Here is a 56,502-nt window from a genome sequence, read left to right as displayed (position 1 = left end):
TCCACCGGATGAGGCGGCCGTCGAAGAGCCAAAAGTCGTTGCCGGGCAGGGCGATGTCGGATGCGCGTCGGCGTGGGAGCCAGCGCACCTGTTCGCCGGCCGCGACGTTGGTGAAGGTGCCGGAGTGCTCGAAGCGGATGTATTCGCTGACGGGCTCGGACACAACCCGGGCGCGCCGCACGACGACGCCACGGGCAACAGTCTCCTGGATCAGGTCCAGCCATGGCCGCCACCAGGATGCCCGGTCGGCTGGGTCATGGCGGAAGCCCTGGCGCCACGCCTCGAACCGCTGCCGTTCGTTGTCGACCGAGTAGGCGTCGCGCATCTCCAGGTGCACGGCCGAGTGCGTACAGCCTGCGATCAGTTCAGCGAACGTCGGGATGCTCGACGGCATCGCACGCCTCCCTGATCATGTGCACCATCCTGAAGACGAGTTCGTGGTTCTGCTGCTCTACCCAGACCGTAAGGCTCTCGTCGTCGCCGGTGTTCGGGTCGACCCCGATGAACCGTAGTGCCACGTCTGCTGTCGACCAACCTTGAGGCCGGGCAGGCGCTGCTGCTGCCGAGGGGCTGGGCGCACACCCCGCATGCCGGAATTCCGGCGCGTCGTCCTCCCCCGCGACCGGGAAGGGCCCCGCTCGCCCACCCGCGTAGGCGGGACCTCACCGCGGAGTGGGTGGCGTGGGGAGGGGGTGGTCGCCGGGGTGTAACCGGGCGCCCGCACGGGACGTAACACGGCCGATCCACGCTGAGCCGCATGGAGACCGTCTCGACGCCCACCCACTGCCCGTACTGCGCCCTGCAGTGCGGGATGCGCCTGTCGCCCGTACCGGGGGGCGTGGAGGTGATCGAGCGCGCGGACTTCCCGGTGAACCGGGGCGCGCTGTGCGGCAAGGGGCGCACCGCTCCCGCGCTGCTCTCGTCGGGCGTGCGGCTGACCTCCCCGCTCGTGCGCTCGGGCGGGACGCTCGTACCGGCCGGCTGGGACGAGGCGCTCGACCGGATCGCCACGGGCCTGTCCACGGCGCGGAGCGCATACGGCGCCGACGCGTGCGGGGTGTTCGGCGGAGGCGGGCTGACCAACGAGAAGGCGTACGCGCTCGGCAAGTTCGCGCGCGTCGTCCTCGGCACCTCGCAGATCGACTACAACGGCCGCTTCTGCATGTCGTCCGCGGCGGCGGCCGGCACGCGCGCCTTCGGCCTGGACCGGGGGCTGCCCTTCCCGCTGGCGGACATCCCGCGGACCGGCTGTCTGATCCTGGTCGGCTCCAACCTCGCCGAGACGATGCCGCCCGCGCTCCGCTACCTCACCGAACTGCGGGAGAACGGCGGCACGTTGATCGTCGTCGACCCGCGCCGCACCCGGACCGCCGAGCAGGCGGACCTGCACCTGGCGCCCCGGCCGGGCACCGATCTCGCCCTGGCGCTCGGCCTGTTGCACCTGGTGGTCGCGGAGGGCCGGACGGACGAGACGTACATCCGGGACCGCACGGCCGGCTGGACGCGGGCGCGGGCGGCGGCGATGGCGCACTGGCCGGAGCACGTGGAGCGGATCACCGGGGTGCCGGTCCCCCAACTCCGGAAGACGGTACGGATGTTCTGCGAGCCGGAGGCGGCGATGGTGCTCACGGCTCGGGGGCCGGAACAGCAGTCGAAGGGCACCGACACGGTGGGCGCCTGGATCAATCTGTGCCTGGCGACCGGGCGGGCGGGCCGGCCGCTGTCCGGGTACGGCTGTCTGACCGGGCAGGGCAACGGGCAGGGCGGGCGCGAACACGGCCAGAAGGCCGACCAGTTGCCCGGCTACCGCAAGCTGACGGATCCGGCGGCGCGACGCCATGTCGCCGCGGTGTGGGGCGTGGACCCGGACACGCTGCCGGGTCCCGGCCGCAGTGCGTACGAGCTCCTCGACGCCCTGGGCACGGACGTGCGCGCGCTGTTGCTGATGGGGTCCAACCCGGTGGTCTCGGCGCCGCGCGCGGCCCACGTCGAGGGCCGGCTCCGGTCGCTGGACTTCCTGGCCGTGGCGGACGTGGTGCTCTCGGAGACGGCGGCGCTCGCGGACGTCGTGCTGCCGGTCACCCAGTGGGCCGAGGAGACGGGCACGACCACCAGTCTGGAGGGCCGGGTGCTGTTGCGGCGGCGGGCGCTCGACCCGCCCGCCGGGGTACGCAGCGACCTGGAGGTGCTGCACGGGCTCGCCGCCCGGCTGGGCGTGGAGAAGGGCTTCCCGACGGACCCCGAGGAGGTCTTCGGCGAACTGCGCCGGGCGAGCGCGGGCGGCCCTGCGGACTACTCGGGCATCACCTACGACCGGCTGGCGAGGGAGAACGGCCTGTTCTGGCCCTGCCCGGACCCGACGGCAGCACCGGACCCGACGGCAGCACCGGGCACGACGGCTCCGGCGAGTACGGCGCATACGGCGCCGACAGCGGACGTACCCGCCCCGGCCGGGGCCCACCCAGGCACCCCCCGGCTGTTCCTCGACCGGTTCGCCACCGAGGACGGGCGGGCCCGGTTCGTGCCCGTGTCGCATCGGCCGGCCGCCGAGGAGCCGGATGCCGAGTACCCGGTGCTGCTGACCACGGGACGGGTCGTGGCCCAGTACCAGTCCGGCGCCCAGACCCGGCGGGTGGCCGAGCTGAACGCCGCCGCGCCCGGCCCGTACGTCGAACTGCACCCGCGGCTCGCGGCGCGGCTGGGCGCGGCCGACGGCGACCCGTTGGCGGTGGTGTCCCGGCGCGGGCGCGCCGTGGCGCCCGCGCGGATCACGACCGCCATCCGGCCGGACACGGTGTTCATGCCGTTCCACTGGCCGGGCGAGGGCCGCGCGAACACGCTGACCAACCCGGCGCTCGACCCGGTCTCGCGCATGCCCGAGTTCAAGGTGTGCGCGGTGCGCGTGGAGCGCGCGGAGCCCTGACCGCCGCCGGGGGCGGGCTGCGTCCCGTGCCCGCCGGCGGGTCCCCCGGTACGTACTCGCGACGGCGTACGGACAGCCGGGGCCGTCGTACAGCACCGCGTCGGTGAGCCGGCCGGGCTCCGCCGCGCCGGTCAGGAACAATTCTCCACCTCTGGCGCCCCCTTGCGCCTCTGCCCGCTCCGGGGGTTCGCGTCACCGGGCGGGGTCGTCACCCGTTCACACCCGCTGGGCGGGCCGCCGTTCGTGTTCTCTTCAGGCACGGCCCGGTGCACCTCCATGACCTGCCGGAACACCGGTCCGTACGGCCTCCCGCGCGGCCCGGACGACACCCGATCACCACAGTTCTGACGGACTGTCAGGAAGCGGGGTCGGCGGCGTGGGCTTTACCTCGATAACGCAGGGGCACGACCGAGTCGGCGGCACAGGGGGTGTCGCGGGTCGTGACCCCTGGCACGCGAGGGAGCACGATGCGACGCACCGCCCGCACGCTGACCGGTACCGCGCTCGCCGTCGCGGCAGCGGGTCTCGCCACCACGCCCGCGCACGGCGCGCGCGCCGCCGCCGCGGCGGCCCACCCGCGCAACGCGCCGACCGGCACGGCGGCAACCGGCGCCCTTGAGGTGTACCCGTCCACCGTGATTCCGGGCGGGCAGGTCACGGTGAACACCAAGGCGTGCGGCGGCACCGCGGCGGGCGACGCCACCGCCGTCGGCGCCGGCACCTTCATGCTGGCGCCCAGCGCGCACGAGGGCGACGCGATCGGCCAGTTCCGGGTGCCGCCGAGCGCGCAGCCGGGTACGTACGAGATCGTCGCCAAGTGCGCCGAGGGCAACCGGCAGGTGGCGGGCGATCTCGTCGTGACGCTGTCGGCGGCGCACGGACAGACGCAACCGCGCGGAAGTGTGAAGACGGGGGTCGGCGGCGCGCTCGGCTCCGACCCCGTACAGACCGCGGCAGGCGTGGCGGCTCTCGCCGTCGCCGCCGCGGGCGGTACCTGGCTCCTGCATCGCCGTGCGAGAGGCGATGGCATCTGACGGGCACCCCTCCGCTGTCCGTCCGCCGGTACCGCAAGTCCCCTCCCCCTCCGGGTCCGACGCCCCTCGCGGCCCGGAGGGGGGTACGGGGTTCCGTCCCCGGGGTTCCGGGAGGTCCGGGAGGTTCCTATGCGCAGGATCGGGGACACCGCGATAGCCGCGGTCACCGTGGTCGCCCTGGGCTCCGGCATATGGCTGCTGGGCACCGCCCACCTGTCCGCGCCGCCGCAGCCCACCGCCGCCGAGGGCCGTCCGGATCCGGCCGAGGAGCGGCTCGCGTCGCCCGCGCTGCCGCCGTCCCCGCCCACCCGGATCCGCATACCCTCGGTCCGGGTCGACGCCCCGATGACGGGCCTCGGCCTGACGCCGTCCGGCAGTCTCGACGCGCCGCCGGCCCGGAACAGGAACCTGGCCGGCTGGTACGAGGCCGGCACCGCCCCCGGCGAGACGGGCACCGCGATCGTCGCCGGGCACGTGGACACCGCCGAGGGCCCCGCCGTCTTCTACCGCCTCGGCGCGGTGAAGCGGGGCGCCACCGTGGAACTGGACCGGCGGGACGGCAGCGTGGCGGTGTTCACCGTGGACGCGGTCGAGGTCTACCGGGCGAGCGACTTCCCCGACGAGAAGGTGTACGGCGCCGCCGAGCGCCCGGAGCTGCGCGTCATCACCTGCGGCGGGGGCTACTCGCAGTCGACGGGCTACCAGGGCAACGTGGTCGTCTTCGCCCACCTGACCGCCGGCCGCTGACCGGCCGACGGCTCAGGCCAGCCACTGCTGGTACGCCAGGTTCGCCACCAGGGCGAACACCACCGTCAGCAGCACCACCCGGACGAAGCCGCTCCCCCGCTTCAGCGCCGTACGCGCACCCAGCGTCCCGCCCGCCAGATTGAACACGGCGAGCAGCGCGGCGAGCTGCCACAGGACCGCCCCCTGCCAGGCGAAGGTGACGAGCGCGCCCGCGTTGGTGCAGCAGTTGACGATCTTGGCGGTGGCCGAGGCGGTGACCAGGTCGAGGTGGAGTACGGCGGTGAGGGCGAGGACGAGGAAGGTGCCGGTGCCGGGTCCGACCAGGCCGTCGTAGAAGCCGATACCGAGGCCGGCGAGGCCGATGGCCGCGAGGATCCGGCGGCGGGAGGCGGGGCCGGGCGCCGGGGCGGTGCCGAAGGCGGGGCGCAGGATCACGAAGGCCGCGACGGCGAGCAGCACCACCATGATCACCGGCTTGAGCACATCGGTGCTCAAGCCGGCGGCGAAGAACGCGCCGGCCGAGGAGCCCGCGAGCGCGGCGAGACCGATGCGCACGGCGGTGCGCACGTCGACGGGTGCCCGGCGGGCGTAGGTCACGGCCGCGCCCGTGGTGCCGACGATGGCGACCGCCTTGTTGGTGCCGAGCGCGGTCGCCGCCGGGGTGCCGACGGGCAGCCCGAGCAGGAGCACCGGGAGGAGCAGCAGCCCGCCACCGCCCACCACCGCATCGATCCAGCCGGCCGCGAGAGCGGCCAGACAGAACAGGACGAGGACGGTCAACGACATGTCGGGCATGATCGCGACCCTAGGGAGCCGGCAGGCGCACGGTCCACGCACCTGAGCAACTTCTGAGGTTGCACTCCCGCGCCGCCCCGCCCCGACCGTCTTCCGCCCCCGCACGCCACCAGCCCGCCCACCGGACACCACCCACGCCCACGCACCGCCCGGCCCGCCGCCGGCCACACCCCGCTCCCCGGCCCATGCCGCCGCCCGCGGCAGCCACACCCGCCTCGGCCACCCACAGGTCCCACTGCCGTACGCCGCCGTCCGGCCGCTTCAGCAGGTGGCCGAGGGCCCTGCCCTCCGCGAACAGCGGGGAGCGCTGGGCGATGTAGGGGTTGATCCGCACGCAGACCCGCAGGCCCCGCACCCTTGGCCGGGCCGGCATGCCCGCCGGACCCACGCCCTCGCCACCCACACCCCTCGCACCACCGACCCCCAACCACCTCCCGCAACGGCCACCCGCCACGCACGGCCGGCCCGCCGCCGACCCCATCCCCGCTCCCCCGGTCCGCCCCTCACATCGCCGGTGTGGGTTCGCTGAGGGCAGCGTTGCTCTTGGGAAACCGTTGTGATGCCGCCGGGTAACGTCGGCGCCGCACGCTGCGTTGCATGACCTCGGACACGCGTGTGGTGGTGATCGGCGCCGGCCTCGCGGGCGAACGGCTCGCCCGTCGGCTCGCCGAGCTGGGCGGGTCCGCGCTGCTCGTCGGCGAGGAGGAGCACCACCCGTACAACCGGGTCCTGCTCGCCGAGGTGCTGGCCGGCCGCTACGCCCCCGAGGTGATCGCCCTGCCGGCCCCCGCGCATCTCGTGCGCGCCCGGGTCACCGGCATCGACCGCGCCGCCCGGCAGGTGCGCTGCGCGGACGGCTCGGAGATCGCCTACGACACCCTCGTCCTGGCCACCGGCGCCAACCCCGTCCTGCCGCCGCTGCGCGGCCTGTTCGGGACGGACGGGCACGAGCTTCCCGAGGGCGTGCACGCGTTCCGCACCATGGACGACTGTCTGGGCCTGGCCAAGGCGGTACGGCCGGGCGTACGGGCGGTCGTCGTCGGCGGCGGGCTGCTCGGTGTGTCGGCGGCCCGCGCGCTCGCCGTGCGCGGCGCCCAGGTGGTCCTCGCCCAGCAGGCCGAACGCCTCATGGAGCGCCAGCTCGACCCGAACGCCGCACAGCTCGTGCGGCGCCATCTGACGGACCTGGGCGTCGAGGTGCACACCGAGTGCCGGGTACGGGACGTACGCTCGGCCGGCGGCGCGGTCCGCTCGGTCGAGCTCGCCGACGGATACGCCCTGGACACCGATCTCGTGGTCCTCGCCTGCGGGGTCCGCCCGCGCGTGGGGCTCGCCGAGGACGCGGGACTCGCCGTCCGCAAGGGCGTCCTCGTCGACGACGAACTGCGCACGTCCGACCCGCACATCCGGGCCGTCGGCGACTGCGTGCAACACGCCGGCACGGTGTACGGCCTCGCCACCCCGGCCCTCGAACAGGCCGACGTACTGGCCGAGTTGCTCTCCGGAAGGACCGACTCCCGGTACACCGGCACCCGTTCGCTGACCCGGCTCACCCTGACCGGCCGCCACTCCCCCTTCGACCTCGCCGCGTTCGGCGAGGCCGAGCCGCTCCCCGGCGACGACGTCGTACAGCTCGCCGACGCCACCCGCGGCACCTACCGCAAGGTCGTCGTCCGCGACGACCGCCTGGTCGGCGGGGTCCTGGTCGGCGAACTCGGCACCGTCGGCGCGCTCGCCCGCGCCTGGGAGGGAGCCGAGCCGCTCCCGGACGACGGCCCGCTGCTCCATCTGCTCACCGACGACGGAGGCTCCTGATGTCCACGACCGCACCCGTTGGGGACCGCCCCCGCCCCACGATCGTGCTCGTCGGCCACGGCATGGTCGGCCAGCGCTTTCTCGAAGCGCTCGCCGAGCGCGGCCTGACCGCCACCCACCGCGTGGTCGTGCTGTGCGAAGAGCCGCGTCCGGCCTACGACCGGGTCCGGCTCACCTCGTACTTCTCGGGCCGGACACCCGAGGAACTCTCCCTGACCGACACCGAGTTCATCACGGGCCACGGCATCGAACTGCACGTGGGCGACCCGGCGGAGACGGTCGACCGCGCGGCCCGCAGGGTCACGGCCCGCTCCGGCCTGACCGTCGGCTACGACGTCCTCGTCCTGGCCACCGGCTCCTCCCCCTTCGTCCCGCCCGTCCCCGGCCGGGACGCCGAGGGCTGCTTCGTCTACCGCACGATCGAGGACCTGCTCGCGATCGAGGCGTACGCGAGGTCCCGGGCGACGACGGGCGCGGTGGTCGGCGGCGGGCTGCTCGGACTGGAGGCCGCGGGCGCGCTCAAGGGCCTGGGACTGGCCAGCCACATCGTGGAGTTCGCGCCGCGGCTGATGCCGGTGCAGGTCGACGAGGGCGGCGGCGCGGCACTGCTGCGCAGCATCGAAGAGATGGGCCTGGCCGTGCACACCGGCGTGGGCACGCAGGAGATCGTCGTCGGCGCGGACGGCGCCGTCACCGGTATGAAGCTGTCCGACGGCTCCGAACTCGCCACGGACATGGTGGTGTTCAGCGCCGGTGTCCGCCCCCGCGACCAACTCGCCCGCGACACGGGCCTCGCGGTCGGCGAGCGCGGCGGCATCACCGTCGACGAACAGTGCCGAACCGTCACCGACCCGCGGGTGTTCGCGATCGGCGAGTGCGCGCAGGCCGTCGACGGCAGGGTGTACGGGCTGGTCGCGCCCGGCTACGAACAGGCGGAGACGGCCGCCGCCGCCATCGCCGCGGACGGGTCCGGGCAGCGCGCGTTCACCGGCGCCGACCTGTCGACCAAGCTGAAGCTGCTCGGGGTGGACGTGGCGTCCTTCGGCGACGCGCACGGCACGGCCGCGGACTGCCTTGACGTCGTCTACTCCGACTCCCGGGCCGGGCTGTACAAGAAGCTGGTCGTCGGCCGCGACGGCACGCTGCTCGGCGGCATCCTGGTCGGCGACGCGGAGGCGTACGGCACGCTGCGGGCGCTGACCGGCACGGTGCCGCCCGTCCCGCCGGAGCGGCTGGTCCTCCCGGCCGACGCGGGGGCCCCGGCCGCGCTCGGCCCGGCCGCGCTGCCCGACGCGGCGGTCATCTGCTCCTGCCACAACGTCACCAAGGGCACGATCCGCGGCGCGGTGACGGAGCACTCCTGCACCAGCGTGCCCGAGGTGAAGAAGTGCACCCGGGCCGGTACGGGCTGCGGCAGCTGCGTCAAGGTGCTCGGCCAGCTGGTCACCGCCGAGTTGGAGGCGAGCGGCGTCGAGGTCGACAAGGGCCTGTGCGGCTGCTTCGCCCGGACCCGCGAGGAGCTCTACGAGATCGTCCTCGCCCTGCGCCTCACCTCGTACCGGGAACTGCTCGACCGCTACGGCCGCGAGGAGGCCCGGGACGGGGACGGCTGCGAGACCTGCAAGCCGGCGGTCGCCTCGATCATCGCCTCCCTCGCGCCCACGATCGGCGCGGACGGCTATGTCCTGGACGGCAAGCAGGCGGCGCTCCAGGACACCAACGACCACTTCCTCGCCAACCTCCAGAAGAACGGCTCGTACTCGGTCGTACCGCGCATCCCCGGCGGTGAGATCACCCCGGAGAAGCTGATCGTGATCGGTGAGATCGCCCGCGACTTCGGCCTCTACACAAAGATCACCGGCGGTCAGCGGATCGACATGTTCGGCGCGCGTGTCGAGCAACTGCCGCTGATCTGGACCCGGTTGGTGGACGCCGGCTTCGAGTCCGGGCACGCCTACGGCAAGGCGCTGCGCACCGTGAAGTCCTGCGTGGGCCGGACCTGGTGCCGCTACGGCGTCCAGGACTCCGTACGCATGGCGATCGACCTGGAGCTGCGCTACCGGGGGCTGCGCTCGCCGCACAAGCTCAAGTCGGCGGTCTCCGGGTGCGCCCGGGAGTGCGCCGAGGCCCAGTCGAAGGACTTCGGCGTCATCGCCACCGCCCATGGCTGGAACCTCTACGTCGGCGGCAACGGCGGTGCGACCCCGCGCCACGCGGATCTGCTCGCGCAGGATCTGAGCGACGCCGAACTGATCCGGCTGATCGACCGGTTCCTGATGTTCTACATCCGCACCGCCGACCGTCTGGAGCGCACCAGCGTGTGGCTGGAGCGGATCCCCGGCGGCCTGGACCATGTACGGGACGTGGTGGTGCACGACTCGCTCCGCATCTGCGCGGAGCTGGAGTCCCTGATGGCGGCCCATGTGGCGCACTACCGCGACGAATGGGCGGAGACGATCAACAACCCGGAGAAGCTGGCCCGGTTCGTGTCCTTCGTGAACGCCCCGGACACCCCCGACCCGGTCGTCGGCTTCGTCCCCGAACGCGACCAGATCAAGCCCGATCTGCCACTGCTGTCCATCGGCCTGCGGCCCGCACCGGCCCTGGAAGGAAGCGCCCAGCGATGACCCTGGCACCTGAGACGACCGACCTGAAGGTCCAACTGCGGCTGGCGGAGGGCTGGTTCACGGTCTGCGAACTCAGCCTGCTCGTCCCGGGCCGCGGGGTGGCGGCACTGCTGCCCGACGGCCGCCAGGTGGCCGTCTTCCGCGACCGGGCCGGGCGGCTGTACGGCATCGACAACCGGGACCCGTTCTGCGGCGCGGCCGTCCTCTCCCGCGGCCTGACCGGCACCCACCGGGGACGCCCCTACGTCGCCTCCCCGCTGCTGAAACAACGCTTCGACCTGACGTCCGGCCAGTGCCTGGACGACACGACGGTCCGCGTGCAGACCTACGAGGCACGCACCGCGTGATGCCCACTCACCCCTTGAGCACGTCGTACGCCACCCCGGTCAACCACTCCGACGCCACCCGGTCGTCACGGGTCCACGAGGCCCGCCAGGACGGTCCGGGCGTACGGCCAAGTGGCCGCCTTCCCTGACTGGGCCGGGCCGGGGCCGCGGTCGTCACCTCCCCGCCGCCAAAGCAGCGCAACGACGGCCACGTGCTCACCCCTTGAGCGCGTCGTACGCCACCCCGGTCAACCACTCCGACGCCACCCACAACCGCACCGCCACCCGGTCGTCACGCGTCCACGGGGCCCGCCAGGACGGTGCGGGTGTGCCTCGCCACTGGGCGAAGGACGGGCCGGTGAAGGAGTCGGGGCGTACGTCGGGGGCGGTGGCCGCGTACAGCGTGGGCAGGGCGCCGGCCTCGGCCGGCTGGGCGAGGACCCGGTTGCCTGCCGCCATGAGCCAGGCGACGGCCCGGCGGCCCTCGGCCCGCGGCGCGGCCGTCTGGAGGTTGGTGGCGGCGTACCCGGGGTGCGCGGCGGCGGCGATCACGTCCGCCCCGGTGGCCGCGAGCCGGCGCGCCAGCTCGTGGGTGAAGAGCAGGTTCGCGGTCTTGGAGCGGGCGTAGGCGATCCATCGCCGGTAGCGGCGCTCGCTGTTGAGGTCGGCGAGGTCGATGTTGGCGAGGACGTGCAGCACGCTGGACACGGTCACGACCCGGGCGCCCGGCGTGGCGAGCAGGGCGGGCAGCAGCAGTCCGGTGAGGGCGAAGTGCCCCAGGTGGTTGACCCCGAACTGGGTCTCGAAGCCGTCGGCGGTGGTCGAGTACGGCGTCGCCATCACCCCGGCGTTGGCGACGAGCAGATGGAGCCGGTCGTACCGGAAACCGGCCGCGAACTCCCGTACCGAGGCCAGATCCGCGAGATCCAGCCGCCCGAACTCCACCTCGGCACCCGGCACCTCGGCCACGATCCGATCACCGGCAGCGCTCCCGCGCGGCTCGCTACGGCAGGCGAGCACCACCCGAGCACCGCACCGGGCGAGCTCCCGCGCGGTGACATACCCGAGCCCACTGTTGGCCCCGGTGACCACGGCAACGCGACCGGCCAGGTCGGGGATGTCGGTCATCGCCCGGTCGACCCCCTTCACCACGCCACACACACCTGCCCCCAGGTTCCCCGGAGGACACACGGCGCGCACCCGGAGGGGCGGCGCCCCCGCACAGGGTGCCGCCCCTCCTTCTGGTGGGCCGGAGCCGCCGGCGATCGGTGAGGGTCGGGGACCGTCGGCGGCTCCGGGGCCGGGGCGGGGCGGCGGTGGCCGCCGTCCCGCCGGACCGGTGGTCAGCGGTGGTCGCTGCCCGCCGACTGGGTGGCCGCGCGGCCGGCCTCCAGACGGGCGACCGGGATGCGGAACGGCGAGCAGGAGACGTAGTCCAGACCCACCTCGTGGAAGAAGTGCACCGACTCCGGGTCGCCGCCGTGCTCGCCGCAGACGCCGAGCTTCAGGTCGGGACGGGTGGCGCGGCCTGCCTTCGCCGCCGACTGCACCAGGGAGCCGACGCCGTCCTTGTCGATGGTCTCGAACGGGCTGACGCCGAAGATGCCCTTCTCCAGGTAGGCGGTGAAGAAGGATGCCTCGACGTCGTCGCGGCTGAAGCCCCACACGGTCTGCGTGAGGTCGTTCGTGCCGAAGGAGAAGAACTCGGCGGCCTCCGCGATCTGGCCGGCGGTCAACGCGGCGCGCGGAAGCTCGATCATGGTGCCGATCGCCAGCTTCAGCTCGGTGCCGGTGGCCTGCTGGACCTCGGTGATGACCCGGTCCGCCTCCTCGCGGACGATCTCCAGTTCCTGGACGGTGCCGACGAGCGGGATCATGATCTCGGCGCGCGGATCGCCCTTGGCGTTCCGGCGTTCGGCCGCGGCCTCGGCGATCGCCCGGACCTGCATGGTGAACAGGCCGGGGATGACCAGCCCGAGGCGGACGCCGCGCAGGCCCAGCATGGGGTTCTGCTCGTGCAGCCGGTGCACGGCCTGAAGCAGCCGCAGCTCGTTCTCGTGCGGCTCCTGGCGTGCCTCCGCCAGCGCCACGCGCACCGACAGCTCCGTGATGTCGGGCAGGAACTCGTGCAGCGGCGGGTCGAGCAGCCGGACGGTCACGGGCAGCCCGTCCATCGCCTCGAACAGCTCGACGAAGTCCCGCTTCTGGAGCGGCAGGAGCTGCTTCAGGGACTCCTCGCGCTCGGCCTGCGTGTCGGCCAGGATCAGCCGCTCCACCAGCTCGCGCCGGTCGCCGAGGAACATGTGCTCGGTGCGGCACAGGCCGATGCCCTGGGCGCCGAAGCGCCGGGCCCGCAGCGCGTCCTCCGCATTGTCGGCGTTGGCGCGCACCCGCAGCCGGCGCTTGCGGTCGGCGAACGCCATGATCCGGTGCACGGCCTCGACCAGTTCGTCGGCGTCGTCGGCGCCCGCGTGCATCCGGCCCTCGAAGTACTCCACGACCGGGGACGGGACCACCGGGACCTCGCCCAGGTACACCTTGCCGTTGGAGCCGTCGATGGAGATCAGGTCGCCCTCCTCGACGATGTGCCCGCCCGGTACCGTCATCCGGCGCCGTTTGGTGTCGACCTCCAGGTCCTCCGCGCCGCAGACACAGGTCTTGCCCATGCCGCGGGCGACCACGGCCGCGTGCGAGGTCTTGCCGCCGCGTGAGGTCAGGATGCCCTCGGCCGCGATCATGCCGTCCAGGTCGTCGGGGTTGGTCTCGCGGCGGACCAGGATGACCTTCTCGCCCGAGCGGGACCACTTGACGGCGGTGTAGGAGTCGAAGACCGCCTTGCCGACGGCGGCGCCCGGCGAGGCCGCGATGCCCCGGCCGACCTGCTCGGTCCTGGCCTGGTCGTCGAACCGCGGGAACATCAGCTGCGCGAGCTGGGCGCCGGTGACCCGCTGGAGCGCCTCGGTCTCGTCGATCAGGCCCTGGTCCACCAGCTGGGTGGCGATGCGGAAGGCGGCGCCCGCGGTGCGCTTGCCGATGCGGGTCTGGAGCATCCACAGCTGGCCGCGCTCGATGGTGAACTCGATGTCGCAGAGGTCCTTGTAGTGGTTCTCCAGGGTCTCCATGATCTGCATGAGCCGGCCGTACGACTTCTTGTCGATGGACTCCAGCTCGGCGAGGGCCACGGTGTTGCGGATGCCCGCGACGACGTCCTCGCCCTGCGCGTTCTGCAGGTAGTCGCCGTAGACGCCCTGGTGGCCGCTGGCGGGGTCGCGGGTGAAGGCGACGCCGGTGCCGGAGTCCGGGCCGAGGTTGCCGAAGACCATGGAGCAGATGTTGACGGCGGTGCCGAGGTCGTGCGGGATGCGCTCCTGACGGCGGTAGAGCCGGGCGCGGTCGCCGTTCCAGGACTCGAAGACCGCCTTGATGGCGAGGTCCATCTGCTCGCGCGGGTCCTGCGGGAAGTCGTGGCCCGCCTCCTTCTTGACGATCTTCTTGAAGGTGGTGACGAGCTTCTTCAGGTCCGCGGCCGCCAGTTCGGTGTCGACCGTGACCTTCTTGGCCTCCTTGGCGTCCTCCAGGGCGTCCTCGAAGAGGTCGCCGTCCACGCCGAGTACGGTCTTGCCGAACATCTGGATGAGCCGGCGGTAGGAGTCCCAGGCGAACCGTTCGTCGCCGGACTGCTCCGCCAGGCCCTGCACGGAGGTGTCGGAGAGGCCGATGTTCAGGACGGTGTCCATCATCCCCGGCATCGAGAACTTCGCCCCGGAACGGACCGACACGAGGAGGGGGTTGTCGGGCTGTCCGAGCTTCTTGCCCATGGTCGCTTCGAGGGCTTCGAGGTGCGCACTCACCTCGTCACGCAGTGCCGCCGGCTCCTCGCCGCTGTCGAGGTAGACCTTGCAGGCCTCGGTGGTGATGGTGAAGCCCGGGGGGACCGGAAGGCCCAGATTGGTCATCTCCGCGAGGTTCGCACCCTTGCCACCGAGGAGGCCCTTGAGGTCCTTGTTGCCCTCGGTGAAGTCATAGACGAACTTCACGCCCTCAACACTCTTGCCCGACGCGGGTACCTGAGGATCTTTGTTTTCCGACACGGGTCTCGACTCCTTGAGGCCGCGGTGGCTGCCCTGACGGCGAGGAACATACCCAGATCGAAGGTGCCTGGGTACGTCCACTCGCGCGTCATACGCCCGTAACCAGCCGTCCGCCACGGGATCGAAAGTCAAGGATGGGCAAGCTTCGGGCAGCCGATGTTTTCACTTCTTGAATGAATCCGGGTCTCTGAATTCCCGGATTCCGCTCATATGAGCGACTCTCGGCACGCTTGATTTCGTTCGATGAACGATCAAGGGGTGGCACCGAGTGCCACCCCTTGGAGAAGTGCAGCCGTCCATGATCCGCTCATCTGAGCGCTACCTTTATCAAAGGTGGCGAGAATCACGCTGCCACAGTCGCCCGGATTTCACCATGCGGACGCCCACGCGGCCCGCGCCCCGAACCGGAAACACCCCCGTCACACCGCGGTCGCCGGCGGTCGCCTCCGGCCACCAACGGAGAGGCGATTGCCGGCGCCGGGGTGTTTCCGGTGCGGTGGCTGACCGAGGCGGCCAGCGAGCCCCGCACGCCCGAGCCGAAAGCCGCAGGCCCCCGGCGCCGGGCCACGGCAGCACCACTGACAACGGCCGCGAGGCCCCGTCATACCCCCAGCGCCAGCAATCGTTCCTCCACCCGCGCCGGGGCGTACAGGTACTCCACGACCAGCATCCCCGCTCCGATCAGGCCCGCCCGTTCGCCCAGTCGTGAGGTGACCACGTCCAGGTGGGCGGTGGAGCGGGGCAGTGCCCGCTGGTAGAGCAGCTCACGGACACCGGTGAGGAAGGGCGTCCCGGCCAGGTCCCCGGCGATCATCAGCACACCCGGATTGAGCAGCGTCACGACCGTCGCCAGCACATCCCCGACCCGGCGCCCCGCCTCCCGGGCCAACGCCGTCGCCTCCGGGTGCCCGGCGGCCAGCAGGTCCCGCACATCCGAGCCGGAGGCCGCCGGCACCCCGGCCTCGGTCAGCCGCCGTGCCACGGCACCACCGCTGGCGACGGCCGCGAGGCACCCGTACGAGCCGCAGCGGCACTGCGCGTCCGCGCCCACCCTGATGTGCCCGATGTCCCCGGCGCCGCCGTCGATGCCGCGGTAGATCGAGCCGCCCACCACGACCCCGGCGCCTATGCCCGTCGACACCTTGACGAGGACGAAGGCCGAGCAGTCCGGGTGTCCGGTGCGCTGCTCCCCGTACGCCATGAGGTTCGCGTCGTTGTCCACGAGCACCGGCACCGCCGGCCCGCCGGTGTGCTCGGTGTAGGCGCGGGAGAGGCGGCCTCGGAGGTCGTAGCCGTCCCAGCCGGGCATGATCGGCGGCTGCACCACGCGGCCGGTCACCCGGTCGACCGGGCCCGGCACGGCGAGCCCGATGCCGCACACCTCCGCCGCCCCGTGCCCGGCCTCGGCCAGCAGCCCGGCGAACCAGCCGCCCAGCTCGCCCAGGACGGACTCGGGACCGTCCTCTATGACCAGAGTGCCGGTGCGCTCGGCGAGAAGCTCACCGGCGAGCGACAGGACGGCCGCACGGGCGTGCCGGGTGTCCAGGTCGGCGGCGAGGACCACCGCGTGCAAGGCGTCGAACTCCAGGGTGATGGAGGGCCGCCCGCCGAGCGGCGAGTCGACCGGGCCGCCGGCCCCCTCGCGCAGCCAGCCCGCGCGGAACAGCCGGTCGAGGCGCTGGCCGACGGTGGCCCGGGACAGTCCGGTGGCCTGCTGGAGGGCGCCGCGCGTGGTGGCGCGCCCGCTGCGCACCAGTTCGAGCAGCTCCCCGGCACTGGCCTGACTGCGACCCGCCATGCGCACCCCCTTGTGTTTCTCAAGTTTGCATTACATATTGAGTTTTGCGTGTTAACTAGGCGTAACCCTTATGCTGGATACCGCCGAACCAGGCCGGCCGGACGTCTTCGGGGAGCCCCGAGTGGATCGCACTGCCCAGCTCACTGCCCGCCGCACAGAGCACCAGGTCGTATACGATCCACCGCCCCCGACCGGGTCGCTGCACGTCAGAGCGGTGCGGGTGCTGGAGGGCAACTGGACCGGCACCTCCACGGTCCCCTCACCCAGCCTGTATCCGCACCAGTGGTCCTGGGACTCGGCGTTCATCGCGATCGGCCTGCGGCACAGCTCGCCGTTACGGGCCCAGACGGAGCTGGAGACGCTGCTGGCCGCCCAGTGGACGGACGGGCGCATCCCGCACATCGTCTTCAACCCCTCCGTACCGCTCGACGCCTACTTCCCGAGCCCCGACTTCTGGCGCTCCTCGACCGCCGGGCGCGCCGCGGGCGCCCCGCGCACCGTACAGACCTCCGGCATCGTGCAGCCACCGGTACACGCGCTGGCGGCCTGGCTGGTGCACCGCGCCGACCCGGGGCTGTCCCGGGCCCGCGGCTTCCTCACCCGGGTCTACCCACGGCTCGCCGCCTGGCACCGCTATCTGCTGCACCGGCGGGACCTGGGCGGCGGCGGCCTCGTGTCGGTCGTACACCCCTGGGAGCAGGGCATGGACAACAGCCCCTGCTGGGACGCCCCGCTCGCCCGGATCACGCCCGCCCCGGCCCGCTCCTTCCGCCGCGCCGACCTCGGCCACGGCGCGCCCGAGGACCGGCCGACGGACCTGGACTACGGGCGGTACGTACGGCTGGCGACCGACTACCGCGACGGCGCCTACGCCGACGGACAGGGCGAGTTCGCGGTCGAGGACCCGGCGTTCAACGCGCTGCTCGTGGCCTCCGAACACGCGCTGGCCCGGATCGCCCAGGAGCTGGGCGCGGCCGGCACGGCGCGGCACGCGCGCGCGGAACGGCTGACGGCGGCGCTGGTGGAGCGGCTGTGGGACCCGGCGCGCGGCATGTTCCTGTGCCGGGACGTGCGCGGCCCTGGGCTGATCCCTGAGCGCAGCGTCTCCGGGCTGATCCCGCTGATGCTGCCCGGCCTGCCGCCGGACGTCGCCGCGGCGCTCGTACGCACCCTCACCGGCCCGCACTTCGGGCTCGGCGCCGCCACCCGCCTCGTCCCGAGCTACGACCTCCTCGGCGAGGCCTTCGACCCGCACCGCTACTGGCGCGGCCCGGCCTGGTTCAACACCGGCTGGCTGCTGGAGCGCGGGCTGCGGACGCACGGCGAGCGGGCGCGGGCCGACGCACTGCGGTCGGCGCTGCTGGGCACGGCCGACGCGACCGGGTTCGCCGAGTACGTCGACCCGTACACCGACGCGGCCTGCGGCGCGCTCGGCTTCAGCTGGACGGCCGCGCTCACGCTCGATCTGCTCAGGAGTGACGAGGGAGAGGACCGGGGATGACGGACCGGCAGCACCTGCTCGTGCACGGCACGACGTTCGCCGCCGTGGGCGACGGCGGCGACATCAGCGGCGTACGGGGCGGCACGGTGCCGGACGGGCTGTTCGTCCGCGACGCCCGGCACCTCAGCCGCTGGCAGCTCACGCTGGACGGGGCGGTGCCCGAGGCGCTCAGCCCGGTCGCGGACGGGGACGGGGCGCGCTGTGTGCTCGTCCCGCGCGGCGGCCGGCAGGAGCCGCCCGCGCACACCCTCTTCCGGGAACAGGCGGTCGGCGACGGCTCGTTCGTGGAGTCGCTCCAGGTCACCAGCAACCGCCCGGTGCCGACCACGGTACGGCTTGCGATCACCGCGGACGCCGACTTCACCGACCAGTTCGAACTGCGCCCCGACCACCGCACGTACCACAAGACCGGCGCGGTGCGCTCCCGCCACGTTCGCGACGACGGCGTGGAGTTCACCTACCGGCGCGGCGAGTGGCGGTCCGGTACGACCATCACGGCGGACCCCGCGCCGGACGGCGTCGAGGAGACCGGCACCGGCGCCCGCCGCCTGGTGTGGACCCTGGACCTGGCCCCGCACGGCACCGCGGACCTGGTGCTGCGCGTGCTGGCCCGTCCGCACGGCGAGAAGCGGGCGCGGCGCGTGCCGCGGTCACCGGCCGCCGTAAACGAGCAACTCCTCGCACGGGAAGGCGAGTTCGTGGAGGGCGTGGCCTTCCCGACCGGCTGGCCGGAGCTGGCGGCGGCCTGTGCCCGGGGGCTCGCCGACCTCGCCGCGCTCCAGGTGCCGGCGACCGGACCGGACGGCGAGGAGCTGCGGGTGCCGGCGGCCGGCGCCCCCTGGTTCCTGACGCTGCTCGGCCGGGACGCCCTGCTGACCTCCCTGTTCGCCCTCCCCTACCGCCCCAGGCTGGCCGCCGCCACGCTGCCCGCGCTCGCCGCGACCCAGGCGACGGGGATCACCCCGGCCTCGGTGGCCCAGCCCGGCAAGATCGTGCACGAGGTGCGGCACGGCGAGCTGGCGCACTTCGGGCAGGTGCCGTACGGCCGCTACTACGGCTCGGTGGACGCGACGCCGCTGTTCCTCGTCCTGCTCGGCGCGTATGTGGAACGGACCGGCGACACGGCCATGGCCCACCGCCTGGAGCCGCACGCGCGCGCGGCGATCGGCTGGATGCTGGACCACGGCGGGCTGACCTCGCGCGGCTACCTCGTCTACCGGGCCGACCGCGGCGGGCTCGCCAACCAGAACTGGAAGGACTCCCCCGGCGCCATCTGCTCGGCCGACGGCACCCGCCCGAGCGGGCCGGTGATGGCGGCGGGCGCCCAGGGCTACGCGTACGACGCGCTGCGCCGCACGGCGTGGGTCGCGCGCACGGTGTGGCGCGACGAGACGTACGCGGCCCTGCTCGAACAGGCGGCGGCCGATCTGCGGGACCGTTTCCAGCGGGACTTCTGGATGCGGGAGCGCTCCTTCCCGGCCCTCGCGCTGGACGGCGAGGGCCGGCAGGTGGACGCGCTGGCCTCGGACGCGGGGCACCTGCTGTGGTCCGGGCTGCTCGACAAGGAGTACGGCGAGGAGGTGGGGCGCCGGCTCCTGGAACCGGACTTCTTCTCCGGCTGGGGCGTCCGCACGCTCGCCGCCGGCCAGGGCGCCTACCATCCGCTCTCCTACCACCGCGGGTCGGTCTGGCCGCACGACAACGCGCTGATCGCCCTGGGCCTGGCCCGCTACGGCCTGCACGACGAGGCCCGCACGGTCGCCCACGCCCTGGTCGACGCGGCCACCGCGACCGGTCACCGGCTGCCGGAGGTGCTCGCCGGGTACGGCCGGGACACCTGCGCGGAGCCGGTCCCCTATCCGCATGCGTGCGTACGGGAATCGCGGTCCGCGGCGGCCCCGTTGGCGCTGCTCACCGCCGTGGGCGGGGCGTGACCGATGGGTTGACGGGGCGTTTGCCGGGTGTTTGCCGAATGCCGTGAACGGGAGCGGGCGGGGAGCCGTACGGGATGACGGCGGGCCAGACGGGCCGGGAACTCCCGGCCCGCCCAGCCTCCCCAGCGTGGCCCGCCTCCCACCACGGGCCATGCACGGAAGGACCCCCGGGTTGCCCCACCACACGAGCACACGCCAGTCACCGGCCACCGCCGAGGACCCGGAGGCCCAGACCGACCCGGCACCGGGCACACCGGAGCCGACGCCCTCCGGGCATCCCGGGCTCCCCGCAGAACCAACGGGCGCGGCGGAGACGGGGGATGCCACGAACGCGCCCGCGGGTGGTTCCAAGGACACGGGGGCGCAGACCGAACTTGACGCCGAGTCCGGGGACGGGGGTGGGGGCGGGGCCGAGTTCAAGGGCGAGTCCGAGGCTGGAGCCAGGTCCGGGGCCGAGCCCAAGGCCAGGGCCGAGTCCGGAGCCGGGACCGAGCCCGAGGCCGAGCCCGAGGCCGAGGCCGAGGCCGAGGTCAGGGTTGGAGCCGGGGTTGGGGCCGAGCCCAGGGCCAAGTCCGGAGCCGGGGCCAAGTTCGAGGCCTGGGCCAAGGCCGGTTCCAGGGTCGAGGCCGGGTCAGGAGCCGATGCGCAGACCGAACTTGACACCGACGCCGGGGCCGAGCCCAAGGTCGGGGCCGAGTCCGGAGCCGGGGCCAAGGCCGAGGGCGGAGCCGAGGGCGAGGGCAAGGCCGGAGCCGAGGGCAAGGGCAAGGCCGGAGCCGAGGGCAAGGGCAAGGCCGGAGCCGAGGGCAAGGGCAAGGCCGGAGCCGAGGGCAAGGGCAAGGCCGGAGCCGAGGGCAAGGGCAAGGCCGGCGCGAAGGAGACAGGGGCCGCCGACAACCCCCGCCTGCCGGCAGCCCGGACGCCCTCCACCACAGAACCGACGACAGCCGAGGGCGGTGCGGCGGAGACGGGGGATGCCGCGAACGCGCCCGAGGGCGGTTCGGAGGACACGGGGGCGCAGACCGAACCTGACGCCGGGGCCAAGTCCGGGGATGTGAGGCGGCGTTGGGGGCGGGGGTGGCTGTCGGCGCATCCTGGGGCGGGCCGGGGGCTGTCCGTCGGTGTGAGCGTGGTCTGTGCCGTGCTCGTGGTCGGGGCCCTGGTGCTGCCGAACACCGTCGTCGGGATCGGCCCCATGAAGTTCGTACGGATACCGGGCGAGGCGGTCATCGGCGCCGCGGTCGCCCTGGTGCTGCCGCGCAAACCGCGCATGGCGCTCGCCGGGCTTGCCGGTGCCGCGCTCGCCGCGCTGACCGTGCTGAACCTCCTCGACATGGGCTTCCACCAGTACCTCGGCCGCAGCTTCAACCTCGTCCTCGACTGGAGCCTGCTCACCGACGCCGAGGCATACCTGGAGGACTCCCTCGGCCGCACCGCCGCCCTCGCCGCCACGGCCGGCGTCGTCGTCCTCGTCCTCCTCCTGTTCGCGCTGCTCACCCTCGCCACGATCCGCCTGGCCAACCTGGTCGCCCGGCACGGCGGCCGGGCCACCAGGGGCGCCCTGTTCGTCGGCGTCGCCTGGATCACCTGCACGGCCTTCGGCCTGCAGATCGCCGGCGTGCCGATCGCCTCGGACCGCACCGCCACGGCCGTGGAGGTCCAGGCCCGCCGGGTGGCGGACACGCTCAGGGACGAGGCGGAGTTCCGGAAGGTGGCGAAGGCGGACGCCTTCGGCAACACGCCTCCCGACCAGCTGCTGACCGATCTGCGCGGCAAGGACGTGATCTTCACGTTCATCGAGAGCTACGGCCGCAGCGCGATCGAGGACCCGGTCATCGCGCCCGGCGTCGACCAGGCCCTCACCGCGAACACCGCGGCCCTGGCCGAGGCCGGCTTCCACGCGAAGAGCGGCTGGCTGACCTCGGCGACGTACGGCGGCAACAGCTGGCTCGGCCACTCCAGCACCCTGTCGGGCCTGTGGATCAACAACCAGCAGCGCTATCGCACCGTCATGGCCAGCGACCACCTCAGTCTCACCAAGGCCTTCCAGAAGAGCGGCGCCTGGGACACGGTCGGCGTCATGCCGGGCGTGCAGAAGGGCTGGCCCGAACAGCGCTACTTCGGCCTCGACAAGGTCTACAACGCCTTCCAACTGGGCTACCAGGGACCAAAGTTCAGCTGGTCGACGATGCCCGACCAGTACGCGCTCGAAGCGTTCCAGCAGCGTGAGCACGGCAAGCACCGCGACAAGCCGCTGATGTCGGAGATCATCCTGACCTCCAGCCACCAGCCCTGGGCACCGGTCCCGCGGCTGGTCGACTGGGACCGGATCGGCGACGGTTCGCTCTTCCGGGACATCGAGGCGGCGGGCAGCAGGCCGGCCGACGTCATCGCCGACACCACCAGGTCCCGCGAGGAGTACGGCAAGTCGATCCAGTACTCGGTGACCGCCCTCACCCAGTGGCTGGAACGCTACGGCACCGACGACACGGTGCTGGTCTTCCTCGGCGACCACCAGCCCATCGCCCGGGTCAGCGGCAACCACGCCAGCCGCGACGTGCCCATCTCCCTCGTCGCCAAGGACCCCAAGGTCCTCGACAAGATCGCGAGTTGGGACTGGACCGACGGACTGCGCCCGGCACAGGACGCCCCGGTCTGGAAGATGAGCGCCTTCCGGGACCGCTTCCTGACGGCCTACGGGTCGACGCCCCACCCGAAGAAGAGCTGACCGCCCCGTCCCGGGGCGGCCTCGAAGCACGCGCGTGCCCCGGGCCCGCCCCACGGCACCTGCCAGAGGGACCGGCCGGCGGTGGCGCCGCAGCCACCCCGGCGGGGCCCTCCGGTGCGTTGGTCCGCACCCGGCTCGTCAGGAGACGTACGCCGCCCGGAAGGCGCCGAGGCCGGTCACCCAGCCCACCGCCGTGGCCATGGCCGCTCCGTGTCGGACGGGCGGTCGGCGCTGCCCAGGAGGCGTCAGCCGCCGGAGGTGTCCAGTTCCGCGTCCTCCGTGACGCCCGCGCAGTCGTAGGGGTCTCTCAGCCAGCCGTCCGGCAGGACCACCCGGTTGTTGCCGGAGGTACGGCCGCGGGGGCCGTCGGCGCCGGTGGGCCAGGGCTGGTCCAGGTCCAGTTCGTCCAGGCCGGCCCGGAGGTCGGCGAGGGACGAGGTGATCGCGAGGCGCTTGCGCATCTCGGAGCCGACCGCGAAGCCCTTGAGGTACCAGGCGACATGCTTGCGGAAGTCGATCACACCCCGCGCCTCGTCGCCGATCCACTCGCCGAGCAGGCCCGCGTGCCGGACCATGACGTCGGCGACCTCGCGCAGGGCCGGCCGCATGAGGTCCTGCGTACGGCCCTCGAAGGCCGCGGCCAGGTCCGCGAAGAGCCACGGCCGGCCGAGGCAGCCGCGCCCCACGACCACCCCGTCGCAGCCGGTCTCGCGCACCATCCGCAGCGCGTCCTCGGCCGACCAGATGTCGCCGTTGCCGAGCACCGGGATCTCCGGCACATGCTCCTTGAGCCGGGCGACGGCCGCCCAGTCCGCCGTGCCGCCGTAGTGCTGGGCGGCGGTGCGGCCGTGCAGCGCGATGGCGGTCACGCCCTCCTCGACCGCGATCCGTCCGGCGTCCAGGTAGGTGAGGTGGTCGTCGTCGATGCCCTTGCGCATCTTCATCGTCACCGGCAGTTCGCCCGCACCGGCGACGGCCTCGCGCAGGATCGCGCGCAGCAGATTGCGCTTGTACGGCAGGGCCGAGCCGCCGCCCTTGCGCGTCACCTTGGGCACCGGGCAGCCGAAGTTCAGGTCGATGTGGTCGGCCAGGTCCTCCTCCGCGATCATGCGGACGGCCTTGCCGACGGTGGCCGGGTCGACCCCGTACAGCTGGATCGAGCGCGGCTGCTCGGTCGCGTCGAAGTGGATCAACTGCATGGTCTTCTCGTTGCGCTCGACCAGGGCCCGGGTCGTGATCATCTCGCTCACGAAGAGCCCCTTGCCCCCGCTGGCTCCATCCATCGATTCGCCTCCGGCGAAGGACCGGCACAGCGTCCGGAAGGGCGCGTTGGTGATCCCGGCCATGGGGGCGAGCACGACGGGCGGCTGCACCGTGTGCGGGCCGATCCGCAGGGGAGACACGAGGGTGGTCGACGGCGTGGGCATTGCCCCATTGTCCCGCACTCCGGCGGCCGCTCGCCCCCGCCTGTGGACAACCGGGACCATGACGCCCGCATGATTCATTAGTTAGACACACTATCGATGCGGGCGTACGATCGAACTCATGCATCAACTCAGTGCGCGCCGACGTTCGCTGATCCTGGCGATCTGCTGTATGAGTCTGCTGATCGTCAGCCTGGACAACACGGTCCTGAACGTCGCTCTCCCGTCGATGCAGCGCGAACTGAACACCAGCACCTCGGGGCTGCAGTGGACCATCGACGCGTACACGCTGGTACTGGCCTCACTGTTGATGCTCGCCGGCTCCACGGCCGACCGGATCGGCCGCAAGCGGGTCTTCATGGCGGGCCTCGCGGTCTTCACGATCGGCTCGCTGCTGTGCTCCCTCGCGCCGAACCTGGAGTCACTGGTCGCCTTCCGCATGATCCAGGCGGTCGGCGGTTCGATGCTCAACCCGGTCGCCATGTCGATCATCACGAACACCTTCACCGAGCCGCGCGAGCGCGCCCGCGCCATCGGCGCCTGGGGCGCCGTGATCGGCATATCCATGGCCGCGGGGCCGCTGGTCGGCGGGCTGCTGGTGGAGGTCGTCGGCTGGCGCGCGATCTTCTGGATCAACATCCCGATCGGCCTCGCCGCCCTCCTGCTCACCCTGCGCTACGTCCCCGAGTCCCGCGCTCCCCACCCCCGCCGCCCCGACCCGGTCGGCCAGGTGCTGGTGATCGCGCTGTTCGGCGCGCTGACGTACGCCATCATCGAGGCGCCCCACGCGGGCGCCGGCACGGTGCTGCCCTTCGCCGCGGTCGCCCTGATCGCCCTGCTGGGCCTTCTGCGGTACGAGCCCCGGCGCCCGGAACCCCTCATCGACCTGCGCTTCTTCCGTTCGGCGCCGTTCAGCGGTGCCACGGTCATCGCGATCAGCGCGTTCGCCGCGCTGGGCGGCTTCCTGTTCCTGTCGACGCTGTATCTGCAGAGCGTACGCGGCCTCGACGCGCTGCACGCCGGCCTGTGGATGCTGCCCATGGCGGCGCCCACGTTCCTGTGCGCGCCGATCTCCGGGCGGCTGGTCGGCAGCCGGGGGCCGCGGCTGCCGCTGCTGATCGCGGGCGTCGCGATGACCGCGGGCAGCGTGCTGTTCGCCGCGTTCGAGGCGGAGACCTCGGACCTCTCCCGGCTCGCCGGGTACGTCCTGTTCGGCATCGGCTTCGGCTTCGTGAACGCGCCGATCACCAACACCGCGGTGTCCGGCATGCCGCGGGCCCAGGCGGGGGTCGCGGCTGCCGTCGCCTCCACCAGCCGGCAGCTCGGGCAGACGCTCGGGGTCGCGGTGATCGGGTCCGTGCTGGCGGCCGGCATCGGCTCGGCGGCGTTCGCCCCGGCCTTCGTCGACGCGGCCCGGCCCGGCTGGTGGATCCTCACCGCGTGCGGCGCCGCGGTGCTCGTCGTCGGCGCGCTGACCAGCGGACACTGGGCCCGCCGCACCGCCGAGCGGACGGCCGAGCGCCTGGACTCGACCGAAGTGCTCCAGGCGGTGGGCGCGCCCGGACGCGGCTAGAGCGGGTTGAGGCGGGCCTTGAGCAGGCAGAACTCGTTGCCCTCGGGGTCGGCGAGAACGTGCCAGGACTCCTCGCCGGTCTGGCCGATGTCCGCCGGGCGCGCCCCGAGCTTCAGGAGGCGTTCGAGCTCGGCGTCCTGATCGCGGTCGGTGGCGTTGACGTCGATGTGCAGCCGGGGCTTCCCCTGCTCCGGCTCGTCCCTGCAGCTGAGGAAGATCGTCGGCTGCGGGCCGCCGAACCCTTCGCGCGGACCGATCTCGAGGCTGCCGTCCGCTTCGCGGTGGAGCACTACGAAGTCCAGGACCTCGCACCAGAACCGCGCCAGCGCCTCGGGGTCACGGCAACCGAGCACGAGCTCACTGATACGACATGCCATTGACGCAACCTACTCTCACCGCAGCGGGAACAACGCGAGACCCTATCGGGCGAGACGAGCACCTGCGAGGGTTTTTTCGGGCCTGTCTCCGGTGTCCCGCCAACACCGGTGCCCAAGGGGCGCAGGCGATCCAGGGGGCCTGTTCGGCGCCCTGGGCGGCGGACCGGCCCGGGGCCATGAAGCCGCCGGGCGCCCACGCGTCTGCCGGGGCCACGGTGTGTCCGGGGTTCACGGGCACCGTCGGACGATTTCGCCGCCGCCAGCATCCGGTCGTAGCGATGCAGAACCAGGCGAGCCATCGCGGGGTGGGCGCCCAAGGGGCGGAGGCGATCCAGGGGGCCTGTCCAGCGCCCTGGGCGGCGGACCGGCCCCGGGCCATGAAGCCGCCGGGCGCCCACGCGTCTGCCGGGGCCACGGTGTGTCCGGGGTTCGCGAGCACCGTCGGACGATTTCGCCGCCGCCAGCATCCGGTCGTAGCGATGCAGAACCAGGCGAGCCATCGCGGGGTGGGCGCCCAGGGGGGCAGAGGCGATCCGGGGGCCATCAGCGCAGCGCACTAGGTGGCGGACCGGACCGGGGCCATTGAAGCGGCCGGGCGCCCGCGCGTCTGCCCGGGCACGGTGTGTCCGGGATTCGCGGGCACCGTCGGACGACCTCTGCAGCCCTGCCCCCAGGGGGCACGCCCCCTCGGCGGCGAACCGGTCCTGGGCCGTGAAACAGGAAGCCACCGCGATCCGGTGCCGGCCGCGGGTGCGGTCGGCGGGGACGACCGGCACGTCCAGGCGGTCGGCCGGCCGGCGGGCCGTGCGACGGGTGTCGACCGCCGCCGCCGGTTCCCGGGAACCGGCGGCGGCGAGCACGACCCCGCTGTCGCGGCGCGTGGCCTCGGTCGTCCGAGCGCACCGGCCGGGCGAGCGGGTGCGGGCCGAGCGGGGCCGCAACGCGCACCAGATAGCGAACCGGCCCAGGCCCATGAAGCGGCACCGGTTCCGGCTCCGCCGTCGCCGAACGCCTGGCCGTAGCAGCGGGACGCTCCCGCAGGACACGGCTTGGCCAACTCGGTGTGAAGTGCTCCCTGTTGATGTTGGTCTTCCTGCACACTCCTTGCTGCACGATCCGGACAGCACTCGCCGTGAACGGACGCTGGAGACGTCATGCCGCAGATCAACACGAGCAAGGTGAGCCGCCGGGACCGGCACGGCCGGGAACACGTGGTCAGGGTGGAGCGCACGGGAGTGCAGCGCACGATCAGGTGTGACACCTGCGGCTGGCGGCAAGGGGCGCAGTTCCTGCCCTGGCTGAAGGCGGCCGAGCATCTGGCCGAGGCCCACCAGGCAACGGTGGATCCCGCGGACTCCCCGCCGCCGCGCTGACGCTGCGGCCCGCCGGAACCGGCGCCGACCGTCACCTCGGGGGCCTTCGCCGCAGGCGGCCCGTCGCCCGTCGCCCGCGGCCCATGCGGCCCTCGGTCATCGCCGAGGCCGGCAACACACAGCGACCTTCACCGGGCACACCAAGCGCGCCGAACACCTGCGGGCGGCATCCGGCAAGGTCCGCTCGCCGACCGTCACGGTGAAGGTGACCTGAGACCGCGTACCAGCAGATCGACGAGCGCGGTGAACTCGTCCTCGATGCCCGGGCGTTGCCACTCCCGCGCATAGGCGGGGTCGTGAAAGCGGCCGGTGGCGTGGAAGACGGCGCGGGCGGCGGTGGCGGGGTCGGACACGGTGAAGCCGCCTGACTCGGTCCCGTCCCGGACTATCCGGGTCAGCTGGGCGATCAGATCGGTGACGTGGTCGGCGACCGCCTCGCCGTTCTCGTCGGTCAGCACGGTGTAGGTGGCGAACAGCTCGGGGTCAAGGCCCGCCTTGCGGCGCTTGGCGGCGAACAGCGCGGCGAGCCAGTCCCGCAGCCGGACCTCCGGGTCGCCGTCCTCGGCGACGATGCCGGCCAGCAGCTCCGAGGTGCGGTCGAGCCAGCGCTTGGTGACCGCCTCCCGCAGCGCGGCCTTGGTACGGAAGTGCCGGTAGACGGTGCCATGGCTGACGCCGAGGGCGCGCGCCACGTCCACGACGGTGGCCTTCGCCGGGCCGTGGCGGCGCAACACCTCCTCGGTCGCCTCGAGGATGCGCTCGCTGGTCAGGGTCTCGCCGGTCGCTGCCATGGCCTAGACCGTACCCGGCCCGGGGGTCACTGCTCGGTGCCGAGGTGTGCCAGCTGCGCGGCCGGGTAGCGGGCGCCCGCCGCCGCGTCCGCCGGTACGGCCTTCTCGATCGCCGCCAGGTCGGCCGCGTCCAGCGTCACATCGAGGGCGCCCAGCGACTCGGCCAGCCGCTCCCGGGTGCGGGCGCCGACCAGCGGCACGATGTCCTCGCCGCGCGAGAGCACCCAGGCGATGGCGATCTGCGCGACGCTCACGCCCTTGTGCTCGGCGATCTCCCGAAGCGCCTCGACGAGGTCGAGGTTGTGCCGGAGGTTCTCGCCCTGGAAGCGGGGCGCGAAGGCACGGAAGTCATTGGCGGCGAGCTGCCGGTCGTGGGTGAAGTGGCCGGAGAGCAGGCCCCGGGAGAGCACGCCGTACGCGGTGATGCCGATGCCCAGTTCGCGGGTGGTCGGCAGGATCTCCCGCTCGATGTCGCGGGTGATGATCGCGTACTCGATCTGGAGGTCCGAGATCGGGGCGGTGGCCGCGGCCCGGCGGATGGTCTCGGGGCCGACCTCGCTCAGGCCGACGTGCCGGACGTATCCCTTCTCGATCAGTTCGGCGATGGCGCCGACGGTCTCCTCGATCGGTACGTCCGGGTCGAGGCGCGCGATGCGGTAGATGTCGATGTGGTCGACGCCGAGGCGCTGGAGCGAGTGGGCGGCGAAGTTCTTCACGGCGGCCGGCCGGCCGTCGTGTCCGCTCCAGTTGCCGTCCGGGTCGCGCAGCGCGCCGAACTTCACGCTGATCAGCGCCTGTTCGCGGCGGGCCGCGGGCGCGGTGCGCAGCGCCTCACCGACCAGCATCTCGTTGTGGCCCATGGCGTAGAAGTCGCCGGTGTCCAGCAGGGTCACGCCCGCCTCCAGGGCGGCGTGGACGGTGGCGATCGATTCGGCCCGGTCCGCCTCGCCGTACATCGCGGACATGCCCATGCAGCCGAGGCCGAGGGCCGAGGTCTGGGGGCCGGTGTTTCCGAGGGTGCGGATGTGTGTCGTCATGCGCCCCACCCTGACATGACAGATGACAGATTTCAATATCTGTCATCTGTCATCTGTTAGCTGTCACTTGTCAGGGTCATTTTGGTCCAGACCTCTTGACGAAAGGTCTGGACCACGAGCACTGTCATGCCTACGACACCTCACCGCACCCCCCACCGGGAGGCCTCGCATGACCCGCCGTGTCCGCCGCCGACTCCGGCTGCTCGCCGCCGCGCTGACCGCGGCCGTCCTCGTCCCGCTCGCGGTCGCCGCCGCCCCCACCGCGGCCGCGGCCGACACCTGCGCCGTCAAGTCCCGCCCGGCCGGCAAGGTCCTCCAGGGCTACTGGGAGAACTGGGACGGCTCCGCCAACGGCGTGCACCCGCCCTTCGGCTGGACCCCCATCACCGACTCCCGCATCCCGGCCCACGGCTACAACGTGATCAACGCGGCCTTCCCGGTCATCCGCTCCGACGGCACCGCGCTGTGGGAGGACGGCATGGACGCCGGGGTGAAGGTGGCCACGCCGGCGGAGATGTGCGCGGCCAAGGCGGCCGGGCAGACGATCCTGCTCTCCATCGGCGGCGCCACGGCGGGCATCGACCTCAGCTCGACCACGGTGGCCGACCGGTTCGTCGCGACGATCGTCCCGATCCTGAAGGCATACAACTTCGACGGCATCGACATCGACATCGAGACCGGTCTGGTCGGCAGCGGCAGCATCAGCCAGCTCTCGCCGTCCCAGGCCAACCTGATCCGCATCATCGACGGGATCCTGGCCCAGATGCCCGCGAACTTCGGCCTGACCATGGCCCCGGAGACGGCCTACGTCACCGGCGGCAGCGTCACCTACGGCTCGATCTGGGGCGCCTACCTGCCCATCATCAAGAAGTACGCGGACAACGGGCGCCTGTGGTGGCTCAACATGCAGTACTACAACGGCAGCATGTACGGCTGCTCCGGAGACTCGTACGCGGCGGGCACGGTCGCGGGCTTCACCGCGCAGACCGACTGCCTCGACCAGGGCCTGGTGGTGCAGGGCACGACCATCAAGGTGCCCTACGACAAGCAGGTGCCGGGCCTGCCCGCGCAGTCCGGGGCGGGCGGCGGCTACATGTCACCGTCGCTGGTCTCCCAGGCCTGGCAGCACTACGGCTCCTCGCTCAAGGGCCTGATGACCTGGTCGATCAACTGGGACGGCGCAAAGAACTGGACCTTCGGCGACAACACGAAGTCCTTGCAGGGCCGTTGAGCCCGCGGCGGACCGCAAAACGAACGCCGGGCGGGCTGACGTAGGTCAGCCCGTCCGGCGTTTGAGGACGAGGCCGTTCAGGCCGATGCGGCAGCGCCCTGAAGGGGCGCGGGGAACTGCGCGACCAGCCACGATGGTGCCGCAGACGACCGACGGCACATCGCGGCATTTCCAGCGGAGCGCTCAGCAGCCCAGCAGGCGTCCGGCCAGGTACCCCTCGATCTGGTCCAGCGACACCCGCTCCTGCTTCATCGAGTCGCGCTCGCGGACCGTGACCGCGTTGTCCTCCAGCGTGTCGAAGTCGACCGTCACGCAGTACGGGGTGCCGATCTCGTCCTGGCGGCGGTAGCGGCGGCCGATGGCGCCGGCGTCGTCGAACTCGATGTTCCAGTGCTGGCGGAGGGCCTGGGCGAGCCCCTTGGCCTTCGGGGACAGCTCAGGGTTGCGGGACAGCGGGAGCACGGCGACCTTCACCGGGGCCAGCCGGTGGTCCAGCCGCAGCACCGTACGCTTCTCCATCTTGCCCTTGGCGTTGGGCGCCTCGTCCTCGATGTACGCGTCGAGCAGGAACGCGAGCATCGCGCGGCCGACACCGGCCGCCGGCTCGATGACGAACGGCGTCCAGCGCTCGCCGGCCTCCTGGTCGAAGTAGGAGAGGTCCTGGCCGGAGGCCTTGGAGTGGGCGCCCAGGTCGTAGTCGGTGCGGTTGGCGACACCCTCCAGCTCGCCCCACTCGTTGCCGCCGAAGTTGAAGCGGTACTCGATGTCGGCCGTGCGCTTGGAGTAGTGGGAGAGCTTCTCCTTCGGGTGCTCGTACCAGCGCATGTTCTCCGTACGCAGGCCGAGGCCCGTGTACCAGCTCCAGCGCTGCTCCATCCAGTACTCCTGCCACTTCTCGTCCTCGCCCGGCTTGACGAAGAACTCCATCTCCATCTGCTCGAACTCGCGGGTACGGAAGATGAAGTTGCCCGGCGTGATCTCGTTGCGGAACGACTTGCCCATCTGCGCGATGCCGAACGGCGGCTTGCGGCGCGAAGCGGTCTGCACCTGGGCGAAGTTGGTGAAGATGCCCTGGGCGGTCTCCGGGCGCAGGTAGGCGACCGAGCCGGAGTCCTGTGTCGGGCCGAGGTGGGTGGACAGCAGGCCCGAGAACTGCTTGGGCTCGGTGAACTGGCCCTTGTTGCCGCAGTTGGGGCAGTTGACGTCCGCAAGGCCGTTCTCCGGCATGCGGCCGTGCTTGGCCTCGTACGCCTCCTCCAGGTGGTCCGCGCGGAACCGCTTGTGACAGGCGGTGCACTCGGTGAGCGGGTCCGTGAAGGTGGCGACGTGGCCGGAGGCCACCCAGACCTCGGGGGCCAGGATGACGGACGAGTCGAGACCGACCACGTCCTCGCGCGACGTCACCATGTAGCGCCACCACTGGCGCTTGATGTTCTCCTTGAGCTCGACACCCAGGGGCCCGTAGTCCCAGGCGGCACGCTGGCCGCCGTAGATCTCACTGCAGGGGAATACGAAGCCACGGCGCTTGCTCAGGCTGACGATGGTGTCGATCTTGTCGGCGGCCACGGTGCTCTCTTCATTACGACGACGGGCGACGAAGCGAGATGCTTCCAGCGAATGCCTCAGGTTACCGGCGCAGGCTCCCCCTCGGCCAAATCGGTGGGCGTCGCACGGCCCTCAGGGAGCTTGTTGACAACCGTTTCCATATTAGTTGAAAATGACTCTCATGAACGCACGACGACTCATACCCACCGCCGCGGCGACCGTGGCCACCGCCCTCGGCATTGCGACCCTCTCCGCCTGCTCCAGCAACAGCGCGGCAGCGGGTGACACCGGCAAGTTCGACGTCGTCGCGTCGTTCTACCCCATGGCCTTCCTCGCCGAGCAGATCGGCGGCGACCACGTCCATGTCACCAGTCTCACCCAGCCCGGCCAGGAACCGCACGACCTGGAGATCAGCGCCAAGCAGACCGCGCAGCTCCAGGAGTCCGACGCGGTGCTCTACCTCAAGAGCCTCCAGCCCTCCGTCGACGAGGCCGTCGCCCAGTCCGAGATCAAGACGAAGATCGACGCCGCCTCCCTGACCACCCTGGAGGAGCACGGCAACGAGGTCGGCGGGCACGCGGCCGAGCACGACAGCCACAAGGGCGAGGAGACCGGCGGCAAGGACCCGCACGTCTGGCTCGACCCGGTGCGCTACGCCGAGGTGGCCCAGGGCGTCGGCACGGCCTTCGAGAAGGCCGATCCCGACCACGCGGCCGACTACAAGAAGAACACCGCGGCGCTGGTCAAGAAGCTCGACGACCTCGACCAGCAGTTCAAGGACGGACTGGCGAACACCCAGGGCAAGGTGTTCATCACCACGCACGCCGCCTTCGGCTACCTCGCCGAGCGCTACGGCCTCACCGAGGAGGCCATCAACGGACTCGACCCCGAGTCGGAGCCCAGCGCGGCCCGGGTGAAGGACCTTGAGAAGATGGCCAAGGCCGACGGCGTCACCACCGTGTTCTACGAGACGCTCGTCAGCGACAAGACCGCGAAGACAGTCGCCCGGGACTCCGGCCTGAAGACCGACGTCCTCGACCCGATCGAGGGCATCACGGACAAGTCCCGGGGCAAGGACTACTTCTCGGTCCAGGAGGCGAACCTCAAGGCGCTGCAGACCGCCTTGGGCAGTAAGTGATCGTTCCGATCGTTACGGAGGACGGCATGGGCGTCACCGACGTCACGGGCGAGCCCGTCATATCGATGCGCGGCGTACGCGCCGAGCTGGGCTCGCGACCCGTCCTGCGCGGCATCGACCTCACCGTGCACCGCGGTGAGGTCGCCGCCCTGCTCGGCGCGAACGGGTCCGGCAAGTCGACCGCGATCCGCAGCGTCATCGGCCAGGTACCCCTCAGTACCGGAGCGATCGAGCTGTTCGGCACGGACCGGGGGCGGTTTCGGGACTGGCGGCGCGTGGGCTACGTACCGCAGCGGACCACCGCGGCGGGCGGGGTGCCCGCGACGGTCACCGAGATCGTCGCCTCCGGCCGGCTCTCCCGCACCCGGTTCGGTCTGTTCGGCCGGGCCGACCGCGCGGCCGTGCACCGCGCCCTGGAGCTCGTCGGCATGGCCGACCGGGCGAAGGACTCCGTCAACGCCCTCTCCGGCGGCCAGCACCAGCGCGTCCTGATCGCCCGCGCCCTGGTCGCCGAGCCCGAGCTGCTGATCATGGACGAGCCGATGGCGGGCGTCGACCTGGCGAGCCAGGAGGTGCTCGCCCGGACGCTCCGGGAGCAGGTCGCGCAGGGCACCACGGTCCTGCTGGTGCTCCATGAACTCGGCCCGCTGGAGCCGCTGATCGACCGGGCGGTCGTGCTGCGCGACGGCTGTGTGCTGCACGACGGCCCACCCCCGCACGCGCCGGCCAGCATTCCCCCAAGCTCTCAACTTCGTTCGAGCAGGGGGTACCCCCAGCCGGGCCATGACCATGTGCACCCGCACGGACCCGCGGGCGCCGATCCGATCCGCACGGGGCTGCTGAGCTGATGGAATTCCTCGACTACGCCTTCATGCAGCGGGCCCTGCTCGCCGCCGTCCTGGTCGGCGTCACCGCCCCCGCCATCGGCATCTACCTCGTCCAGCGCCGTCAGGCCCTGATGGGCGACGGCATCGGCCATGTCGCGATGACGGGCGTCGGCCTCGGCTTCCTGCTGTCCACCTCGCCGGTGTGGATGGCCACCGGCGTCTCCGTGCTCGGCGCGATCCTCATGGAGCTGATCCGCTGGTACGGCCGCACACGCGGCGACATCGCCCTCGCGATGCTCTTCTACGGCGGCATGGCCGGCGGTGTCATGTTCATCAACCTCGCGCCGACCGGCTCCACGGCGAATCTGACGTCGTACCTGTTCGGCTCGCTGTCGACCGTGTCGCAGTCCGATGTGACGGCGATCTGCCTGCTGGCCGCGTTCGTGGTCCTGGTCACCCTGGGGCTGCGCCGCCAGCTGTTCGCGGTCAGCCAGGACGAGGAGTTCGCCCGGGTCACCGGGCTGCCGGTGCGGGCGCTGAACCTGCTGACGGCGGTCACCGCGGCGGTGACCGTGACCGTCGCCATGCGCGTGGTCGGCCTGCTGCTGGTGAGCGCGCTGATGGTGGTCCCGGTGGCCGCCGCCCAGCAGCTCACCCGGAGTTTCGCGGCGACCTTCGCGATCGCCGTCGCCCTCGGCGTCACCGTGACGATCAGCGGCACGATCACGTCGTACTACCAGGACGTGCCGCCCGGTGCGACCATCGTGCTGCTGACCATCGCCGCGTTCGTGCTGCTGACGGCGCTGGCCACGCCGCTGGCGCGGCGCCGCGCCCGGGCGCTCGCCGCCGCGCAGCCGCCCGGCGACCCCGCGGAGTGCTCGATTCCGGTCACTCGGGGGGCCGCCGACGAGGTCGGCGTCTGACTGCGCACGGGCCGGGCTGGCACAATGGCCCGGCAGACGCAGAACCGTGAGGAGGCAACCGGTGACGACCGCTGGACCGCCCGTGAAGGGCCGCGCGACCCGTCAGCGGGCCGCCGTGGCGGCGGCCCTGAACGAGGTCGACGAGTTCCGCAGCGCGCAGGAACTCCACGACATGCTGAAGCACAAGGGCGACTCGGTCGGCCTGACCACGGTCTACCGCACCCTGCAGTCCCTTGCCGACGCCGGTGAGGTCGACGTGCTGCGTACCTCCGACGGCGAGTCGGTCTACCGCCGCTGCTCCAGCGGCGAGCATCACCACCACCTCGTCTGCCGCGCCTGCGGCAAGGCGGTCGAGGTGGAGGGGCCCGCGGTGGAGAAGTGGGCGGAGGCGATCGCGGCGGAGCATGGCTTTGTGAACGTGGCGCATACGGTGGAGGTCTTTGGCACCTGTGCGGAGTGCGCCGCAGGTTGACCGGTCTTTTCAGTTGCGGGTCGGTGGGGGCTGTTCGCGCAGTTCCCCGCGCCCCTAGGGGGTTGTGCCTACCCGCGCTTGCAGGTCAGGCTGCCGGCAGCCAACCCAGGGGCGCGGGGAACTGCGCGATCGGCCACGACGCACCCGCACCCGGTCCCGGACCGCGAGCCCAACGGCGCTCACCCGCGGCGGATCAGGGCCGACTCTGCGGGCTCGGGTAACCGCACCCCCCAGGGGCGCGGGGAACTGCGCGATCGGCCACGACGTACCCGCACCCGACCCCGGCCCCAAGCCGCAAGCCGCGAGCCCGATGGTGCTCGGCCGAGGAGGGGTCAGGGGGTGGGCTCTGTGGGCAGTTGTTGGTCGTTGGGGATCGCTCCGCCGAAGCGGCGGTCGCGGGACGCGAATTCGACGCACGCACGCCACAGATCGCGGCGGTCGAAGTCGGGCCACAGGACGTCCTGGAAGACCATCTCGGCGTAGGCGCTCTGCCAGATCAGGTAGTTGGAGGTGCGCTGCTCGCCGCTCGGGCGCAGGAACAGGTCGACGTCCGGCATGTCCGGGTAGTAGAGGTACTTCTGGATGGTCTTCTCGGTGACCTTGCCGGGGTCGAGCCGGCCGGCCCGCACGTCCTCGGCGAGCGCCCGCGCCGCGTCCGCCAGTTCGGCCCGGCCGCCGTAGTTCATGCAGAAGTACAGGGTGAGCAGGTCATTGTCCTTGGTCTGCTCCTGGGCGACCTGCAACTCCTTGGCGACCGACTTCCACAGCCGGGGCATACGGCCCACCCAGCGCACCCGGATGCCGAGTTCGTCGAGCTGGTCCCGGGTCTTGCGGATGAAGTCGCGGTTGAAGTTCATCAGGAAGCGGACCTCGTCCGGCGAACGCTTCCAGTTCTCGGTCGAGAAGGCGTACAGGGAGATGTTGCGGACGCCGATCTCGACGGCGCCCTGGAGCACGTCCAGCACCCGCTCCGCGCCGACCTTGTGTCCCTCGGTCCGCGGCAGCCCGCGCTCCTTGGCCCAGCGCCCGTTGCCGTCCATGACGATGGCCACATGCTCGGGGACCAGTTCGCCGGGGAGCTTCGGCGCGCGGGCACCGGACGGGTGCGGCTCGGGCGCCTTGTACTCGCGCCGCCGGCGTCCCAGGATCCCGCGTACGACCATCTGCTTCTCGTCTCCCTACTAGGGCCTCCGCGCCGTTCGCGCCGACGCCGTGTCTATGACTTTTCCACGTACCGCAGTGAGCGCAGCCCGCGCTCCAGGTGCCAGTGCAGGTAGGCCGACACCAGTCCGTTCCCCTCCCGGACGTACCGCGGCTCGCACACATCCGCGGTCTCCCAGTCTCCCGTAAGCAGCGCGCCGAGGAGAACGAGGGCCTGCGGTGAGGGTACGACGCTGCCGGGCACCCGGCAGTCCACGCACAGGGAACCGCCGGACGCGACCGAGAAGAAGCGGTTCGGTCCGGGCATACCGCACTTCGCACAGTCGCCGAAGCTGGGAGCGTAGCCGTTGACGGCGAGGGAGCGCAGCAGGAAGGCGTCGAGGACGAGGTGGGACGCGTGCTCACCCCGGGCGAGCGTCCGCAGCGCGCCGACGAGCAGCAGATACTGCTGCACGGCGGGCTCGCCCTCGTGGTCGGTGAAGCGCTCGGCGGTCTCCAGCATGGCCGTTCCGGCGGTGTAGCGGGCGTAGTCGGTGACGATCCCGCCACCGTAGGGAGCGATGGTCTCGCTCTGTGTGCACAGCGGCAGCCCGCGGCCGACAAGTTCGCTGCCGCGCGCGAAGAACTGCACGTCGACATGGGAGAACGGCTCCAGCCTCGCCCCGAACTTGGATTTCGTCCGCCGTACGCCTCGGGCCACGGCCCGCACCCGCCCGTGGCCGCGGGTGAGCAGCGTGATGATCCGGTCCGCCTCGCCCAGCTTCTGGGTGCGCAGCACGATGCCGTCGTCGCGGAACAGAGTCATGCCCCCCATTCTCACGCACGGAGTCGGCGCGGACGGCCGAAAGCAGGACCTGGGTACCGTCCCGGCATGGTGCGTCACGGCGTGTACTGGTAGCCGGCGCTGCTGGAGCCGCCCGGGCTGTGGACGAGGACGGTGACATTGCCGGGGGTGCCTCCTGGTGCGACGGCCACCACATTGGTGTCGGAGACGGTGACGAACGAGGCGGGAGTGCCGCCGACCATGACGCTGTCGGTGTACGTCAGGTTGCTGCCGGTGATGGTGATGCTGTTCCCGCCGGCGGCCGGCCCCTGGTTGGGGCTGAGACCGGTGACGATCGGCTGGGCGACATAGGTGTAGTAGGGCGTGCCGATCCCGGTGAGGCTCGTGCCGCCCGGCGTGGTGACGGTGACGGTGACGGTCCCGGAGCCGAACGGGGCGAGGGCGGTGAGCTGGCCGTCCGAGCTGACGCTGACGCCGGTGGCCGCGCGGGAGCCGAAGCGTACGGCGCTGGTGAGGGTCAGATTGCTGCCCGTGACCGTCACGGTGTTGCCGCCCAGGGTCGGCCCGAGCGTGGGAGAGACGCTCTCCACGGTCGGCAGCGGGACGTAGAAGTAGGACACCGGGGTGCTGGTGCCGCCGCCCGTGGTGACCGTGAGGTTGACGGGCCCCGCCGCTCCGGCGGGGGCCTGTGCGGTGATCTGGGTGCCGGTGTTGCCGGTGATGGTGGCGCTGTGGCCGCCGAACATGACCGCGGTGGCGCCGGAGAGGGCGGTGCCCGTGAGGGCGACGCTGTTTCCGCCGGCGGTGGGGCCCTGGGTCGGGGTGACCGAGCTGATGACGGGCGCGGGGAGGTACGTGAAGGTCACACTGTTGCTGGTGCCGCTGGGGGCGGTGACGGTGACGCCGGACGAGCCCGAACCGGCAGGGGCCGTGCAGGAGATGGTGGTGTCGCTGAGCGTGGTGAACTGTGCCGGGTTCGTTCCGAACCGCACCGACGACGCGCCGGTGAAGCCGCTCCCGGTGAGCGTGACGGACGTACCACCTGCGGCCGGTCCCTGGGTGGGGCTGAGGCTGTTGACGATCGGCGCCATGCCGTGCTCCTTTCCACGTGACGGAGCGAGGCCGCCGTGCCCCGGCCAGGAGCTGGGTCGGGGCACGGCGGTCCAGTGCGCTCCCGAGTGCATGCCCGGGGGCGGCCGTCGTCGGCGGGAAGGTGCGATCGGCGGCCCTGGGCCGGGGCAGGTCAGGCGCCGGTGAACACGTCGGCGGCGACGACCGCGCTGGTGCCGCCGGGAGTGATGACCTGGAGGTCGTAGGTCGTGCCCACGGCGAGACCGGCCGGGACGACGACGATCAGCTGGGTCTCGGAGGCGGAGGTGAAGCTGGTCGCCGAGATCGAGGCGCCTCCGGCGGTCGGTGTGAAGGTCGCGTCGATGACGGTGTCGAAGCAGGTGCCCGTGACCGTGACGCTCGTCCCGGCCGGCCCGGTGTCCGGGCTGAGGCCGGTCACGGCGGGAGCGTTGTAGTAGACGAACTGGTCGGCGACGCTCGTGGTGCTGGTTCCGCCCGGTCCTGTGACGGTGATGTCGACGGTGTCCTGGCAGCCGGTGAAGGCCCCGTGCGCGGGCGCGGTGACGGTGAGCTGGCTGTCGTTGACGACGGTCACCGCGGTGCCCGCGCCGATGGCGCCGAAGGTCACCGCCGAGGCGTTGAGGAAGCCGCTGCCGCTGAGGGCGAGGGTGCCGGGGCTGGCCGTGCCCGTGCCGGGTGTCACGGCCGCGACGGCCGGAGTGGCGGCGTAGAAGAACGGCAGGGAGTTGGTGGTCGACGTTCCGGCGGTCACATTGATGTTGTACTGCCCGGCGCACAGCGACGGGATGGTGCAGGTGATCTGCGTGCTGGTGACGACGGTGGCGGTGGCCGACTTGTTCCCGAAGTTCACCCTGGTGGCGGTCGACAGGCTGGTGCCGTTGATCGTCAGGGTCTGTCCGGCGGAACCGGGGCTGCCCGTGCTGATCGATGTGATGGTTGCCATGATGATTCCTTTCGCGGGTGGCCGCGTGATCGGCGGTGGTTGCGGTGGCCGAACGGCCGTGTGGCCGTGGGTGATCAGGAAGACATGGCGCGGTGGCCGCCCGCCCGGTGGCCGGTTGAACGGTGCGGTGTCCGGCGTCGGCGCATGTTCGTGCGTGCGCAGCGGGGACGGGAGGAATCCCAGCGAGGGGCCTGACGGATCCAGCAGCCCGTGACACACAGGACCGGGGCGATGTCCTGGGCCTGCCCGGTACGGTGACCCGATGCTTGGCTTCCACAGCCTCAGCGGAAGTGCGGCTCGCCCCAAGCCGGTTCAACGGTGAGGATGTGACAGGGGGACAATCCCTCGTCCCGGGGCGGATGACTCAGCCAACCTGACAACAGCCAGTAATCCATCCGAGTGACCCGCGCCGCAAGAGAGCGGCAATCGATTCGCTCATTCGGAGGAGCGCGTGGCCGCCTGCCCCTCGCAGGACGTACCACCTGCGTGAACGACCCAATAAAACAGCGCCCGGCGCGATTTGGTCTGAAAATATTACTGAGTCGACCACAGCAAAAAACGGTCCGTGCCGCCCGCGGGAACGGCGGGGCGGCACGGACCGCTCTTCGCTGGTGACCAGGTCCCTGGTCGGTGCTCTGTCCTCGGGATCAGACCGGCTGGCAGAGCGACACGACGTTGACCGTCGCGGCGTCGGCGCCGGGGTTGTGGACGGTGATGGTCCAGGCGGTGCCCGGAGTGCTCGTCAGCGTCTGCACCTCACCGGACCCCGACACCTGGCTCTCCCCGCCGCTGACAGCGATGAAGGATCCGAGGGTGCTGCAGTCCCCTCCCTGGAGCGTCATCGTGCCGCCGGCGGGAATCGTCTGGGGGTTCAACGGCGAGTTCAGTGCCTGGGTCTGTGTGGTGCCGCTGGGGCCCGTGGGACCCGTCGGACCGGTCGGACCGTCAACACCGTCCGGACCCGTGGGACCGGTGGGCCCGGTCACGCCGTCGGTACCCGCCGGGCCGGTGGGTCCCGTCACACCGTCGACACCGGCCGCACCCGTCGGACCGGTAGCACCGTCAAGGCCGGCCGCACCCGTCGGACCCGTGGGACCAGTGGCCCCGTCGGTCCCGTTGACACCGTTCGCGCCGGTCGCACCGGTCGCACCGGTCGGCCCCGTCACACCGTCGACACCCGCAGGACCCGTCGGACCCGTCACACCGTCAAGACCCGCCGGACCCGTCGGACCGGTGACACCGTCAACACCGGAAGGACCCGTAGGACCTGTCGCCCCGTCAGTCCCGTTGACACCGTTCGCGCCGGTCGCGCCGGTCGGACCGATGGGACCGGTCGCACCCGTGGCACCGTCCAGACCGTCCGCACCAGTCGGACCGGTCGGACCCGTGGCACCATTCAGACCGTTCGCGCCGGTCGCACCCGTCGGACCCGTCCCACCGGTCGCGCCCGTAGCGCCATTCAAACCGTTCGCACCAGTCGGGCCGGTCGCTCCGGTCACGCCGTTCGCACCCGTCGGGCCCGTCCCACCGGTCGCGCCCGTAGCACCGTTCAAACCGTTCGCGCCAGTCGGACCGGTCGCGCCAGTCACGCCGTTCGCGCCAGTCGGACCGGTCGCTCCGGTCACGCCGGTCACGCCGTTCGCACCGGTCGGCCCCGTCGCACCAGTCGCGCCGTTGATACCGTTCGCACCGGTCGGGCCCGTCGGACCAGTCGGGCCGGCGATCGAGCCGCAGTACGGCACGCCGGTCGCGGCGACCCAGCGTGCGGTCACCCAGCCGGGGCGGTCCGCCAGCTGGTACCAGACCGTGTTCCCGTCCACCGGGGTGCCCGTGTCCCAGCACCGGATGCTGACGCTCGCCCCGGACGGGAACGAGCCCAGGACCGCCGAGTCGGTCGTGGGTTGCTGACGGATGTTCACGCCGGTGTTCGCGGTCACCGTCCCCGTGACCGCGGCCCGAGCGAGCCGCATCGGCGAAGCGCCGGCCTGAGCATGCGCCCGGCCCTCGGCTGACTGTGCCTGTGCGGCGACAGGGCCGCACAGGCCCCAGGTAAGGCCGAGGCTCACGGCCCCGAGTGCCAGCGACGAGACGCCTCTGGCCTTGACAGCCCCATGCACAAAAAACACCGTGCCTTTCCTGACTGACTGAGAGGGATGAGGTGGGGCCAGCAAACTGCACATACCGTCAGGAACATAAGACAAACGGCCATAATGACTCAAACGGGCACATATATCGCTCGGGAAGCCGGAAGAAAAACCGCTGGCAGGCACTTACCAATCCGCCCCGCGGAAGTGGACGGCCATCGCCTGCTGCGCGCCCGCGACGTCCCGGGCGCGCAGCGCGGTGACGATGTCGCGGTGCAGGCGGACGGTGACCTCGGGCGCGGGGTCGTCAGGCCGGCCACGGACACCGGCGACCCGGTGGAACACTGTCCAGAACGCACCGAGGAGCTGCGGCACGAGCGCGTTGCCGAGCGGGACGTAGAGCAACTCGTGGAACTGGCGGTCCAGTTCAGCGAAGGGACGGCCGGCCCGGCCCGCCGCCGCCATCCGGGTCAGCACCGGCTCAAGCCGGTCCAGCTCCGGCTCGGTCACCGTCGCCACCACCCGGCGGATCAGCCCCTCCTCCAGTACCGCACGGACCTGGAGGAGCTCGGCCAGGGCGCCGGGGTCGCCGTCGTGCCGGGTCAGCGCGCGGAAGGTGAGGCCGTCGGCCAGCGGGGCGAGGGAGGCCCGGCCGACGTAGGTGCCGTAGCCGTGCCGGATCTCCACGATGTCCAGGGCCTGGAGCGCCTTGAGGGCCTCGCGGACGGAGTTGCGGCTGACGCCGAGGCCGGCCATCAGCTCCGTCTCGGTGGGCAGGGGCGCACCGGGCCGGAGCCTGCGGTCGAGGATCAGCTGTACGACCGCGCGCTGCATCCGGCTGTTCCTGGACTCCCCGGCGGGCATGCGCCGCATCGTAAGCGCAGTGGACGTCCCACGTCCCATCTCCCGGCTCCACCAGCGCCAACTCCCGCCATTTCACTGTGTCATTGGTGCGACCTCTGGCGGCTACGCCATTCGTGTGCGACCCCTTGACCGGTCCCACGGGCGCTCCTATCGTCACGCTGATCGGCCGGACGTAGGACGTCGTATCTCCTCAGTCATATCCCTCCACACCGCTTTGCGAACCCCGTTCCGGACCCCTGGAGGAACCGTGCGCGACGACATGACCCACGACGTGCCGGCACCGCACCGCCGGTCGTTCCTGAAGTACGGCGGCGCGCTGGGGGCGGCCGCCGCGCTCTCCCCGTGGCTGACGGCCTGTTCGGCCGGGCCCGAGTCGACGAACGACACCGGCGGGGGCGGCGGCGACCGCACCCTGACCGCGGTGATCGGCTACGGCAACGACGGCAGCTGGGACCCGACGCAGACGGCGTCCGCGTTCTGCATGGCCGCCAACCACCACATCTACGAAGGGCTGCTGGACACCGACCCGATCTCCCGGGACCCGTACCCGGCGCTGGCCACCCGGGTGCCGGCCGATCCGAACGCCACCACATGGCGGTTCACGCTGCGGCCTGGCGCCCGGTTCCACGACGGGAAGCCGGTGACGGCCGACGACGTGGTCTTCGTCTACGACCGGATCCTGGACCCGGGCACGCGGACCCTCGCCCAGGGGTTCTTCGCGAGCTGGCTCCAGGAGGTCCGCAAGGTCGATACGCAGAACGTCGAGCTGGTCCTCAAGTTCCCCTTCCCGGACGGGCTCTCCCGGCTCACGCTCGCCAAGATCATGCCGAAGCACGTCTTCTCGCGGCCCGGGGCGTGGGACGACGCGATCAGGGGGAAGGCGGTCGGCTCGGGGCCGTACCGGCAGACCGCGCACCACCCGAAGTCGAACACCACCTTCGAGGCGTTCGCCGGCTACAACGGCCTGCGCAGGCCCGCGTTCAGGAAGATGAACTGGCTGACCATCGTCGACGCCGCCCCGCGCGTGGCGAAGATCTCCGGAGCCGACGCGGGGGCGCAGATCGCCGACAACATCCCGTACGCCACCGTCTCCCGGCTGACGCAGGGCGGGCTGAGCGTCGCGGGCGGGGCCGGGATGAACAACCTGTTCCTGATGTTCAACACCGCGCGCAAGCCGTTCGACGACGTACGGGTGCGGCAGGCGCTGCACTACGCCATCGACACCGGGAAGATGGTCGAGGTCGCGCTGAAGGGGCACGGGAGGCCGTCGTCGTCCTTCCTGAACGAGGGCAATCCCTCCTACCGGCGGGCGACGACGGTGTACGACTACGACCCGGCCAGGGCCAAGGCGCTGCTGAAGGCGGCCGGGGTGGCGAACCTGAGGATCGACATCCTCGCGGTGAACGTCAGCTGGATCGTCGACTGCCTGCCGACCGTCAAGGCGTCCTGGGACGCGATCGGTGTGCGGACGACGCTGTCCCCGCAGGAGACGACGGCCGTGTTCACCAAGATGGACCAGAAGCAGGACTACCAGGTCGTCGCCGCCGCCTCGAACCCGAACCAGTTCGGCCTCGACGCCGACCTGATCATGCATTACAACTACGGGCCGGCCAACCTGTGGATGCAGTACACCCGGTGGGCCGACGACCCGGTGGCCAGGCAGCTCTTCAAGGACATGGACCGGGCGACCCGGGAGCCGGACCCGGACCGGAAGAAGGCGATGGTCCAGGACTACATCGACGTCGTCGCCGAGCAGGCAGTGCTCTATCCGGTCGTGCACAACGAGCTGATGACCGCCTGGGACCCGAAGGAGCTCACCGGTATAAGGGCCCAGCCGTATCCCGGCATCAACCTCCTCCGGGCCAAGTGGGTCTGACGGCATGACAGCCGTCGTCCGGATCCTGCTGCGCCGGATCGCGCTGCTGGTGCCGCTGCTGCTCGGCATCGTGCTCTTCGTCTTCCTGGTGATGCGGTTCTCCGACGTCGACCCGGCGTCCGCGTTCTTCCAGGGAGCCAACCCGACGCCCGAGCAGCTGCACGACTTCCGGGAGCGCAACGGGCTGCTGGACCCGCTCCCGGTCCGCTACGTCCACTTCGTCGGCGACCTGCTCCACGGCGACCTGGGCACCAGCGCGCTGACCCGGGCGCCGGTCGTCGACCAGGTCGCCACCGCGCTGCCGCTCACCCTCCAGCTGACCTTCCTGGGCCTCGGCATCGCGGTGGTGCTGGCGCTGCTCGGCGGGGTCACGGCGGCGATCCACCGGGACCGGCTGCCCGACCAGCTCATCCGGGTCGTCTCGCTGACCGGGGTCGCGGCGCCCGCGTTCTGGCTCGCGCTGCTGCTGATCCAGTACCTGGCGGTGGACCGGGGCTGGTTCCCGACCGGCGGCTATGTCAACCCGGCGGACTCCCTCACCGGCTGGCTGCGCACGATGACGCTGCCCGCGGTCGCGCTGTCGCTGCCGGTGGCCGCGCAGCTCACCCGGATCGTGCGGACGGCCGTCGTGGAGGAACTGGACAAGGACTACGTGCGGACGGCGATCGGCAGCGGGCTGCCGCCACGGGTGGTGGTCGGCCGGAACGTGCTGCGCAACGCGCTGGTCAACCCGCTGACCGTCCTCGGGCTGCGGGTCGGCTATCTGCTGGGCGGGGCGGTGGTCATCGAGACGATCTTCGCGCTGCCCGGCATGGGCAAGCTGATGATCGACGCGGTGCAGAACGGCGACCCGGCGGTGGTCCAGGGCGTCGTACTGACGACGGCCGCCGGGTTCGTCGTGGTCAACCTGGTCATCGACGTCCTCTATCTGCTCGTCAACCCACGACTGAGGGATGCGGCCTGATGTTCACGCGCAGGAGCCGCACCGAGCGGCTCGCCCGGCCCGGCGTCCGGCTGCGCGGCCGGCGCCGGCTCCCGCCGCTGTCGAAGGCGGCCGTCTGCTTCCTCGCCGTCGTGGTCCTCGCGGCCCTGCTGGCACCGCTCCTCGCCCCGGACGACCCGCTGGACCAGCAGGACCCGGCCGGCGGCACCGGGCAGCCCTCCGCCGGGCACTGGATGGGCCAGGACAGCCTCGGCCGGGACATCCTCAGCCGGCTGATGTACGGCGCGCGCTGGTCCCTCGCCATCGGTCTGGGCGCCACCGCGCTCGCCCTCGTCGTGGGCGCGCTGCTCGGGGCGGTCGCGGCCACCTCCCGCAAGGCCGTGGACGAGACGCTGATGCGCTGCCTCGACGTGGTGATGGCCTTTCCCGGCATCGCGCTCGCCGCGGTGCTCGTCGCCGTGTTCGGCGGCGGCATCACCGTGCTGATCTGCGCGATCGCGTTCCTGTTCACCCCGCCGGTGGCCAGGGTCGTACGGGCGAACGTGCTCGACCAGTACGGCGAGGACTATGTGACCGCGGAACGGGTCATCGGTGCCCGCACGCCGCACATCGTGCTGCGGCACGTCGCCGTCAACTGCGCCGCCCCCGTGCTGGTGTTCTGCACCGTCCAGGTCGCCGAGGCCATCGTCTTCGAGGCGTCGCTGTCGTTCATCGGCGCGGGCGTGCGCCCGCCGGACCCGTCGTGGGGCAGCGTCATCGCTGACGGCAAGAACATGGTGCTGACCGGCGGCTGGTGGGCGACCGTCTTCCCCGGGCTGCTGATGCTGGTCACCGTGCTGTCCCTGAACGTCCTCGCCGAGGGCGTCTCGGACGCCTGGGCGGCTCCGGCGGCCCGGGAGGTGGACGTACGGGAGCAGGACGACCGGCAGGCAGCGCCTGAGCCCGGCGGCGGCGCGGTGCTGCCGCTGCCCGGGCTGGCCGATGCCGCCCGGCGGTTGCGGGCCAGGGCCCGTCCGCTGCCCGACCCCGGCGGGCAGCCGGTGCTCGCGGTGGAGAACCTCGCCATCGGGTTCGCGGACCGGCACGGGGGTGTCGACGTGGTCGACGGGATCAGCTTCGAGGTGCGGCCCGGCGAGGTGCTGGGCCTGGTCGGCGAGTCGGGCTGCGGGAAGTCGCTGACCGCGCTCGCGGTGCTGGGGCTGCTGCCGCGGGGCGCCCGGGTCGCCGGCCAGATCCGTTTCGCACAGCGGGACCTGCTCGCCGAGCCGCCGCGGGTCCGGCGCAGGCTGCTCGGCCACGAGATGGCGATGGTCCACCAGGACGCGCTGTCCGCGCTGAACCCGGCGATGACCGTCCGCGCCCAGCTGAAGCAGCTGGTGCGGCGCGGTGGCCGGCGCGGCGCCGCCGAGCTGCTGACCCTGGTCGGCCTCGACCCGGAGCGCACCCTGCGCAGCTATCCGCACGAGCTCTCCGGCGGCCAGCGTCAGCGCGTCCTGATCGCCATGGCGCTCTCCCGCGAACCGAGGCTGATCGTCGCCGACGAGCCGACGACCGCCCTGGACGTGACCGTACAGGCGCAGATCATGGAGCTGCTGCTGCGGCTGCGGGCGGAGCTGGGCTTCGCGCTGATCCTGGTCTCGCACGACCTGGCGCTGGTCGCGGACGTCACCGACCGGGTGGTCGTGATGTACGGCGGGCAGCTCGTGGAGACCGGCGTGACCGCGGACCTGGTGGCGGCGCCGGCCCACCACTACACACGCGGGCTGCTGGGCAGCGTGCTGTCGCTGGAGTCGGCGGCCGAGCGGATGACCCAGATCAGCGGGGTCGTCCCGGCGCCGGCCGACTTCCCGGCGGGCTGCCGGTTCGCGGACCGCTGCCCCCTGTCGAGCGAGGTGTGCCGGACGACCGCACCGGACCTGGTGGGCACACCCGCACACACGGCGGCCTGCCACCACCCGGCAATCGACCTGGCGACGACGGAGAGCGAGGCGGTCACGTGAACACGCTGATGGAGCTGAGCGACGCCCACGTGGTGCAGGTCGGCGAGCCGGGCGCGGCAAGTCGACGCCACCGACCACACCGGACCTCGCAAGCACACGCGCGCACACGGCGGGCGATCGACCCGGTGACAACGGAGAGCGAGGCCGTCACATGAACGCGCTGGTGGAGCTGAGCGACGCCCACGTGGTGTACCGGGCCCGCGGCGGCGGGGTGTTCACCCGGGACCGGGTGTACGCGCTGACCGGGGCCGATCTCGCGGTCGCGCCCGGCGAGACGGTCGGGGTGGTCGGCGAGTCCGGGTGCGGCAAGTCGACGCTGGCGAAGGTGCTGGTGGGGGTGGTGCGGCCGACATCGGGCACGGTGTACTTCAAGGGCCGCGACCTGTGGTCCCTGCCGGCCGCCGAGCGCCGGGCCACGGTGGGCGCGAGCACCGGGATGGTGTTCCAGGACCCGTCGACCGCCCTGAACCGGCGGCTGCCGGTCCGGCAGATCCTGCGGGATCCGCTCGATGTGCACGACCGGGGGTCCAGGGCCGGCCGGGCGGAGCGGGTGCGCGAGCTGATGGCCCTGGTGGGTCTCCCCCGGGCCCTCGGCGACGCCCTGCCCGGCCAGCTCTCCGGCGGCCAGCGGCAGCGGGTCGCCATCGCCCGCGCGCTGGCCCTCGACCCGGATCTGGTGATCGCCGACGAGCCGACGAGCGCGCTGGACGTGTCCGTGCGGGCGCAGATCCTCAATCTGCTGCTGGACCTGCGGGAGCGGCTGGGTCTTGCGCTGGTCTTCGTCTCGCACGACATCCAGACGGTGCGGCGGATGAGCGACCGGGTGATCACCATGTACCTCGGCCGGATCGTCGAGGAGACCCCGGCGGACCGGGTCACCGACCGGGCCCGGCACCCGTACACGCGGGCCCTGTTCTCCGCGACGCCCGGTCTGCTCGACCCGATCGACCCGATTCCGCTGGCCGGCCCGGTGCCGTCGGCGACCCGGCCGCCGAGCGGCTGCCCGTTCCGCACCCGCTGCTGGAAGGCGGACGACCGCTGCGCCTCGGTCATGCCGGACTTTTCGGCCGCGTCGCACCCGGGACATCGCTACCGTTGTCATCATCCTGTGGAGGAGGAGCAGTCGACCCGCGACCTCGTGCGCCAGAGTCTTCCCAGGGAGCCGCCATGACCTTCCCCGCCGCGAACGACCCGTCCGGGGTGTCCGGTGTCGTACCGCCCGTGTGCACGCCCCTGACACCGGAGGGCGAGGTGGACGTGGCCTCGCTCCTCCGGCTCGTCGACCATCTGGTGGAGGGCGGGGTGCACGGCCTGTTCGTGCTCGGCTCGACCTCGGAGGCCGCCTATCTCACCGACCGGCAGCGGCGGCAGGTGGTGGAGGCGGTCACGGGGCACGTGGCGGGCCGGCTGCCGGTGCTGGCCGGGGCGATCGACATGACGACGCCCCGGGTGCTCGACCATGTCGCGGCGGTGACGGCGGCGGGCGCCGACGCGGTCGTCGTCACCGCGCCGTTCTACACCCGCACCCACCCGGCGGAGATCGCCCGCCACTTCCGGCTGGTCGCGCGGCACAGCACGGTTCCGGTCATCGCCTACGACATCCCGGCCGCCGTGCACACCAAGCTGCCGGCCGCTCTGGTGCTGGAGCTGGCCCGGGACGGGGTGCTGGCCGGGCTGAAGGACTCCAGCGGCGATCTGGACGGCTTCCGCGAGGTCGTGATGGGCGCCCGGAGCATGCCCGGCCGTGCGGGCTTCGCCGTGCTCACCGGTTCCGAGGTGGTCACGGACGCGGCGCTCGCGCTGGGTGCCGACGGGGCGGTGCCGGGCCTGGCCAACGTCGACCCGCACGGCTACGTCCGGCTGTACCGCCTGTGCCGTGCGGGCGACTGGGCCGGCGCCCGGGCCGAACAGGAGCGGCTGTGCACCCTGTTCGGCATGGTGGGCGTCGGTGATCCGGCCCGGATGGGCGGCAGTTCGTCGGCGATCGGCGCGTTCAAGGCGGCGCTGCACCTACGCGGAATCATCACCTGCCCGGCAACCGCGACCCCCCAGATCCCCCTGTCCCCAGAAGAAACCCAAAAGGTAGAAAAACACCTGGCAACAGCGGGCCTACTTTAAAAAAGCCCCTATAGGGGGCGCGGGGAACTGCGCGATCAACCACAACCCAGCCGCAGACGAACAAACACCCCACGCCCAGGCCGACCCCTAGGTCACCCGCAACCGACGGAACGAAATCGTGTCGTACGCCCCCTTCGTACCCGTCTCGTAAAAAACACCAACCGTACCGAAGTCAAGCTGAACAAGATCGGAATACCCGGCCTTGTCCCGCGACAACGTCCACACCTTGGTGAAGGTCACCCCACGATCCACACTGCGCCACACCGCCAACGCCGCGCGAGCGCCAGGTACGGACGGCGCCGAGAACAGCAACGGAGCATGCCGGCCCCGCACTTGCAGGACGGATCCCTCGACGACGGGGACGTCGTTCAGGGTGGGCTGGACGGCGTAGGGCCGGTCGAGGCTCTGCCCACCGTCGCTTGAGTAGCTGTCGACGCGGTTGCCGGGGCTGCTGCCGTTCTGGTCCCGGGAGTTGAAGTAGAGGCGCCCGTCGGGGAGTTGCGCGGCCGTCGACTCGTTGGCGTTGACTCGGCCGTCGTAGGAGTCGTCGACGAAGCCGAGCCGCCAGGTGCGTCCGCCGTCGTCGCTGTAGAACGCGTGGCCGCCGTAGTACTTGGCCTCCTGGCCGGTGTCGGGGGAACCGGCCGGCGGGGCCGCGGAGTGGTTGGCGGGGACGACCAGCCGGCCGGTGTGCGGACCGCGCGTCAGGGCCACCGCGTGGCCGGGTCCGGTGGCGTACCAGCGCCAGCCGGCCGGCTTCACCTGGGCCGTGATCTCCTGGGGCGGCGTGAAGTGCCGGCCGTCGTCCTGGCTGCGCTGCACGAACACCCGGCGGCCCTGCTCCGGGGTCACCTCGCCACGTATGATCTCCGCCTCGGTGGCGGCCCCGCTGTTGTACGAGGTGACCAGCACGATCGCGCCGGTGCGCGGGTCGACCACCGGGGCCGGGTTGCCCCGGGTGTCGCCGCGCCCCGCGGCGACCACCGCGAGCGGTCCCCAGGTGCAGCCGCCGTCGGTGGAGCGGCGCAGCACGACGTCTATGGCGCCGCTGTCGCCCGCGCCGTCGTGCCTGCCCTCGGCGAACGCGAGCACGGTGCCCGCGCGCGTCCTCACGACGGCCGGTATGCGGTAGGTGTCGTAGCCGGCCCGGCCCGACACATAGGGCACGGAGGAGGCGCAGCCGGACGGCCCGGCGAAGGCGGGTGGGACGGCCGCGGCGGCGAGCACCGCGGCGGCCAGCAGGGTGCGGCTCAGGAGAGTCATCGCTCTCATTATGGGATGACGTGACGGGATGCCGTGGGTCTGCACGGTGGGGCCCGGCCCGAGCACCTCGCCGATCTCCGTGTCGCCGGGTCAGGAGGGCGTGCGGGCCGCCGCCAGCAGACGGGTCACGTCGTCGGAGCAGATGGTCAGGGCGGCGCCGACGGTGGCGAGGACGTCGCGTTCGGCCGGGGTGTAGAGGCCGTCAGCGAGGGCGATCCGGGCCGCCTGGAGCAGGATGGACTCCCGGCCGCTGGGGGCGAGGTGCGGGGCGAGCGGGTCCAGGGCCTCGTGCAGCTCTATCGCCAGGCCCGCGCCGGCCGGCTGCTCGAAGACCCGGCCGGTGTCCGCGGCCAGCGCCTCGACCAGCGCGCCGAGCTGGTCCTCGGTACAGTCGGCGAACCCGGCGGCACGGACCGTGCTGGCGGCGGCGGCCAGGGACGTACGGGTGCAGGTGCCGCCCGCGGCCAGCACCGCGAGGGCCACGGTGTGCACGGCGTCGCGCAGCATCGCGGAGAACCGCGAGCTGGTCGGGTGGTCGAGCACCTCGGTGCCGTAGTGGCGGCGGCAGGCCGCGCACTCGACGACCGGTCCCGTGCTGCCGCGGGGCAGGACGGGCACGCCGAGGACGGTGAAGCGGCGGCGGCCGGTGAGCCGCTGGTAGTTGCGGTCGCCCCCGCAGCCGGGGCAGAAGAACTCGCCGTCCCCGACGGGTGTCCATGCGGTGCGGGTGCCCATGATGCGGGCAAGCCTGGTGGCACGGCCGTCTCGTCCCCGTACTGGCAGCACGTCGCACCTCCGTAACTCCGCGGCAACATCGCCACGCATGCGTGATGTTAGCCACATCGGCGATGTGGAGTCAGTACCCCGTGCGAGACCTTTCCGTTACCTGCCCGTCAAAATGGCCGGTTAACGACGTGGGCCCGGCCGTTGTATACAACGGCCGGGCCCGGGAAATCGCCGGTCAGAGGAGGTCAGCGGGCCGCCCGGTTCACGGCGGAGACGACGGCCTTCAGCGACGCACGCGTCGTGTTCGCGTCGATTCCGATACCCCAGAGGATCTTGTCGTCGATCGCGCACTCGATGTACGAGGCGGCCTGCGCGGAGGCGCCCTCGCTCATCGTGTGCTCCTGGTAGTCGAGCAGGCGTACGTCGACGCCCAGGGAGTGCAGGGCGTCGAAGAAGGCCGAGATCGGACCGTTGCCGGAGCCGGTCAGCACCGTGTCCTCGCCGTCCACCGTGGCCTCGACGGTGAGCGTGTCCACGCCGTCCGTGTCGGTGGTCGACTGGCCGGTCCTGACCTGGATACGGCCCCAGGCGTTGTCCGGGTTCGGCAGGTACTCGTCGCGGAAGGTGGCCCAGATGTCGCCCGGGGTGACCTCGCCGCCCTCGGCGTCCGTCTTCGCCTGGATGATCTTCGAGAACTCGATCTGCATCCGGCGCGGCAGGTCCAGCTTGTGGTCGTTCTTCAGGACGTAGGCGATGCCGCCCTTGCCGGACTGCGAGTTGACCCGGATGACCGCCTCGTAGGAACGGCCGACGTCCTTCGGGTCGATCGGCAGGTACGGCACGGCCCACTCGATGTCGTCGACGGTGACGCCCTTGGCCTTCGCGTCGGCCTCCATGGCGTCGAAGCCCTTCTTGATGGCGTCCTGGTGGGAGCCGGAGAAGGACGTGTAGACCAGGTCGCCCACGTACGGGTGGCGCGGGTGGACCTCCATCTGGTTGCAGTACTCCCACGTGCGACGGATCTCGTCGATGTCGGAGAAGTCGATCTGCGGGTCGACGCCCTGCGAGAACAGGTTCATGCCCAGGGTGACCAGGTCGACGTTGCCGGTGCGCTCGCCCTGTCCGAACAGGCAGCCCTCGATGCGGTCGGCGCCGGCCATCAGCGCCAGCTCGGCGGCGGCGACGGCCGTACCGCGGTCGTTGTGCGGGTGCACGGACAGGCAGACGTGCTCGCGGCGGGAGAGGTTGCGGTGCATCCACTCGAAGCGGTCCGCGTGCGTCGAGGGGGTCGAACGCTCCACCGTGGCGGGCAGATTGAGGATGATCTCGCGGCCCGGGCCGGGCTGCCAGACGTCCATGACCGCCTCGCAGACCTCCAGCGCGAAGTCCAGCTCGGTGTCGGTGAAGATCTCCGGGCTGTACTGGTAGCCGAACTCCGTCTCGGGGCCCAGCAGCTTCTCGGCGTACTCCACCACCAGGCGGGTGCCGTCGACGGCGATCTGCTTGATGTCGTCCTTGGAGCCGCGGAAGACGACCCGGCGGAAGACCGGCGCGGTGGCGTTGTAGAGGTGGACGGTGGCGCGCTTGGCGCCCTTCAGGGACTCCACGGTCCGTTCGATCAGGTCCTCACGGGCCTGGGTCAGCACGGAGATCGTGACGTCGTCCGGGATCGCGCCCTCTTCCTCGATGATCGAGCGCACGAACTCGAAGTCGGTCTGGCCGGAGGCCGGGAAGCCGACCTCGATCTCCTTGTAGCCCATCGCGACCAGCTGGTCGAACATCCGGCGCTTGCGCTCGGGCGACATGGGGTCGATCAGGGCCTGGTTGCCGTCCCGCAGGTCGGTGGAGAGCCAGCGCGGGGCGACGGTGATGCGCTGATCCGGCCAGGTCCGGTCGGGGATGTCGACCTGCTCGTACCGGCCGTACTTGTGGATCGGCATGGAACTGGGCTGCTGGCGGTTGGCCATGGTGGCGTGGGCTCCTCGAAGATGTCCGGTTGTGTCCGGTGTCCGGAAGGACGGCCGACAACGCAACGCCAAGCTCCGCGGGGAGGGAGTCGGCCTCGACTACAGACCCTCGCCGCGGCAGCTAAGAAGAAGCAGCCCGAAACGCATGATGCTCCGCAGCCTAGCCGAGCCGCGCCGGATGCGCGGGCCCGTATCAGTATGCGGGACCCGAGGGGCGAACGGGACAAAGGGTGCGCCATACCACTCCGCGTGAGCGGCCAGGCCCTCTTGCCCCGTTATTTCACCAATCATGGTCGCCGATAGTGACAGTTTGATAACTCAGTGCGATGGTTGTGGGTATGACGACGACCGGGGGCTACGAGCCCGTCTTCTGCACCATCGTCCCGCCGCACGTCCTCGACCGGCTGGCCCAGCACGCGGACTCCGCGCTGTCCGGCCCGGCCCGCCGGACCCTGGAGCGCGATGCCTACGAGCGCACCCACCGCCGGCTGACCACGGTCATCGGGGCGCCGGCCGTCGCCCTGCCCGCGGACGCCGCCGCCGACCGGGCGCGGCGCACCGTCTACGACGCGGAGCACCGGCAGGACCTGCCCGGCACGAAGGTCCGCGAGGAGGGCTCCGAACCGGGTGCGGACGCCACCGTCAACCGCGCATACGCGGGTCTGGGCGCCACCTTCGAGCTGTATCTGAAGGCGTACGGCCGTAACTCGATCGACGGTTCCGGGCTGCCCCTGGACGCCACCGTGCACTTCGGCGAGGGCTACGACAACGCCTTCTGGAACGGCGAGCAGATGGTGTTCGGCGACGGGGACGGCGAGGTCTTCCTCGACTTCACCATCCCGGTGGATGTCATCGGCCACGAGTTGACCCACGGCGTCACCCAGCACACCGCGAACCTCACCTACTTCGGCCAGCCCGGCGCCCTCAACGAGTCGCTGTCCGATGTGTTCGGCTCGCTGATCAAGCAGTACACGCTGGGCCAGACCGCCACCGAGGCCGACTGGCTGATCGGCGCCGGGCTGCTCGCGCCGCGCGTCACGGGCACGGCGCTGCGCTCGATGAAGGCCCCGGGCACGGCGTACGACGACGACGTCCTCGGCAAGGACCCGCAGCCCGCGACCATGGCCGGCTATGTGCGGACCGGCCGCGACAACGGCGGCGTGCACATCAACTCCGGGATCCCCAACCACGCGTTCTACCTGCTCGCCACCGCGCTCGGCGGGCACGCCTGGGAACGGGCCGGGCAGATCTGGTACGACGTGCTGACCGGCGGCGAGCTGCCGTCCCAGGCGAGCTTCGAGGACTTCGCGAAGCTGACGGTCGCGGCGGCCCGGATCCGCTACCGCGAGGGCGCGGAGCAGCAGGCCGTGCAGAAGGCGTGGCAGCAGGTCGGGGTGCGGACGGCGTAGGTCCGTACTAGACAGGAGCCATGCGGATTCAGGTGAGGCGCGCGGGCGGGTTCGCGGGCATCGAGCGGCATGCCGAGGTGAACACCTCGGGGCGGTCCGACGCGACCGAGTGGCAGTCCCTGGCCGAGCGGGCGCTCGCGGGCGGCCGGGACGCTCCGCCTGCCGGCGTGCCGGACGGTTTCAACTACGTGATCACGGTGGACGGGAGGACGGTCTATGCGGCGGATCCTCATCTGACGGAGGCACAGCGGGTGTTGATCTCGCGGGTGCTCAAGGAGGGGGCGTAGGCGCTCCGCTGGGTGGGGCGGGGCTGGGTTGTCGGTTGTTTGGGGGTGCTTGGTGGCGGCGCGCGCTGTTCTTCGCGCCCCTGCGGGGCGCTCCGCTGGGGGCGGGGCTGGGGTGTGGGTTGAGTGCGGGTGCGTTGTGGTTGATCGCGCAGTTCCCCGCGCCCCTATCGGGCGCGGCCGTGCAGGGTCGTTAGTTGTCTGCGGGTGCGTTGACTTCTTTTGGTGGGGGTGCGGATCATCGCGGGCATGGTTACTGATGCGGGTGATCCGATTCCTCGGTTTCCGGATGGGTTTCTGTGGGGGGTGTCCACCTCGGCGCACCAGATCGAGGGGGCGGCCGACGTGCGCGAGCCCTCCGTGTGGGACGCGTTCACGGCTGAGCCGGGGCGGGTGAAGGACGGCTCCACGGCGGCGGTGGCCTGCGACCACTACCACCGCTACCGCGAGGACGTGGCGCTGCTGTCCGGCCTGGGCGTGGACGCGTACCGCTTCTCGGTCTCCTGGCCGCGGGTCGACTCCCCCGGCGGGCTCGACTTCTACGACCGGCTGGTGGACGAGCTGTGCGCGGCCGGCGTGCGCCCCGTGCCGACCCTCTTCCACTGGGACCTGCCCGCCCGGCTGGACTGGCTGGATCGGGACACCGCACAGCGCTTCGCCGCGTATGTGTCGACGGTCGCCGCCCGGCTCGGCGACCGCGTCACCAAGTGGATCACTCTCAACGAGCCCGCCGAACACACCCTGCTGGGCCACGCGTTGGGCGCCCACGCCCCCGGCAGACGGCTGCTGTTCGACGCACTTCCGGTCGCCCACCACCAACTCCTCGCCCACGGCCTCGCGGTACGGGCCCTGCGCGCGGCCGGCGCCACCGACATCGGTATCGCCAACTCCCACGGCCCGACCTGGCCGGCCTCCGCCGCACCCGAGGACACGGCGGCGGCCGAGTTCTACGACGTCCTGCTGAATCGCCTGTTCGCCGACCCGCTGCTCCTCGGCCGGTACCCGGACGGCATCGGCGAGTTGATGCCGGGCGACGTCGACGCCGACCTCGCGGTGATCGCCGAACCGGTCGACTGGTACGGCGTCAACTACTACGCCCCGACCCGGGTGGGCGCCCCGCAGGAGACGGAGACCGAGTTCGGCGGGATGCCGATCCCGGCCGAACTCCCCTTCTCGCTCAAGGAGATCGAGGGCCGCCCGGTGACGGACTTCGGCTGGCCGGTCGTCCCGGAGGGCCTCACGGAGCTGCTGACCGCCTTCCGGGACCGGTACGGCGACCGGCTCCCGCCGGTGGTGATCACCGAGAACGGCTGCTCGTACGAGGGCCTCGACGACCAGGACCGGATCGCCTACCTCGACGGCCACATCAGGGCGTTGCACAGGGCGATCGAGGCGGGCGTGGACGTACGCGGCTACTTCGTCTGGTCGCTGCTGGACAACTTCGAGTGGGCCGAGGGCTACGCCCGCCGCTTCGGCCTGGTCCACGTCGACCACGCCACACAACGCCGCACCCCGAAGGCGTCGTACAACTGGTTCCGAAACGCACTACGGTCCCAGAGCTGACCCCGGACCGTCAGCACCGCCGGGCACAGCGGCCAGCCCAGGCCCAGGGCGCCGGCGCGGCTCTGGTCCCGCACGCGGACCCGGACGCCTTCATGGGGCCGGGCCTGCGCGAGCAACCGGGGCACGAGGCCGCGTATCAGGTCGGGTCGGGTGGCGTTGCCGCCGCCAGGGAACGCCGGTATCGCGCGAGCTTGTCTCGGATCACCGTCGTCCACGGGTGCTCCGGACCGAGTACCCGCTCGCGCCATTCCCTGACGACCTCCGCCTGTTCGACTGCTTCCCGGTACTCGCCCACCGCGTGCAGGACGCTGCTGAGCAGGCTTCGGGCCGCCAGCGTGATGGGGTAGTCCGTTCCGAAGCGGTGTTCGTGCGCCGCCAGCGCACGGCGGGCCGAC

45 protein-coding genes and 3 pseudogenes (2 of these 48 only partly in view) are annotated in these 56,502 nt (G+C 71.9%); 24 read left to right on the top strand and 24 right to left on the bottom strand.

Annotated elements, in window-relative coordinates; all coding sequences use genetic code 11:
* Positions 1 to 394 carry the 5' portion of a DUF6879 family protein gene (locus tag CTZ28_RS09690; protein ID WP_121888847.1) on the bottom strand. Its footprint begins 137 nt before the window's first position, so only the first 394 of its 531 coding nucleotides appear in the window; its start codon is at positions 392 to 394; its stop codon lies off the left edge, out of view.
* Positions 366 to 518 (bottom strand): hypothetical protein, encoded by a 153-nt coding sequence (locus CTZ28_RS46900; protein WP_183154323.1) that lies wholly within the window; start codon positions 516 to 518, stop codon positions 366 to 368. The genes CTZ28_RS09690 and CTZ28_RS46900 overlap by 29 nt, the downstream gene beginning before the upstream one ends.
* A gap of 239 nt (positions 519 to 757) precedes the next feature.
* Here CTZ28_RS46900 and CTZ28_RS09685 point away from each other — a divergent pair, with 239 nt between their 5' ends.
* The 3 genes from CTZ28_RS09685 to CTZ28_RS09670 all read left to right on the top strand — a co-directional run bounded on the left by CTZ28_RS09685 (position 758) and on the right by CTZ28_RS09670 (position 4,704).
* Complete coding sequence (locus tag CTZ28_RS09685) at positions 758 to 2,923, top strand: molybdopterin oxidoreductase family protein (protein ID WP_121888846.1); 2,166 nt, start codon at positions 758 to 760, stop codon at positions 2,921 to 2,923.
* 467 nt (positions 2,924 to 3,390) lie between these two features.
* Entirely contained in the window at positions 3,391 to 3,957 is a 567-nt protein-coding gene (locus CTZ28_RS09675; RefSeq protein WP_121888845.1) for a hypothetical protein, read from the top strand.
* 129 nt (positions 3,958 to 4,086) lie between these two features.
* A complete protein-coding gene (locus tag CTZ28_RS09670) occupies positions 4,087 to 4,704 on the top strand; it encodes a class F sortase (protein WP_121888844.1) in 618 nt (205 codons plus the stop codon).
* A gap of 12 nt (positions 4,705 to 4,716) precedes the next feature.
* Here the strand turns inward: CTZ28_RS09670 and CTZ28_RS09665 are convergent, their stop codons facing one another.
* Positions 4,717 to 5,499 (bottom strand): sulfite exporter TauE/SafE family protein, encoded by a 783-nt coding sequence (locus CTZ28_RS09665; protein WP_121888843.1) that lies wholly within the window; start codon positions 5,497 to 5,499, stop codon positions 4,717 to 4,719.
* Between the two features lie 597 nt (positions 5,500 to 6,096).
* Between CTZ28_RS09665 and CTZ28_RS09655 the strand changes: the two genes are divergently transcribed.
* Genes CTZ28_RS09655 through nirD form a run of 3 tightly spaced genes read left to right on the top strand, consistent with a single transcriptional unit; the run spans position 6,097 to position 10,288 of the window.
* Positions 6,097 to 7,314 (top strand): NAD(P)/FAD-dependent oxidoreductase, encoded by a 1,218-nt coding sequence (locus tag CTZ28_RS09655; protein ID WP_121888841.1) that lies wholly within the window; start codon positions 6,097 to 6,099, stop codon positions 7,312 to 7,314.
* Positions 7,314 to 9,941 (top strand): nitrite reductase large subunit NirB, encoded by a 2,628-nt coding sequence (gene nirB / locus CTZ28_RS09650; RefSeq protein ID WP_121888840.1) that lies wholly within the window; start codon positions 7,314 to 7,316, stop codon positions 9,939 to 9,941. Before CTZ28_RS09655 ends, nirB begins: the two co-directional genes overlap by 1 nt.
* Positions 9,938 to 10,288 (top strand): nitrite reductase small subunit NirD, encoded by a 351-nt coding sequence (nirD, locus tag CTZ28_RS09645; protein WP_121888839.1) that lies wholly within the window; start codon positions 9,938 to 9,940, stop codon positions 10,286 to 10,288. Before nirB ends, nirD begins: the two co-directional genes overlap by 4 nt.
* Positions 10,289 to 10,483: 195 nt before the next feature.
* Here nirD and CTZ28_RS09635 read toward each other — a convergent pair whose 3' ends face one another.
* The 3 genes from CTZ28_RS09635 to CTZ28_RS09625 all read right to left on the bottom strand — a co-directional run bounded on the left by CTZ28_RS09635 (position 10,484) and on the right by CTZ28_RS09625 (position 16,156).
* The gene (locus CTZ28_RS09635; RefSeq protein ID WP_121888893.1) at positions 10,484 to 11,395 is read right to left on the bottom strand and encodes an oxidoreductase; all 912 of its coding nucleotides are present in this window, start codon (positions 11,393 to 11,395) and stop codon (positions 10,484 to 10,486) included.
* Positions 11,396 to 11,610: 215 nt separating this feature from the next.
* Positions 11,611 to 14,358, bottom strand: a complete 2,748-nt coding sequence (gene ppdK / locus CTZ28_RS09630) for a pyruvate, phosphate dikinase (RefSeq protein WP_121888837.1) — start codon at positions 14,356 to 14,358, stop codon at positions 11,611 to 11,613.
* Between the two features lie 601 nt (positions 14,359 to 14,959).
* On the bottom strand, positions 14,960 to 16,156 hold the full coding sequence (locus CTZ28_RS09625; protein WP_121888836.1) for an ROK family protein: 1,197 nt from the start codon (positions 16,154 to 16,156) through the stop codon (positions 14,960 to 14,962).
* 121 nt (positions 16,157 to 16,277) lie between these two features.
* Here CTZ28_RS09625 and CTZ28_RS09620 point away from each other — a divergent pair, with 121 nt between their 5' ends.
* The 3 genes from CTZ28_RS09620 to CTZ28_RS09610 all read left to right on the top strand — a co-directional run bounded on the left by CTZ28_RS09620 (position 16,278) and on the right by CTZ28_RS09610 (position 22,319).
* Entirely contained in the window at positions 16,278 to 17,657 is a 1,380-nt protein-coding gene (locus tag CTZ28_RS09620; RefSeq protein WP_121888892.1) for an amylo-alpha-1,6-glucosidase, read from the top strand.
* Positions 17,654 to 19,591, top strand: coding sequence for an amylo-alpha-1,6-glucosidase (locus CTZ28_RS09615; RefSeq protein ID WP_121888835.1), 1,938 nt, complete (start codon positions 17,654 to 17,656; stop codon positions 19,589 to 19,591). The genes CTZ28_RS09620 and CTZ28_RS09615 overlap by 4 nt, the downstream gene beginning before the upstream one ends.
* Positions 19,592 to 20,672: 1,081 nt before the next feature.
* Positions 20,673 to 22,319 carry an alkaline phosphatase family protein gene (locus tag CTZ28_RS09610; RefSeq protein ID WP_472926666.1) on the top strand — a complete coding sequence of 549 codons (1,647 nt, stop codon included), beginning with the start codon at positions 20,673 to 20,675 and terminating at the stop codon, positions 22,317 to 22,319.
* Positions 22,320 to 22,564: 245 nt separating this feature from the next.
* Here CTZ28_RS09610 and dusB read toward each other — a convergent pair whose 3' ends face one another.
* Entirely contained in the window at positions 22,565 to 23,746 is a 1,182-nt protein-coding gene (gene dusB, locus CTZ28_RS09605) for a tRNA dihydrouridine synthase DusB (RefSeq protein ID WP_121888834.1), read from the bottom strand.
* A gap of 118 nt (positions 23,747 to 23,864) precedes the next feature.
* Here dusB and CTZ28_RS09600 point away from each other — a divergent pair, with 118 nt between their 5' ends.
* Positions 23,865 to 25,316 (top strand): MFS transporter, encoded by a 1,452-nt coding sequence (locus CTZ28_RS09600; RefSeq protein WP_121888833.1) that lies wholly within the window; start codon positions 23,865 to 23,867, stop codon positions 25,314 to 25,316.
* Here CTZ28_RS09600 and CTZ28_RS09595 read toward each other — a convergent pair.
* The 3 genes and pseudogenes from CTZ28_RS09595 to CTZ28_RS48120 all read right to left on the bottom strand — a co-directional run.
* On the bottom strand, positions 25,313 to 25,693 hold the full coding sequence (locus CTZ28_RS09595; protein ID WP_121888832.1) for a VOC family protein: 381 nt from the start codon (positions 25,691 to 25,693) through the stop codon (positions 25,313 to 25,315). The genes CTZ28_RS09600 and CTZ28_RS09595 overlap by 4 nt on opposite strands.
* Before the next feature lie 254 nt (positions 25,694 to 25,947).
* Positions 25,948 to 26,075 (bottom strand): annotated as a pseudogene (locus CTZ28_RS49935) (sirohydrochlorin chelatase); the annotation flags it as partial.
* 73 nt (positions 26,076 to 26,148) lie between these two features.
* Positions 26,149 to 26,475, bottom strand: a pseudogene (locus CTZ28_RS48120) (hypothetical protein); the annotation flags it as partial.
* A 372-nt stretch (positions 26,476 to 26,847) separates the two neighbouring features.
* On the opposite strand from CTZ28_RS48120, the gene CTZ28_RS09585 reads away from it, so the two are divergent.
* Complete coding sequence (locus CTZ28_RS09585; RefSeq protein WP_121888831.1) at positions 26,848 to 27,066, top strand: hypothetical protein; 219 nt, start codon at positions 26,848 to 26,850, stop codon at positions 27,064 to 27,066.
* A 194-nt stretch (positions 27,067 to 27,260) separates the two neighbouring features.
* On the opposite strand, the gene CTZ28_RS09580 is transcribed toward CTZ28_RS09585, so the two are convergent.
* Both CTZ28_RS09580 and CTZ28_RS09575 read right to left on the bottom strand, forming a co-directional pair.
* Complete coding sequence (locus CTZ28_RS09580) at positions 27,261 to 27,857, bottom strand: TetR/AcrR family transcriptional regulator (RefSeq protein ID WP_121888830.1); 597 nt, start codon at positions 27,855 to 27,857, stop codon at positions 27,261 to 27,263.
* 26 nt (positions 27,858 to 27,883) lie between these two features.
* The gene (locus CTZ28_RS09575) at positions 27,884 to 28,894 is read right to left on the bottom strand and encodes an aldo/keto reductase (protein ID WP_121888829.1); all 1,011 of its coding nucleotides are present in this window, start codon (positions 28,892 to 28,894) and stop codon (positions 27,884 to 27,886) included.
* Between the two features lie 169 nt (positions 28,895 to 29,063).
* Between CTZ28_RS09575 and CTZ28_RS09570 the strand changes: the two genes are divergently transcribed.
* Positions 29,064 to 30,125 carry a chitinase gene (locus tag CTZ28_RS09570; protein ID WP_121888828.1) on the top strand — a complete coding sequence of 354 codons (1,062 nt, stop codon included), beginning with the start codon at positions 29,064 to 29,066 and terminating at the stop codon, positions 30,123 to 30,125.
* Positions 30,126 to 30,308: 183 nt separating this feature from the next.
* On the opposite strand, the gene CTZ28_RS09565 is transcribed toward CTZ28_RS09570, so the two are convergent.
* On the bottom strand, positions 30,309 to 31,691 hold the full coding sequence (locus CTZ28_RS09565; protein WP_121888827.1) for a glycine--tRNA ligase: 1,383 nt from the start codon (positions 31,689 to 31,691) through the stop codon (positions 30,309 to 30,311).
* A 160-nt stretch (positions 31,692 to 31,851) separates the two neighbouring features.
* On the opposite strand from CTZ28_RS09565, the gene CTZ28_RS09560 reads away from it, so the two are divergent.
* The 4 genes from CTZ28_RS09560 to CTZ28_RS09545 all read left to right on the top strand — a co-directional run bounded on the left by CTZ28_RS09560 (position 31,852) and on the right by CTZ28_RS09545 (position 35,030).
* A complete protein-coding gene (locus tag CTZ28_RS09560; protein ID WP_121888826.1) occupies positions 31,852 to 32,808 on the top strand; it encodes a metal ABC transporter substrate-binding protein in 957 nt (318 codons plus the stop codon).
* Between the two features lie 26 nt (positions 32,809 to 32,834).
* Positions 32,835 to 33,656: a metal ABC transporter ATP-binding protein gene (locus CTZ28_RS09555; RefSeq protein ID WP_121888825.1), complete on the top strand. Its 822-nt coding sequence runs from the start codon at positions 32,835 to 32,837 to the stop codon at positions 33,654 to 33,656.
* Positions 33,656 to 34,558 carry a metal ABC transporter permease gene (locus tag CTZ28_RS09550; protein ID WP_121888824.1) on the top strand — a complete coding sequence of 301 codons (903 nt, stop codon included), beginning with the start codon at positions 33,656 to 33,658 and terminating at the stop codon, positions 34,556 to 34,558. The genes CTZ28_RS09555 and CTZ28_RS09550 overlap by 1 nt, the downstream gene beginning before the upstream one ends.
* A 61-nt stretch (positions 34,559 to 34,619) precedes the next feature.
* Complete coding sequence (locus CTZ28_RS09545; protein ID WP_121888823.1) at positions 34,620 to 35,030, top strand: Fur family transcriptional regulator; 411 nt, start codon at positions 34,620 to 34,622, stop codon at positions 35,028 to 35,030.
* Between the two features lie 332 nt (positions 35,031 to 35,362).
* Here the strand turns inward: CTZ28_RS09545 and CTZ28_RS09540 are convergent, their stop codons facing one another.
* The 7 genes and pseudogenes from CTZ28_RS09540 to CTZ28_RS09515 form a co-directional block, all read right to left on the bottom strand.
* Complete coding sequence (locus tag CTZ28_RS09540; protein WP_121888822.1) at positions 35,363 to 36,193, bottom strand: isoprenyl transferase; 831 nt, start codon at positions 36,191 to 36,193, stop codon at positions 35,363 to 35,365.
* A gap of 53 nt (positions 36,194 to 36,246) precedes the next feature.
* Complete coding sequence (recO, locus tag CTZ28_RS09535; RefSeq protein WP_183154322.1) at positions 36,247 to 36,996, bottom strand: DNA repair protein RecO; 750 nt, start codon at positions 36,994 to 36,996, stop codon at positions 36,247 to 36,249.
* A gap of 74 nt (positions 36,997 to 37,070) precedes the next feature.
* On the bottom strand, positions 37,071 to 38,066 hold the full coding sequence (locus CTZ28_RS09530; RefSeq protein WP_121888820.1) for an IPT/TIG domain-containing protein: 996 nt from the start codon (positions 38,064 to 38,066) through the stop codon (positions 37,071 to 37,073).
* A 152-nt stretch (positions 38,067 to 38,218) separates the two neighbouring features.
* Positions 38,219 to 39,010, bottom strand: coding sequence for an IPT/TIG domain-containing protein (locus tag CTZ28_RS09525; protein ID WP_121888819.1), 792 nt, complete (start codon positions 39,008 to 39,010; stop codon positions 38,219 to 38,221).
* 647 nt (positions 39,011 to 39,657) lie between these two features.
* Positions 39,658 to 39,885: a hypothetical protein gene (locus CTZ28_RS48115; protein WP_259471527.1), complete on the bottom strand. Its 228-nt coding sequence runs from the start codon at positions 39,883 to 39,885 to the stop codon at positions 39,658 to 39,660.
* A 939-nt stretch (positions 39,886 to 40,824) separates the two neighbouring features.
* Positions 40,825 to 40,980, bottom strand: a pseudogene (locus CTZ28_RS49490) (SH3 domain-containing protein); the annotation flags it as partial.
* A 300-nt stretch (positions 40,981 to 41,280) separates the two neighbouring features.
* Positions 41,281 to 41,967, bottom strand: a complete 687-nt coding sequence (locus CTZ28_RS09515; protein WP_121888817.1) for a FadR/GntR family transcriptional regulator — start codon at positions 41,965 to 41,967, stop codon at positions 41,281 to 41,283.
* 250 nt (positions 41,968 to 42,217) lie between these two features.
* On the opposite strand from CTZ28_RS09515, the gene CTZ28_RS09510 reads away from it, so the two are divergent.
* The 5 genes from CTZ28_RS09510 (at position 42,218) to CTZ28_RS09490 (ending at position 48,895) form a co-directional block, all read left to right on the top strand.
* Positions 42,218 to 43,834 carry an ABC transporter substrate-binding protein gene (locus CTZ28_RS09510; RefSeq protein WP_121888890.1) on the top strand — a complete coding sequence of 539 codons (1,617 nt, stop codon included), beginning with the start codon at positions 42,218 to 42,220 and terminating at the stop codon, positions 43,832 to 43,834.
* Positions 43,835 to 43,838: 4 nt separating this feature from the next.
* On the top strand, positions 43,839 to 44,798 hold the full coding sequence (locus CTZ28_RS09505; protein ID WP_121888816.1) for an ABC transporter permease: 960 nt from the start codon (positions 43,839 to 43,841) through the stop codon (positions 44,796 to 44,798).
* Complete coding sequence (locus CTZ28_RS09500) at positions 44,798 to 46,777, top strand: dipeptide/oligopeptide/nickel ABC transporter permease/ATP-binding protein (RefSeq protein ID WP_121888815.1); 1,980 nt, start codon at positions 44,798 to 44,800, stop codon at positions 46,775 to 46,777. Before CTZ28_RS09505 ends, CTZ28_RS09500 begins: the two co-directional genes overlap by 1 nt.
* 151 nt (positions 46,778 to 46,928) lie before the next feature.
* On the top strand, positions 46,929 to 47,948 hold the full coding sequence (locus CTZ28_RS09495) for an oligopeptide/dipeptide ABC transporter ATP-binding protein (RefSeq protein ID WP_121888814.1): 1,020 nt from the start codon (positions 46,929 to 46,931) through the stop codon (positions 47,946 to 47,948).
* Positions 47,945 to 48,895, top strand: a complete 951-nt coding sequence (locus tag CTZ28_RS09490) for a dihydrodipicolinate synthase family protein (protein ID WP_121888813.1) — start codon at positions 47,945 to 47,947, stop codon at positions 48,893 to 48,895. Before CTZ28_RS09495 ends, CTZ28_RS09490 begins: the two co-directional genes overlap by 4 nt.
* Positions 48,896 to 48,982: 87 nt before the next feature.
* Here the strand turns inward: CTZ28_RS09490 and CTZ28_RS09485 are convergent, their stop codons facing one another.
* From CTZ28_RS09485 to leuA, 3 genes are all read right to left on the bottom strand, one after another.
* On the bottom strand, positions 48,983 to 50,158 hold the full coding sequence (locus CTZ28_RS09485; RefSeq protein WP_121888812.1) for a sialidase family protein: 1,176 nt from the start codon (positions 50,156 to 50,158) through the stop codon (positions 48,983 to 48,985).
* Between the two features lie 90 nt (positions 50,159 to 50,248).
* Positions 50,249 to 50,944, bottom strand: coding sequence for a tellurite resistance TerB family protein (locus CTZ28_RS09480; protein ID WP_121888811.1), 696 nt, complete (start codon positions 50,942 to 50,944; stop codon positions 50,249 to 50,251).
* A 185-nt stretch (positions 50,945 to 51,129) separates the two neighbouring features.
* Positions 51,130 to 52,851: a 2-isopropylmalate synthase gene (gene leuA, locus CTZ28_RS09475; protein WP_121888810.1), complete on the bottom strand. Its 1,722-nt coding sequence runs from the start codon at positions 52,849 to 52,851 to the stop codon at positions 51,130 to 51,132.
* A gap of 338 nt (positions 52,852 to 53,189) precedes the next feature.
* On the opposite strand from leuA, the gene CTZ28_RS09465 reads away from it, so the two are divergent.
* The 3 genes from CTZ28_RS09465 to CTZ28_RS09455 all read left to right on the top strand — a co-directional run bounded on the left by CTZ28_RS09465 (position 53,190) and on the right by CTZ28_RS09455 (position 56,107).
* The gene (locus tag CTZ28_RS09465; protein ID WP_121888809.1) at positions 53,190 to 54,260 is read left to right on the top strand and encodes a M4 family metallopeptidase; all 1,071 of its coding nucleotides are present in this window, start codon (positions 53,190 to 53,192) and stop codon (positions 54,258 to 54,260) included.
* A gap of 20 nt (positions 54,261 to 54,280) precedes the next feature.
* Positions 54,281 to 54,547, top strand: coding sequence for a protealysin inhibitor emfourin (locus CTZ28_RS09460; protein WP_121888808.1), 267 nt, complete (start codon positions 54,281 to 54,283; stop codon positions 54,545 to 54,547).
* A 246-nt stretch (positions 54,548 to 54,793) separates the two neighbouring features.
* Positions 54,794 to 56,107, top strand: coding sequence for a GH1 family beta-glucosidase (locus tag CTZ28_RS09455; RefSeq protein WP_121888889.1), 1,314 nt, complete (start codon positions 54,794 to 54,796; stop codon positions 56,105 to 56,107).
* A gap of 136 nt (positions 56,108 to 56,243) precedes the next feature.
* On the opposite strand, the gene CTZ28_RS09445 is transcribed toward CTZ28_RS09455, so the two are convergent.
* Positions 56,244 to 56,502 carry the final stretch of a tetratricopeptide repeat protein gene (locus CTZ28_RS09445; protein WP_121888807.1) on the bottom strand. 1,898 nt of this gene lie beyond the right edge of the window, so only the last 259 of its 2,157 coding nucleotides appear in the window; the start codon falls outside the window, past its right edge — the gene reads right to left on this strand; its stop codon occupies positions 56,244 to 56,246.

This window comes from Streptomyces shenzhenensis (assembly GCF_003688995.1).
In the GTDB taxonomy this organism is placed as follows: Bacteria; Actinomycetota; Actinomycetes; order Streptomycetales; family Streptomycetaceae; genus Streptomyces; species Streptomyces shenzhenensis_A.
This window is presented reverse-complemented; position numbering and strand designations above follow the sequence as displayed.

What these genes read in the sequence shown, in the direction of transcription:
- nirB (WP_121888840.1), top strand. Translation starts at nt 7,314, where the DNA reads ATGTCCACGACCGCACCCGTTGGGGACCGCCCCCGCCCCACGATCGTG.
- CTZ28_RS09635 (WP_121888893.1), bottom strand. Translation starts at nt 11,395, where the DNA reads ATGACCGACATCCCCGACCTGGCCGGTCGCGTTGCCGTGGTCACCGGG.
- CTZ28_RS09540 (WP_121888822.1), bottom strand. Translation starts at nt 36,193, where the DNA reads ATGGTCGTACGCGGGATCCTGGGACGCCGGCGGCGCGAGTACAAGGCG.
- CTZ28_RS09600 (WP_121888833.1), top strand. Translation starts at nt 23,865, where the DNA reads ATGCATCAACTCAGTGCGCGCCGACGTTCGCTGATCCTGGCGATCTGC.
- CTZ28_RS09685 (WP_121888846.1), top strand. Translation starts at nt 758, where the DNA reads ATGGAGACCGTCTCGACGCCCACCCACTGCCCGTACTGCGCCCTGCAG.
- CTZ28_RS09500 (WP_121888815.1), top strand. Translation starts at nt 44,798, where the DNA reads ATGTTCACGCGCAGGAGCCGCACCGAGCGGCTCGCCCGGCCCGGCGTC.
- CTZ28_RS09615 (WP_121888835.1), top strand. Translation starts at nt 17,654, where the DNA reads ATGACGGACCGGCAGCACCTGCTCGTGCACGGCACGACGTTCGCCGCC.
- CTZ28_RS09555 (WP_121888825.1), top strand. Translation starts at nt 32,835, where the DNA reads ATGGGCGTCACCGACGTCACGGGCGAGCCCGTCATATCGATGCGCGGC.
- CTZ28_RS09575 (WP_121888829.1), bottom strand. Translation starts at nt 28,894, where the DNA reads ATGACGACACACATCCGCACCCTCGGAAACACCGGCCCCCAGACCTCG.
- CTZ28_RS09495 (WP_121888814.1), top strand. Translation starts at nt 46,929, where the DNA reads ATGAACGCGCTGGTGGAGCTGAGCGACGCCCACGTGGTGTACCGGGCC.
- CTZ28_RS09550 (WP_121888824.1), top strand. Translation starts at nt 33,656, where the DNA reads ATGGAATTCCTCGACTACGCCTTCATGCAGCGGGCCCTGCTCGCCGCC.
- CTZ28_RS09525 (WP_121888819.1), bottom strand. Translation starts at nt 39,010, where the DNA reads ATGGCAACCATCACATCGATCAGCACGGGCAGCCCCGGTTCCGCCGGA.
- nirD (WP_121888839.1), top strand. Translation starts at nt 9,938, where the DNA reads ATGACCCTGGCACCTGAGACGACCGACCTGAAGGTCCAACTGCGGCTG.
- dusB (WP_121888834.1), bottom strand. Translation starts at nt 23,746, where the DNA reads ATGCCCACGCCGTCGACCACCCTCGTGTCTCCCCTGCGGATCGGCCCG.
- CTZ28_RS09515 (WP_121888817.1), bottom strand. Translation starts at nt 41,967, where the DNA reads ATGCGGCGCATGCCCGCCGGGGAGTCCAGGAACAGCCGGATGCAGCGC.
- leuA (WP_121888810.1), bottom strand. Translation starts at nt 52,851, where the DNA reads ATGGCCAACCGCCAGCAGCCCAGTTCCATGCCGATCCACAAGTACGGC.
- CTZ28_RS09490 (WP_121888813.1), top strand. Translation starts at nt 47,945, where the DNA reads ATGACCTTCCCCGCCGCGAACGACCCGTCCGGGGTGTCCGGTGTCGTA.
- CTZ28_RS09530 (WP_121888820.1), bottom strand. Translation starts at nt 38,066, where the DNA reads ATGGCGCCGATCGTCAACAGCCTCAGCCCCACCCAGGGACCGGCCGCA.
- CTZ28_RS09570 (WP_121888828.1), top strand. Translation starts at nt 29,064, where the DNA reads ATGACCCGCCGTGTCCGCCGCCGACTCCGGCTGCTCGCCGCCGCGCTG.
- CTZ28_RS09670 (WP_121888844.1), top strand. Translation starts at nt 4,087, where the DNA reads ATGCGCAGGATCGGGGACACCGCGATAGCCGCGGTCACCGTGGTCGCC.
- recO (WP_183154322.1), bottom strand. Translation starts at nt 36,996, where the DNA reads ATGACTCTGTTCCGCGACGACGGCATCGTGCTGCGCACCCAGAAGCTG.
- CTZ28_RS09625 (WP_121888836.1), bottom strand. Translation starts at nt 16,156, where the DNA reads ATGGCGGGTCGCAGTCAGGCCAGTGCCGGGGAGCTGCTCGAACTGGTG.
- CTZ28_RS09465 (WP_121888809.1), top strand. Translation starts at nt 53,190, where the DNA reads ATGACGACGACCGGGGGCTACGAGCCCGTCTTCTGCACCATCGTCCCG.
- CTZ28_RS09665 (WP_121888843.1), bottom strand. Translation starts at nt 5,499, where the DNA reads ATGCCCGACATGTCGTTGACCGTCCTCGTCCTGTTCTGTCTGGCCGCT.
- CTZ28_RS09505 (WP_121888816.1), top strand. Translation starts at nt 43,839, where the DNA reads ATGACAGCCGTCGTCCGGATCCTGCTGCGCCGGATCGCGCTGCTGGTG.
- CTZ28_RS09460 (WP_121888808.1), top strand. Translation starts at nt 54,281, where the DNA reads ATGCGGATTCAGGTGAGGCGCGCGGGCGGGTTCGCGGGCATCGAGCGG.
- CTZ28_RS09580 (WP_121888830.1), bottom strand. Translation starts at nt 27,857, where the DNA reads ATGGCAGCGACCGGCGAGACCCTGACCAGCGAGCGCATCCTCGAGGCG.
- CTZ28_RS09585 (WP_121888831.1), top strand. Translation starts at nt 26,848, where the DNA reads ATGCCGCAGATCAACACGAGCAAGGTGAGCCGCCGGGACCGGCACGGC.
- CTZ28_RS09655 (WP_121888841.1), top strand. Translation starts at nt 6,097, where the DNA reads ATGACCTCGGACACGCGTGTGGTGGTGATCGGCGCCGGCCTCGCGGGC.
- CTZ28_RS09560 (WP_121888826.1), top strand. Translation starts at nt 31,852, where the DNA reads ATGAACGCACGACGACTCATACCCACCGCCGCGGCGACCGTGGCCACC.
- CTZ28_RS09485 (WP_121888812.1), bottom strand. Translation starts at nt 50,158, where the DNA reads ATGACTCTCCTGAGCCGCACCCTGCTGGCCGCCGCGGTGCTCGCCGCC.
- CTZ28_RS09595 (WP_121888832.1), bottom strand. Translation starts at nt 25,693, where the DNA reads ATGGCATGTCGTATCAGTGAGCTCGTGCTCGGTTGCCGTGACCCCGAG.
- CTZ28_RS09455 (WP_121888889.1), top strand. Translation starts at nt 54,794, where the DNA reads ATGGTTACTGATGCGGGTGATCCGATTCCTCGGTTTCCGGATGGGTTT.
- CTZ28_RS09675 (WP_121888845.1), top strand. Translation starts at nt 3,391, where the DNA reads ATGCGACGCACCGCCCGCACGCTGACCGGTACCGCGCTCGCCGTCGCG.
- CTZ28_RS09510 (WP_121888890.1), top strand. Translation starts at nt 42,218, where the DNA reads ATGACCCACGACGTGCCGGCACCGCACCGCCGGTCGTTCCTGAAGTAC.